This window comes from Polaromonas sp. JS666, assembly GCF_000013865.1.
In the GTDB taxonomy this organism is placed as follows: Bacteria; Pseudomonadota; Gammaproteobacteria; order Burkholderiales; family Burkholderiaceae_C; genus Polaromonas.
In genome coordinates, this window is sequence record NC_007948.1 from 1,684,922 (window position 1) to 1,739,147 (window position 54,226).

General features: G+C 62.6%; 59 protein-coding genes (2 of these 59 cut by a window edge). 40 read left to right on the forward strand and 19 right to left on the reverse strand.

The window, feature by feature from the left end; genetic code table 11:
* The 6 genes from boxA to BPRO_RS08140 all read left to right on the forward strand — a co-directional run.
* Positions 1-437, forward strand: the 3' portion of a protein-coding gene (gene boxA, locus BPRO_RS08115; RefSeq protein WP_011482565.1) for a benzoyl-CoA 2,3-epoxidase subunit BoxA. 844 nt of this gene lie to the left of the window's left edge; only the last 437 of its 1,281 coding nucleotides appear in the window; its start codon lies beyond the left edge, outside the window; it ends in the stop codon at positions 435-437.
* 260 nt (positions 438-697) lie between these two features.
* Positions 698-1,483: an enoyl-CoA hydratase-related protein gene (locus BPRO_RS08120; RefSeq protein WP_041388570.1), complete on the forward strand. Its 786-nt coding sequence runs from the start codon at positions 698-700 to the stop codon at positions 1,481-1,483.
* Positions 1,480-3,015, forward strand: a complete 1,536-nt coding sequence (locus BPRO_RS08125) for a 3-hydroxyacyl-CoA dehydrogenase (RefSeq protein WP_011482567.1) — start codon at positions 1,480-1,482, stop codon at positions 3,013-3,015. The genes BPRO_RS08120 and BPRO_RS08125 overlap by 4 nt, the downstream gene beginning before the upstream one ends.
* Positions 3,012-3,812, forward strand: coding sequence for an enoyl-CoA hydratase/isomerase family protein (locus BPRO_RS08130; protein ID WP_011482568.1), 801 nt, complete (start codon positions 3,012-3,014; stop codon positions 3,810-3,812). The genes BPRO_RS08125 and BPRO_RS08130 overlap by 4 nt, the downstream gene beginning before the upstream one ends.
* Positions 3,813-4,022: 210 nt before the next feature.
* Positions 4,023-4,760 (forward strand): Mut7-C RNAse domain-containing protein, encoded by a 738-nt coding sequence (locus BPRO_RS08135; protein WP_041389427.1) that lies wholly within the window; start codon positions 4,023-4,025, stop codon positions 4,758-4,760.
* 131 nt (positions 4,761-4,891) lie between these two features.
* Complete coding sequence (locus tag BPRO_RS08140) at positions 4,892-5,551, forward strand: DUF1345 domain-containing protein (RefSeq protein WP_011482570.1); 660 nt, start codon at positions 4,892-4,894, stop codon at positions 5,549-5,551.
* 37 nt (positions 5,552-5,588) lie between these two features.
* Here BPRO_RS08140 and BPRO_RS30090 read toward each other — a convergent pair whose 3' ends face one another.
* The 4 genes from BPRO_RS30090 to BPRO_RS08155 all read right to left on the reverse strand — a co-directional run bounded on the left by BPRO_RS30090 (position 5,589) and on the right by BPRO_RS08155 (position 8,984).
* Entirely contained in the window at positions 5,589-5,753 is a 165-nt protein-coding gene (locus BPRO_RS30090) for a hypothetical protein (protein WP_198140996.1), read from the reverse strand.
* Entirely contained in the window at positions 5,750-6,757 is a 1,008-nt protein-coding gene (locus tag BPRO_RS08145; RefSeq protein WP_011482571.1) for a DMT family transporter, read from the reverse strand. Before BPRO_RS08145 ends, BPRO_RS30090 begins: the two co-directional genes overlap by 4 nt.
* Positions 6,754-7,278, reverse strand: coding sequence for a methylated-DNA--[protein]-cysteine S-methyltransferase (locus BPRO_RS08150; RefSeq protein WP_011482572.1), 525 nt, complete (start codon positions 7,276-7,278; stop codon positions 6,754-6,756). The genes BPRO_RS08145 and BPRO_RS08150 overlap by 4 nt, the downstream gene beginning before the upstream one ends.
* Positions 7,279-7,469: 191 nt before the next feature.
* Complete coding sequence (locus BPRO_RS08155; RefSeq protein WP_011482573.1) at positions 7,470-8,984, reverse strand: DNA-3-methyladenine glycosylase 2 family protein; 1,515 nt, start codon at positions 8,982-8,984, stop codon at positions 7,470-7,472.
* A 133-nt stretch (positions 8,985-9,117) separates the two neighbouring features.
* Between BPRO_RS08155 and BPRO_RS08160 the strand changes: the two genes are divergently transcribed.
* From BPRO_RS08160 to BPRO_RS08215, 12 genes are all read left to right on the forward strand, one after another.
* Positions 9,118-10,503 (forward strand): phosphomannomutase/phosphoglucomutase, encoded by a 1,386-nt coding sequence (locus tag BPRO_RS08160; protein WP_011482574.1) that lies wholly within the window; start codon positions 9,118-9,120, stop codon positions 10,501-10,503.
* Between the two features lie 103 nt (positions 10,504-10,606).
* Complete coding sequence (gene waaC, locus BPRO_RS08165; RefSeq protein WP_011482575.1) at positions 10,607-11,689, forward strand: lipopolysaccharide heptosyltransferase I; 1,083 nt, start codon at positions 10,607-10,609, stop codon at positions 11,687-11,689.
* On the forward strand, positions 11,686-13,011 hold the full coding sequence (locus tag BPRO_RS08170; RefSeq protein WP_011482576.1) for a 3-deoxy-D-manno-octulosonic acid transferase: 1,326 nt from the start codon (positions 11,686-11,688) through the stop codon (positions 13,009-13,011). Before waaC ends, BPRO_RS08170 begins: the two co-directional genes overlap by 4 nt.
* A gap of 351 nt (positions 13,012-13,362) precedes the next feature.
* Positions 13,363-13,722 (forward strand): hypothetical protein, encoded by a 360-nt coding sequence (locus BPRO_RS08175; protein WP_011482577.1) that lies wholly within the window; start codon positions 13,363-13,365, stop codon positions 13,720-13,722.
* 84 nt (positions 13,723-13,806) lie between these two features.
* Positions 13,807-14,103 (forward strand): hypothetical protein, encoded by a 297-nt coding sequence (locus BPRO_RS08180; RefSeq protein ID WP_011482578.1) that lies wholly within the window; start codon positions 13,807-13,809, stop codon positions 14,101-14,103.
* Between the two features lie 135 nt (positions 14,104-14,238).
* Positions 14,239-14,607 (forward strand): hypothetical protein, encoded by a 369-nt coding sequence (locus BPRO_RS08185; protein ID WP_011482579.1) that lies wholly within the window; start codon positions 14,239-14,241, stop codon positions 14,605-14,607.
* A gap of 92 nt (positions 14,608-14,699) precedes the next feature.
* Positions 14,700-15,011 carry a hypothetical protein gene (locus BPRO_RS08190; protein ID WP_011482580.1) on the forward strand — a complete coding sequence of 104 codons (312 nt, stop codon included), beginning with the start codon at positions 14,700-14,702 and terminating at the stop codon, positions 15,009-15,011.
* Positions 15,012-15,157: 146 nt separating this feature from the next.
* The gene (locus BPRO_RS08195; protein WP_011482581.1) at positions 15,158-15,589 is read left to right on the forward strand and encodes a YybH family protein; all 432 of its coding nucleotides are present in this window, start codon (positions 15,158-15,160) and stop codon (positions 15,587-15,589) included.
* A 150-nt stretch (positions 15,590-15,739) separates the two neighbouring features.
* On the forward strand, positions 15,740-16,570 hold the full coding sequence (locus BPRO_RS08200; protein ID WP_011482582.1) for a phosphate ABC transporter substrate-binding protein: 831 nt from the start codon (positions 15,740-15,742) through the stop codon (positions 16,568-16,570).
* A 162-nt stretch (positions 16,571-16,732) separates the two neighbouring features.
* Positions 16,733-17,209: a VOC family protein gene (locus BPRO_RS08205; RefSeq protein ID WP_011482583.1), complete on the forward strand. Its 477-nt coding sequence runs from the start codon at positions 16,733-16,735 to the stop codon at positions 17,207-17,209.
* 109 nt (positions 17,210-17,318) lie between these two features.
* Positions 17,319-17,789 (forward strand): DUF1772 domain-containing protein, encoded by a 471-nt coding sequence (locus BPRO_RS08210; RefSeq protein WP_011482584.1) that lies wholly within the window; start codon positions 17,319-17,321, stop codon positions 17,787-17,789.
* A 166-nt stretch (positions 17,790-17,955) separates the two neighbouring features.
* Positions 17,956-18,426: a hypothetical protein gene (locus BPRO_RS08215; RefSeq protein ID WP_041388575.1), complete on the forward strand. Its 471-nt coding sequence runs from the start codon at positions 17,956-17,958 to the stop codon at positions 18,424-18,426.
* 54 nt (positions 18,427-18,480) lie between these two features.
* Here the strand turns inward: BPRO_RS08215 and BPRO_RS08220 are convergent, their stop codons facing one another.
* Positions 18,481-19,590, reverse strand: a complete 1,110-nt coding sequence (locus BPRO_RS08220) for a cyanophycinase (RefSeq protein WP_011482586.1) — start codon at positions 19,588-19,590, stop codon at positions 18,481-18,483.
* Between the two features lie 753 nt (positions 19,591-20,343).
* On the opposite strand from BPRO_RS08220, the gene BPRO_RS08225 reads away from it, so the two are divergent.
* The 5 genes from BPRO_RS08225 (at position 20,344) to BPRO_RS08245 (ending at position 23,816) form a co-directional block, all read left to right on the forward strand.
* On the forward strand, positions 20,344-20,799 hold the full coding sequence (locus tag BPRO_RS08225) for a hypothetical protein (RefSeq protein ID WP_157045757.1): 456 nt from the start codon (positions 20,344-20,346) through the stop codon (positions 20,797-20,799).
* A gap of 333 nt (positions 20,800-21,132) precedes the next feature.
* A complete protein-coding gene (locus tag BPRO_RS08230; protein ID WP_157045758.1) occupies positions 21,133-21,783 on the forward strand; it encodes a hypothetical protein in 651 nt (216 codons plus the stop codon).
* A gap of 200 nt (positions 21,784-21,983) precedes the next feature.
* A complete protein-coding gene (locus tag BPRO_RS08235; protein ID WP_011482589.1) occupies positions 21,984-22,466 on the forward strand; it encodes an SRPBCC family protein in 483 nt (160 codons plus the stop codon).
* A 131-nt stretch (positions 22,467-22,597) separates the two neighbouring features.
* Positions 22,598-23,185, forward strand: coding sequence for a molybdopterin-dependent oxidoreductase (locus BPRO_RS08240; RefSeq protein WP_011482590.1), 588 nt, complete (start codon positions 22,598-22,600; stop codon positions 23,183-23,185).
* A gap of 61 nt (positions 23,186-23,246) precedes the next feature.
* The gene (locus BPRO_RS08245; protein WP_011482591.1) at positions 23,247-23,816 is read left to right on the forward strand and encodes a cysteine dioxygenase type I; all 570 of its coding nucleotides are present in this window, start codon (positions 23,247-23,249) and stop codon (positions 23,814-23,816) included.
* Positions 23,817-23,939: 123 nt separating this feature from the next.
* Here the strand turns inward: BPRO_RS08245 and BPRO_RS08250 are convergent, their stop codons facing one another.
* Complete coding sequence (locus BPRO_RS08250) at positions 23,940-24,755, reverse strand: DUF2182 domain-containing protein (protein WP_011482592.1); 816 nt, start codon at positions 24,753-24,755, stop codon at positions 23,940-23,942.
* Positions 24,756-24,866: 111 nt separating this feature from the next.
* The gene (locus BPRO_RS08255) at positions 24,867-25,469 is read right to left on the reverse strand and encodes a DUF1326 domain-containing protein (RefSeq protein WP_011482593.1); all 603 of its coding nucleotides are present in this window, start codon (positions 25,467-25,469) and stop codon (positions 24,867-24,869) included.
* A gap of 450 nt (positions 25,470-25,919) precedes the next feature.
* Between BPRO_RS08255 and BPRO_RS08260 the strand changes: the two genes are divergently transcribed.
* Positions 25,920-26,294, forward strand: a complete 375-nt coding sequence (locus tag BPRO_RS08260; protein ID WP_011482594.1) for a hypothetical protein — start codon at positions 25,920-25,922, stop codon at positions 26,292-26,294.
* A gap of 352 nt (positions 26,295-26,646) precedes the next feature.
* Here the strand turns inward: BPRO_RS08260 and BPRO_RS08265 are convergent, their stop codons facing one another.
* From BPRO_RS08265 to BPRO_RS08275, 3 genes are all read right to left on the reverse strand, one after another.
* The gene (locus tag BPRO_RS08265) at positions 26,647-27,870 is read right to left on the reverse strand and encodes a vanadium-dependent haloperoxidase (protein ID WP_011482595.1); all 1,224 of its coding nucleotides are present in this window, start codon (positions 27,868-27,870) and stop codon (positions 26,647-26,649) included.
* 138 nt (positions 27,871-28,008) lie between these two features.
* Positions 28,009-29,385 carry an IS4-like element ISPosp1 family transposase gene (locus BPRO_RS08270; protein ID WP_011482596.1) on the reverse strand — a complete coding sequence of 459 codons (1,377 nt, stop codon included), beginning with the start codon at positions 29,383-29,385 and terminating at the stop codon, positions 28,009-28,011.
* 214 nt (positions 29,386-29,599) lie between these two features.
* Positions 29,600-29,920 (reverse strand): hypothetical protein, encoded by a 321-nt coding sequence (locus tag BPRO_RS08275; protein WP_041388580.1) that lies wholly within the window; start codon positions 29,918-29,920, stop codon positions 29,600-29,602.
* 689 nt (positions 29,921-30,609) lie between these two features.
* Between BPRO_RS08275 and BPRO_RS08280 the strand changes: the two genes are divergently transcribed.
* Positions 30,610-31,089, forward strand: coding sequence for a cupin domain-containing protein (locus BPRO_RS08280; RefSeq protein WP_011482598.1), 480 nt, complete (start codon positions 30,610-30,612; stop codon positions 31,087-31,089).
* Positions 31,090-31,175: 86 nt separating this feature from the next.
* On the opposite strand, the gene BPRO_RS08285 is transcribed toward BPRO_RS08280, so the two are convergent.
* The 8 genes from BPRO_RS08285 to BPRO_RS08320 form a co-directional block, all read right to left on the reverse strand.
* The gene (locus tag BPRO_RS08285) at positions 31,176-32,537 is read right to left on the reverse strand and encodes a TolC family outer membrane protein (RefSeq protein WP_011482599.1); all 1,362 of its coding nucleotides are present in this window, start codon (positions 32,535-32,537) and stop codon (positions 31,176-31,178) included.
* Between the two features lie 85 nt (positions 32,538-32,622).
* Positions 32,623-32,985 (reverse strand): rhodanese-like domain-containing protein, encoded by a 363-nt coding sequence (locus tag BPRO_RS08290; RefSeq protein WP_011482600.1) that lies wholly within the window; start codon positions 32,983-32,985, stop codon positions 32,623-32,625.
* A gap of 57 nt (positions 32,986-33,042) precedes the next feature.
* Complete coding sequence (locus BPRO_RS08295) at positions 33,043-33,744, reverse strand: protein-L-isoaspartate O-methyltransferase family protein (RefSeq protein WP_011482601.1); 702 nt, start codon at positions 33,742-33,744, stop codon at positions 33,043-33,045.
* A gap of 62 nt (positions 33,745-33,806) precedes the next feature.
* Positions 33,807-37,094 carry an efflux RND transporter permease subunit gene (locus tag BPRO_RS08300; protein WP_011482602.1) on the reverse strand — a complete coding sequence of 1,096 codons (3,288 nt, stop codon included), beginning with the start codon at positions 37,092-37,094 and terminating at the stop codon, positions 33,807-33,809.
* 12 nt (positions 37,095-37,106) lie between these two features.
* Positions 37,107-38,336, reverse strand: a complete 1,230-nt coding sequence (locus BPRO_RS08305) for an efflux RND transporter periplasmic adaptor subunit (protein ID WP_011482603.1) — start codon at positions 38,334-38,336, stop codon at positions 37,107-37,109.
* A 2-nt stretch (positions 38,337-38,338) separates the two neighbouring features.
* Entirely contained in the window at positions 38,339-39,046 is a 708-nt protein-coding gene (locus BPRO_RS08310) for a TetR/AcrR family transcriptional regulator (RefSeq protein ID WP_011482604.1), read from the reverse strand.
* A gap of 119 nt (positions 39,047-39,165) precedes the next feature.
* Positions 39,166-39,933 (reverse strand): YdcF family protein, encoded by a 768-nt coding sequence (locus BPRO_RS08315; RefSeq protein WP_011482605.1) that lies wholly within the window; start codon positions 39,931-39,933, stop codon positions 39,166-39,168.
* A 68-nt stretch (positions 39,934-40,001) separates the two neighbouring features.
* Entirely contained in the window at positions 40,002-41,198 is a 1,197-nt protein-coding gene (locus tag BPRO_RS08320) for an acyl-CoA dehydrogenase (RefSeq protein ID WP_011482606.1), read from the reverse strand.
* Between the two features lie 200 nt (positions 41,199-41,398).
* Between BPRO_RS08320 and BPRO_RS08325 the strand changes: the two genes are divergently transcribed.
* From BPRO_RS08325 to msrA, 3 genes are all read left to right on the forward strand, one after another.
* Positions 41,399-42,286 (forward strand): LysR family transcriptional regulator, encoded by an 888-nt coding sequence (locus BPRO_RS08325; protein WP_011482607.1) that lies wholly within the window; start codon positions 41,399-41,401, stop codon positions 42,284-42,286.
* Between the two features lie 152 nt (positions 42,287-42,438).
* Complete coding sequence (locus BPRO_RS08330; RefSeq protein WP_011482608.1) at positions 42,439-42,717, forward strand: hypothetical protein; 279 nt, start codon at positions 42,439-42,441, stop codon at positions 42,715-42,717.
* 113 nt (positions 42,718-42,830) lie between these two features.
* The gene (gene msrA / locus BPRO_RS08335) at positions 42,831-43,373 is read left to right on the forward strand and encodes a peptide-methionine (S)-S-oxide reductase MsrA (RefSeq protein WP_011482609.1); all 543 of its coding nucleotides are present in this window, start codon (positions 42,831-42,833) and stop codon (positions 43,371-43,373) included.
* Between the two features lie 143 nt (positions 43,374-43,516).
* On the opposite strand, the gene BPRO_RS08340 is transcribed toward msrA, so the two are convergent.
* Positions 43,517-44,521, reverse strand: a complete 1,005-nt coding sequence (locus BPRO_RS08340; protein ID WP_011482610.1) for a succinylglutamate desuccinylase/aspartoacylase family protein — start codon at positions 44,519-44,521, stop codon at positions 43,517-43,519.
* Positions 44,522-44,771: 250 nt separating this feature from the next.
* Between BPRO_RS08340 and BPRO_RS08345 the strand changes: the two genes are divergently transcribed.
* The 12 genes from BPRO_RS08345 to BPRO_RS08400 all read left to right on the forward strand — a co-directional run.
* Complete coding sequence (locus BPRO_RS08345) at positions 44,772-45,578, forward strand: class I SAM-dependent methyltransferase (protein WP_011482611.1); 807 nt, start codon at positions 44,772-44,774, stop codon at positions 45,576-45,578.
* A 156-nt stretch (positions 45,579-45,734) separates the two neighbouring features.
* On the forward strand, positions 45,735-46,280 hold the full coding sequence (locus tag BPRO_RS08350; RefSeq protein ID WP_041388583.1) for a Fur family transcriptional regulator: 546 nt from the start codon (positions 45,735-45,737) through the stop codon (positions 46,278-46,280).
* Positions 46,277-46,933, forward strand: coding sequence for an ABC transporter ATP-binding protein (locus BPRO_RS08355; RefSeq protein ID WP_011482613.1), 657 nt, complete (start codon positions 46,277-46,279; stop codon positions 46,931-46,933). Before BPRO_RS08350 ends, BPRO_RS08355 begins: the two co-directional genes overlap by 4 nt.
* A complete protein-coding gene (locus BPRO_RS08360; protein WP_011482614.1) occupies positions 46,930-48,132 on the forward strand; it encodes an ABC transporter permease in 1,203 nt (400 codons plus the stop codon). Before BPRO_RS08355 ends, BPRO_RS08360 begins: the two co-directional genes overlap by 4 nt.
* Before the next feature lie 8 nt (positions 48,133-48,140).
* Positions 48,141-48,428: a hypothetical protein gene (locus tag BPRO_RS08365; RefSeq protein WP_011482615.1), complete on the forward strand. Its 288-nt coding sequence runs from the start codon at positions 48,141-48,143 to the stop codon at positions 48,426-48,428.
* Positions 48,429-48,516: 88 nt separating this feature from the next.
* Positions 48,517-49,119, forward strand: a complete 603-nt coding sequence (locus tag BPRO_RS08370; RefSeq protein ID WP_232291515.1) for a DUF3299 domain-containing protein — start codon at positions 48,517-48,519, stop codon at positions 49,117-49,119.
* A gap of 18 nt (positions 49,120-49,137) precedes the next feature.
* On the forward strand, positions 49,138-49,611 hold the full coding sequence (locus tag BPRO_RS28490; protein WP_011482617.1) for a hypothetical protein: 474 nt from the start codon (positions 49,138-49,140) through the stop codon (positions 49,609-49,611).
* Positions 49,612-49,712: 101 nt separating this feature from the next.
* Entirely contained in the window at positions 49,713-51,896 is a 2,184-nt protein-coding gene (locus BPRO_RS08380; protein WP_011482618.1) for a TonB-dependent receptor, read from the forward strand.
* Between the two features lie 75 nt (positions 51,897-51,971).
* A complete protein-coding gene (locus tag BPRO_RS08385) occupies positions 51,972-52,934 on the forward strand; it encodes an AEC family transporter (protein WP_041388587.1) in 963 nt (320 codons plus the stop codon).
* 26 nt (positions 52,935-52,960) lie between these two features.
* Complete coding sequence (locus tag BPRO_RS08390) at positions 52,961-53,323, forward strand: DMT family protein (RefSeq protein WP_011482620.1); 363 nt, start codon at positions 52,961-52,963, stop codon at positions 53,321-53,323.
* 183 nt (positions 53,324-53,506) lie between these two features.
* Complete coding sequence (locus BPRO_RS08395; protein ID WP_011482621.1) at positions 53,507-54,154, forward strand: DUF47 domain-containing protein; 648 nt, start codon at positions 53,507-53,509, stop codon at positions 54,152-54,154.
* Between the two features lie 16 nt (positions 54,155-54,170).
* Positions 54,171-54,226, forward strand: partial view of an inorganic phosphate transporter gene (locus tag BPRO_RS08400; protein ID WP_011482622.1) — the start only. The gene runs 955 nt beyond the window's last position; 56 of the gene's 1,011 nt are visible here — the first part of the coding sequence; its start codon is at positions 54,171-54,173; its stop codon lies beyond the right edge, outside the window.

Sequence of the window (54,226 nt, forward strand, 5' to 3'; positions counted from 1 at the left end):
ACATCGTGATGATTTGCACCGGCACGGGCAGCGCACCCATGCGCGCCATGACCGAATGGCGTCGCCGGCTGCGGCAATCGGGCAAGTTTGAAGGGGGCAAGCTGATGCTGTTCTTTGGCGCACGCACCAAGGAGGAGTTGCCGTATTTTGGCCCGCTCCAGACCCTGCCCAAGGATTTCATCGACATCAACTTCGCTTTTTCGCGCACGCTGGAGCAACCCAAGCGCTACGTGCAGGATGCGATGCGCGAGCGGGCCGCCGACCTGGGCGTCTTGCTCAAAGACCCTAACACCTACTTCTATGTGTGTGGACTCAAGAGCATGGAAGAGGGCGTGGTGCTGGCCTTGCGCGATGTGGCGCAGCAGGCTGGCCTGTCGTGGGAAACGGTGGGTGCGGCCCTGAAACAGGAAGGTCGGCTCCATCTTGAAACCTACTGAGCGATAGGCAAAGCAATAAGCAAAGCAATAAGCAACAAGCTCGCAATAAGCAGCTCCCCACCCACTTTTTTTGCCGGTAAGAAGGCCTATTGATGTTTCCGTAACTCATGACACCACACCGTTCGGGCTGAGCCTGGCCTGTCCTGAGCTTGTCGAAGTGGCGAAGCCCTTCGACAGGCTCAGGGCGAACGGTAGCGAAGTGCCTGTCAAGATTTATGAAAGTCTCCATAGCGCCTTCCGGCAACCGTTCGAGTCATGCCATGAAAAATCTGACCCTCTCATCCCGCGCCCCCGGCGTGGCTCAAGTCACCATGTCCCGCCCGGCGGTGTTCAACGCCTTTGACGAGGCGATGATCACTGAACTGGAAACGGCCTTCACCCAGCTTGCGGCCGATCCGGCCGTGCGCGTGATCGTGCTGGCGGGCGAAGGCCGGCATTTCAGCGCCGGTGCCGATCTGCAATGGATGCAGCGCGCCAGCACCGCCTCCCGCGAATGGAACCTGGACGATGCGCGCCGCTTTGCCGGCATGCTGGCGTGCATTGAGTCGTGCCCCAAGCCCACGGTGGCAAGGGTGCAGGGCGCGGCGTTGGGTGGCGGCGTGGGCCTGGTCTGCGCCTGCGACCTGGCGATTGCGGCCGACAACGCCAGCTTCGCGGTCAGCGAGGCGAGGTTCGGCATCTTGCCCGCGGTGATCGGCCCCTATGTGGTCAACGCGGTGGGCAGGCGCCACGCCAGGCGCCTGGCGCTGACGACCACGCGCATCCCTGCCGCCGAGGCACTGGCCATCGGGCTGGTGCAGCAGGTGGTTGGGCTGGACGCGCTCGATGCGGCGCTGGATGCCGCCATTGCCGAGCTGCTGGTCGGCGGGCCAGGCGCACAGCGTGAAATCAAGCAGCTGTTTGCCCAGCTTGAAGTCGGGCCGATCACGAATGAGGTGCGCGAGTTGACCGCGCAAACGATCAGCCGCGTGCGGGGTACCGACGAGGCCCGCGAAGGCTTTGCGGCCTTTCTGGGAAAGCGGCCACCGAACTGGATGGCGCAATGACCATGAACTCGACAGTCAACAAGCTCGACGAGGCGCCCCTGCTGGTGGTCGGCGCCGGTGTCATGGGGGTCGGTATTGCGCAGGTGGCGGCACAGGCCGGTCATGCGGTGATGCTTTACGACGCCCGCGAAGGCGCGGCTGCCGAAGCGAAAACCAAGCTGGCCAAGAGCCTTGATGCACTGGTCGCGAAAGGCAAGCTGACGGCACAAGGCGTGTCGCAAACGCTGTCGCGCATTGAGGCCATCGCCTCGCTGGCAGCGGCTGCCCCAGCGCGGCTGGTGATCGAAGCCATCGTCGAAAAGCTCGACGTCAAACGCGGACTGTTCCAGCAGCTCGAAGCCATCGTGGCCGCCGATTGCGTGCTCGCCACCAACACCTCGTCGATCTCGGTCACGGCCATTGCCAATGGCCTGCAACATCCGGCGCGCTTGGTCGGTATGCACTTTTTTAATCCGGTGCCGCAGATGCGGCTGGTCGAGGTGGTCTCGGGCCTGCAGACCGACCCGGCGGTGGCGGCGCTCATTTTTGACCTGGCCGGCGTCTGGGGCAAGGTGGCAGTGCATGCGCGCTCGACGCCGGGTTTCATCGTCAACCGCATCGCCCGGCCCTTTTACGCCGAAACGCTGGCACTGCTGCAGGAGCAGGCTGCCACGCCTGCGGTGCTCGATGCCTGTCTGCGTGCCGTCGGGTTTCGCATGGGCCCCTGCGCCTTGATGGACCTGATTGGCCACGACACCAATTTTGCGGTGACCAGTTCGGTCTATGAGGCTAATTTCTACGACAAGCGCTTTGCGCCGTCACTGGTACAGCGTGAGCTCGTCGACGGTGGTTTGCTGGGGCGCAAGTCGGGCCGCGGTTTTTACGACTACACCGCGGGTGCCGTTCAACCCGGGAACACCGATTTCGCACCGGTGCCTCTACCTGTCGCACCAGTCGCGCAATCCTTGTGCGTGCAGGGAGTTGGGCCGGTGGCCGAGCGACTGGTTGCGGCACTGGCGCAGGCCGGCCGCGCTTTTGCGCGCGATGAAAGCAGTGACTGGGTCGGGCTGGCGATAGTCGCTGACGGTGCCGAACTGCGGCTGACTGACGGCAGGCCGGCTTCGCAGCTGGGCGCTGAAGTGGCCGTGTTTGACCTGCCGGTGTCCAGCGAGACCGGCATCGCGCTGGCCTGGGCGCCGTCCTCGCGTGCCTCCGCGGGGTGGTGTGCCGCCGCCGCCACCTGGCTGCAGGCGCTGGGCTTCAGCCCGCAGCGCATCGCCGATGTCCCGGGTCTGGTGGTGGCGCGCACCCTCGCGATGCTGATCAATGAAGCGGCCGATGCGGTGCTGCACGGGGTGTGCACGCCGGAGGGCGCCGACGCCGCCATGAAGCTGGGAGTTAATTACCCAGCCGGGCCCTTTGAGTGGCTGGCGCAATGGGAAACCCGCAACGTCATTGGCTGTTTAGACGCGCTGGACGCGCATTACCGTGGCGAGCGCTACCGCGTCAGCCCCTGGCTGCGCCAACGGGCCTGGCAGGAGGGTGTGCAATGAGCCGCAGAATCGACATCGCGCCCCATCTGCATGCGGAGATCGGCGACAACGGCGTGGCTGAACTGGTGTTGGGTCCCGAGGGTGGCATGCCCACCACCGACGCCCAGGGTCATGCCGCGCTTGGCACCGTCTGGGCGCAGCTGGCGGCCGAGCCCGGCGTGCGCTGCATCCTGGTGCGCAGTGTCGGCAAGGGCTTTTGCGCGGGCGGCACGCTCGACCTCGTGCAGGACATGCTGGGCAGCGAATCCGCACGCCTGCGCGTGATGCGGGAAGGCCGCGCCATCGTGCAGGGCATGATCGACTGTGATGTGCCCATCGTCACGGCCATCAACGGCGCGGCGGTAGGCGCGGGTGCGGCGGTGGCCTTGCTGGCCGATGTGTCCATCGCGGGCCACAAAGCCAAAATCATCGACGGCCACACCAAACTCGGCGTGGCCGCCGGCGATCATGCCGCGCTCATCTGGCCCTTGCTGTGCGGCATGGCCCGTGCCAAGTACCACTTGCTGATGTGTTCCACGCTCGACGGCATTGAGGCCGAACGCATCGGCCTGGTCAGCCTGGCGGTGCCCGACGACCAGTTGCTGGACAAGGCGCGTGAGGTGGCCCGCACGCTGGCCGCCGGCAGCCCCACGGCATTGGCTTTCACCAAGCGCAGCCTGAACCACTGGCTGCGCGCGGCCTGGCCCGCCTTCGAGCATTCCCTGGCGCTGGAGATGCTGGGCTTTGCCGGCGCCGACGCGCGTGAGGGCTTCGCGGCACTGAACGAAAAACGTGCACCGCGCTTCGCCCCGGACTGATTCGGCATGAAATTCGCCGGGTAATTCGCCGAGTTCCAGACCGGGCAGATTCTTCAGGCCGGATCCAAGATCCCGCGGCGGTATGACTGGCGAGCCGCCACGGTCAGGACTAAACTGACGGATCGGCCGGCCTGTCGGCGTTCACACTCGCCGCTGGCCATTGGCCGTGCACATCGTGTGGCCCTTGATGTCATGCTGAATGCCCTGGTGATGGTCATGGCGAGTTTTCGCTTCTACGAGGAGCTCAATGAGTTTCTCGCGCCTGAGCGGCGCGGGCGCGAGTTCGCCTGCCCCTGCGCGCGGGCGGCGACCACCAAGCACATGATTGAAGCGCTGGGTGTACCGCACACCGAGGTCGAACTGGTGCTGGTCAACGGCGAGTCGGTCGGCTTCGACCGCCAGCTGCGCGAGGGCGATCGTGTGGCCGTGTACCCGAAGTTCGAGGCGCTCGATGTCACGCCGCTGCTGCGCGTGCGTGGGCAGACTTTGCGCGTGACGCGCTTCGTCGCCGATGCGCATCTGGGCGGACTGGCTCACTTGCTGCGCATGGCCGGCTTCGATACCCTGTACGACAACCATTTTCGCGATGAGGAGATCGAACGCATCGCCGCTGAACAGGGGCGGATCGTCCTGACGCGGGATCGCGACCTGCTCAAGCGCCGCACCATCACCCATGGCTGCTACGTGCATGCACTGCGAACGGAGCTGCAGTTGCGCGAAATTTTCGGGCGGCTCGACCTGGCGCGCAGTGCACGGCCATTCACGCTGTGCCTGCATTGCAATGCGCCCTTGCATGCGATCGAGAAGATGCGGGTCGCGACCATGCTGCCGCCGCAAGTGCGTGAGCACTACCAGCGCTTCAGCGCCTGCGATGTATGCCATCGCGTGTTCTGGGAAGGGTCGCACTGGCGGCGCATGCGTTTGATGCTGGACGGCTTGTTGTCATGACGGCGGCAGCAAACCTTTTTACAAGGCCAGCCGAAACGTGCCCAGCCTGCTGTCGTGTCGCCTGAGCCCGTCGTTGCAGGCATGAACGCTCAGGCCCCACCGTAGGCCCCACCGTAGGCACAATTGGCAGCATGCGCAAACACCTTTCTGAAACCACCGGCCCGCAGCGCCTGGGCTTTGGCTTGCTGGTTGGCTTGATCACTGCGGCGCTGCCTGTTCCTACGGGATGGCAGTTTCGCGGACTGCTGGGCTGGTGTGCGGGTGTTGCCGTCTATTTGTTGCTGGCCTGGTGGCTGTGTGTGCGTTTTGATGCCCAGCGCACGCGTGAGCGCGCCCAGGCGCAGGACGAACCGAATGTGGTGCTGTTCCTGTTGATGCTGCTGGCCACCCTGGCCTGCGTGGCGGCCATCATCGCCATGATGCAGCAGACCCGGGACCTGTCCGGCTTGCAGCGCACACTGCATGTTGCGCTGTCCATGGGGGCGCTGGCGACCTCCTGGCTGTTCATCCAGACCATGTTCGCGTTTCACTACGCACACCGTTACTACCAGGCGGAACAGCGCCAGCAGCCGGACCATGCCGGCCTGCAGTTCCCGGGTGGACTGGACCCGGACTATTTCGACTTTCTCTACTACGCTCACGTCGTCGGCATGACTTCGCAGGTGTCTGACGTGCAGGTGACGTCGCGCGACATGCGCCGCCTCACGCTGCTGCATAGTGTGCTGTCGTTTGGCTTCAACATGCTGATTCTCGCGCTCAGCATCAATGTGGTGGCCAGCGCCCTGCAGTAGAAGCCGCCAACGAAAGGCCTGCGAAGAACGCGTGCCCTCAGTCCTCGTGCAGCCGCTTTTTCAGGGCCATCTTTTCATCGCGCCGGATGGCGGCCTGCGACTTGCGGTGGGCACCCGCCTTGCGCCGCGCAGCCGGCGCCACCAGCGGGTTTCTCGGCCTGACAGTCTTCAGCTTTAGTTTGGTTTTTCGCGCGGAGCTCATGGCTTGGGTTGTTGTGTGCTCAACGGCTGTGCGCGCTGCAGCTTCAACAGCCCGGTCGACAGGGCCGTGCCGCACACAATCACGGCAGCGCATACCACCATCCAGGTTGTCACCGCTTCGCCGAGCAAGAGCACGCCATAGAGCACGGCAAACATCGGCACCACAAATGTTACCGACAGCGCACGCTGCGGCCCGGCGTTCTCGATCAACCGGAAAAACAGGATGTAGGCGAGCCCGGTGCACAGCACGCCGACGGCCAGCAGGGCCAGCCAGGCCGAGGTGCCCGGCATGCGCGCGGGCCACAGCCAGAGCGCCGGCAGGGCCAGGCCCAGCGTGGCGCCGATCTGGCTGCCTGCGGCCGTGACCAGCGGCGGCAGGCCGGACAGGTAGCGCTTGGTGTAGCTGGCCGAGACGCCGTAGCACACGCAGGCCAGCAGGCAGGCCAGCACGGCCCAGCCAGGCGCCACGCCCGAGGCGTCGGGCTTGAAGGTGGCTTTGTCCCAGGCCAGCATGGCCACGCCGGCAAAGCCGACGACCAGGCCCAGCACGCGCGAGACATTGGGTTTGTCCTTGAGCCAAGCCCAAGCGACCAGCGCGCCAAACATCGGCACGGTGGCGTTCAGAATGGCCGAGAGCCCGGTGGTGATGGACAGCAGCGCAAACGAAAAGCACGCAAACGGAATGCCGGAGTTGAGCAGGCCGATGAAGAAAGTCCGCTTCCAGTTTTTCTTCAGTTCCGGCAGCAGGCCGCGCAGCCACACCATGGGCAGCAGGAAGAGGGCGGCAATCGCCACGCGCACGGCGGCGGTCGGCAGCGGGCCGAATTCCCCCGTGCTGATGCGCATGAAGAGAAAGGACGAACCCCAGATGGCCGCGAGCAGCACAAAATCGGTCAGCCAGCTTTTGGGTGCAGCCAGGGTCGCGGGTGATGCCGCGGATGGTGCCGCGGATGGTGCCGCGGATGATGCCGCGGATGATGCCAGCCCGGTGGTGGATGAGGTCAAGTCAGGGTCTCCTTCATGAGCGCACCCTCAAGCTTGAGCAGTGCTGTTTTTTTGTCGAGGCCGCCCGCATAGCCGGTGAGCGAGCCGTCGGCGCCCAGCACGCGGTGGCAGGGCACGATGACGCTGACCGGGTTGCGCCCGATCGCCGCGCCCACGGCGCGCACGGCCGCCGGTTTGCCGATGCGGCTGCTGAGCTCGCCATAGCTGGTGGTGCCGCCCTGCGGTATGGCCAGCAGGGCCTGCCACACCGTTTGCTGAAAGGGCGTGCCGTAGTCCAGGTCCAGGGGCAGATCAAACACCGTGCGCGTTCCGGCGAAGTACTCGGTGAGCTGTGCAATGGCCTGTTTCAGCACCGGGTGGTTGGCGTCTTCGGGCCACACATAAGGCTCCACCAGCTGTGACGGCAGGTGGCGTTGGCCGGCAAACCAGGTGCCGGCCAGGCCCTTGTCCGTTGCGGCGATGATCATTTTGCCCAGAGGGCTTTGGAACGTGGTCTGAACGATGGAGCGGTCAAATTTCATCTTGTTCACCTTTGAATGGTTTCGAGTTTCGAGTTTCGAGGGTTTACCTGTCATGCAGGCGTATTCAGAAAAGGTCAGAAAAAGGCTGGCTCGATCATTCGCCGGTGATGGTCGCCCGAAGGCGCTTTCCCGTCCAATGAAATCGAGAGGGCGTATTCATTCCCTAGGCGCATGAATCTCCTCAGCCCCCGTCAACCGGGCCGCTCCAGCGTGCCGCTCCACGCGCGGATCACGGCATAGCTGCGCCAGGGCTTCCACGCATGCGAGGCCAACTCGGCTTCCCGGGCCGGATTTTTCAGTCCCTGCACGCCCATCGCCTTGTGCAGCGCCACATCGCCCGCCGGAAACGCATCGGGCCAGCGCAGGGCGCGCATGGCGATGTACTGCGCGGTCCAGTCGCCGATGCCGGGCAAGGCCTTCAGCGCCTCCAGCGTGGCATGCACATCGGCGCCGCTGTGCAGCTGCAGGCGTTTGTCGGCCACCGCTTGCGCAATGCCCACAATGGCGGCCTGGCGCTGCCTGACTATGCCGAGCTGCCCCAGCGCATCGCCGCTGGCGGCGGCCAGCATGGCAGGCGCCGGGAACAGCCGGGTCAGCTGCGGCCAGGGGGTTTGCACCGGCTCGCCAAAGCGGTCGACCATGCGCTGCGCCAGCGTGCGCGCCGCGGCCACGGTGATCTGCTGGCCCAGCACCGCGCGCACGGCCAGCTCATAGCCATCGAGCGCACCGGGCACGCGCAGGCCATCGCCCTGCGGAAAGCCGGCATGCAGCACGCTGTTGATGGCCGCAGGGTCGGCGTCGAGGTCAAACGTGGCGCGCACCCGGCGAATCACCAGCGGCAGCACCTCGCGCAGCGAGTCGCTGACGTTGAGCACCAGCCGGGAACGGGTTTCATCAAAGGCCGCCAGCAGCCAGCCGGCATGTACCTTGCCGCCCGACTCCACACGAAATGTCCTGCCTATCGAGGGGTGTTGCGCATCGGCAGCCACGAATTCAATAGCGCTGATGGTGCGTTTGCTAAAAAATCCGAGCATGGCCGCCACGTCGTAAGGGGGCCGGTAGCCCAGCCGGATGGTGATGCCCGGCGCGGTGCCGTTGATGTGGCCGGCATCGCTCACCCCCTGGCGCCGCAGCTGCGTGGGGTTTAGCTTGTAGTGCTCGACAAAGGCGGCATTGAAGCGCCGCACGCTGGCAAAGCCGCTGATCAGCGCAACCTGCGTGATGGGCAGGCTGGTATCGGCCAGCAACTGCTTGGCGGTGTGCAGCCGGCGCGTCTGCAGGTACTGCATGGGCGACACGCCAAACTGCGCCTCGAAAATCCGCCGCACGTGGCGGTCGCTCACGCCCAGCCGCGCCGCCAGTTTTTCGACCGAAGGGGCTTCGTCGGACAGCTCAGGCTCGTCCAGCAGGCGGGCCGCCTGGTGGGCCAGGATGTAGGACGCGTCCTGGATGGACCACACCACCGAGTGCGGCGCCAGTTCGGGCCGGCAGCGCAGGCAGGGACGAAAGCCGGCGCTTTCGGCCTGTGCCGCATGGCTGAAAAACCGGCAGTTTTCGCGCTTGGGTGTTTTGACGCTGCAGACCGGCCGGCAGTAGATGCCGGTGGATGTAACACCGGTAAAAAAACTGCCGTCAAAGCGTGCGTCCCGCGCCTTCAGGGCGAGGTAGCAGTCGTTGTCGGCGAGGGGGGGCTGGGCGCTGGTCATGGGGGCATGTTACGCCGGGCGCAGCTTTTGACTAGCCGTTTTCGGACATATCCCTCAAGCCCGCCGGGGCCCGTCCCGAGGGAGGGCGCCACCCTACAATCGACTCACTTCAACTTTCAGTGAACCCCCGCCCATGCAAGTCAGCGCATCCATTTTCAAGGCCTATGACATTCGCGGCGTCGTGCCGTCCACCATCAACGATGAGATGGCCGAGGCCCTTGGAAAAGCCTTTGGCACGGTGGCGTTGGCGGAAGGGGAGAAAACCGTGGCCGTGGGCCGCGACGGCCGGCTCAGCGGGCCCTCGCTCAGCGCGGCGCTCATGCGCGGCCTGGCAGCATCCGGCGTCAATGTGATCGATGTCGGCATGGTCACCACGCCCATGCTGTATTTCGCGGCCAACACCCTGGCCACCTCCGGCATCCAGGTCACCGGCAGCCACAACCCCAAGGACTACAACGGCTTCAAGATGGTGCTGGCCGGCCGGGCGATTTACGGTGAAGACATCCAGGCCCTGCGCCGCCTGATCGAATCGGAAGGCTGGGCGCAGCCGGCGCAGGGCGGCACCATCAGCCGCGTCGATGTTGAAAAGGATTACCGCGACCGCATCGTTTCCGGCATCAAGCTGGAGCGGCCGCTGAAGATCGTCATCGACTCAGGCAATGGCATTGCCGGTGCCTCGGCCCCCGCCATTTTTCGGGCCCTGGGGTGCGAAGTGACCGAGCTGTTCAGCGAAGTCGACGGCAACTTTCCCAACCACCACCCCGACCCGAGCAAACCCGAGAACCTGCAGGACTTGATCAAGGCGCTGCAAAGCGGCAACGCAGAACTGGGCCTGGCGTTTGACGGCGACGGCGACCGGCTGGGCATTGTGACCAAAGACGGGCAGAACATCTACCCCGACCGGCAGATGATGCTGTTTGCGCGCGACGTGCTGTCGCGCGTGCCGGGCGGCACGATCCTGTTCGACGTGAAGTGCTCGCAGCGCCTGGCGCCCGAGATCGAGGCGGCCGGCGGCGTGCCGCTGATGTACAAGACCGGCCACTCGCTGATCAAGGCCAAGATGAAGGAAATCAATTCGCCGCTGGGCGGCGAGATGAGCGGCCACATCTTCTTCAAGGAGCGCTGGTTTGGTTTTGATGACGGCACCTACGCCGGTGCACGCCTGCTCGAGATCCTAAGCCGCGTGCCGGATGCGGGCATCCTTCTCAACGGCCTGCCCACCAGTTTCAGCACGCCGGAGCTTAACGTCGCCTGCAAGGAAGGCGAGCCCCACACCGTGGTGGAAGCACTGACCAAAGCCGCCCACTTTCCGGCACCCGCCAAAATCTCCACCATCGACGGCATCCGCGTGGACTGGCCCGATGGCTTTGGCCTCATTCGCGCTTCCAACACCACGCCGGTGCTGGTGCTCCGCTTCGAGGGCCACACGCAGCAGGCGCTGGAGCGCATCGAGGCCGACATGCTCGCGCTGTTGCGCAGCGTGAAGCCCGACGCCAGCTTCGCCGCCGCGGCACATTAGAGATGGTGCCCCCACGCTCGTCACTTCGTGTACTTCGCTGCCCCCTCAAGGGGCTGGCCTTGCTTGGGGCGGCCCGGCGCGGCGGCCTGCCGGCTGGCGCGCTGTGAAAATCCTGTTAGTCAAGCTGTCGTCGCTGGGTGACGTAGTCCACACCTTGCCCGTGGTGCAGGACATCCGTGCTGCCTTGCCCGACGCGCAGATTGACTGGGTGGTCGAAAAATCATTTGCCCCCTTGCTGGCGCGTTGCGCGGGCCTGCGCCGCGTCATCCCGTGCGAGATCAGGCGCTGGCGCAAGTCGCCCCTGGCGGCGCTCACGCGCGCAGAGTGGAGTGCCTTCAAGGCACAGCTGCGGCAGGAAAGTTACGACGCCGTCATCGATCTGCAGGGCCTTACCAAGTCCGCGCTGGTGGCGCGGCTGGCCCGGCTGGCCAGCCCCGGCGGCAAGCGCTATGCGCTGGCCAACCAGACCGATGGCTCGGGCTATGAGGCGCCGACGCGCTGGGTGGCCGACGTGGCGATCCACATCGCGCCGCAGACCGCTGCCGTGCAGCGCTCCCGCCAGTTGGCGGCGCAGGCGCTGGGCTACGACCTGCGGGCCGAACCAGACTTTGGATTGAGGCTGCCTCCAGCCCGAGAAAGAAACGGGAAGAGTGCTCCTGAAGAGATAGCAAGCCCGGCGGGCCTGGAACGGGTGGCCTTTGTGCACGGCACCTCGCGCGCCGACAAGGAATGGCCGCTGGACCACTGGATAGAGCTCGGCCAGCGCCTGGTCGCGGGGGGCTGCCAGCTGGCCTTGCCGCACGGCAATGCAAAGGAACTGGCAACGAGCCGGGCCATTGCAGAGGCGCTCAACGAACCGGGAAGCCCTGTGGTGGCCACCGTGTGGCCCCTGCTGTCGCTCGATGCCCTGACGGACGAGCTGGCGCGCTGCGCCGGCGTGATCGGTGTGGACAGCGGCGTGAGCCACATTGCCGTGGCGCTCGATTTGCCGCATGTGCAGATCTACAACTTCGATACCGCGTGGCGAACCGGGCCACCGGCGCCTGCGGATGCCGGCGCGCCCGCGCGGCGGCAGGTCAGCGTGTTTGCGCAACCCACCCCCAGCGTTGATGTCGTGTGGCAGGCCTGGCTGGCTTGCCGGCAGGCCCCTGCGGCGGCGCATACGACCATTGTGGCCGCCCCATGAGCCAGCTGTTGCTGCGGCTTTATTCGCTGGCCATGGTGCTGGCGCAACCCATGCTGCGTCGCAAGCTGGCGCGGCGCGGCCAGCGCGAGCCCGGCTATCTGACGGCGGTTGAAGAGCGCTTTGGCCACTACACCCAGCCGGCCGAGACTTCTTCCGAACTGGTGTGGGTGCATGCTGTGTCACTCGGGGAAACACGTACCGCGGCCATGCTGCTCAAGGCCTTGCGCGCGCAGTACCCGGGCCTGCGAATTTTGCTCACGCACGGCACGGCCACCGGCCGCGCCGAGGGTGCGGCGCTGCTGCAGCCCGGCGATGTGCAGGTGTGGCAACCCTGGGACAGCCTGGCTGCCGTGGCGCGTTTTTTCAATCACTTCAGGCCACGGCTGGGCCTGCTGATGGAAACCGAGATATGGCCCAACACCGTGGCCGCTGCCCGCGCGCGCGCCATGCCGCTGGTGCTCGTCAATGGACGCCTGTCAGACAAATCATTGCAGCAGGCGCTGCGCATCGCGCTGCTGTCTTTGCCGGCCTACGGCGCGCTAGCCGCGGTGTACGCGCAGACCGAAGACGACGCGCGGCGCTTTCGTCAGCTTGGCGCGCCGGTGACCGGCGTGTTTGGCAACCTCAAGTTTGATGCCACGCCCAGCGCCGGCCAGCAGACGCAAGGCCGGGCATGGCGGCAGGCGCTGGCACAGCCGGTGCTGATGTTCGCCAGTTCGCGCGAAGGCGAAGAAGCCGATTTCCTCAAGCAGATAAAGGCTGCGACCCAGGAAAAAGTTGAGCTGTCAGCCATGAGTTCGGCAGCCAATGAATCCGCCAGGGCTTTCCATGCACTGATCGTTCCCCGCCACCCGCAGCGCTTCGACGAAGTGGCGGCCCTGGTGGAGCAGCACGGCCTGCGCGTGTCGCGCCGCTCGCAGTGGACGGGCGGCCCCGCCGACAGCGACGAAGCCCGGCAGGCCGATGTCTGGCTTGGCGACTCCCTGGGCGAGATGGCGCTGTACTACGGCCTCAGCGATGTGGCCCTGCTCGGTGGCAGCTTTGCGCCCCTGGGCGGCCAGAATTTAATCGAGGCCGCAGCCTGCGGCTGCCCGGTGGTGATGGGGCCACACACCTTCAACTTTGCCGAGGCCGCCGAGCTGGCCGAGGCCGAAGGCGCAGCCCTGCGCGTAGCCGACATGCCCGAGGCCGTCCAGGCCGCGTTGGTTTTGGTGAGCGACCTGCCGGCGCTGGCAGCGGCCGTGGATTCCGGCCTGGCGTTCGCGGCCCGCAATCGGGGTGCGGCTGCAAAGACGCTGGATGCGTTGCGCGCCTACTTGTGAGTTGCGTCCCGCTGGGGCCGGTTGTGGGGGCGGGGCAGCGCGAGCCCAGTTGAACATTCCAACATGCAGGCTTTCACGGATTTTTTATTGCCCCTTGAGTCTCCGCCGCATCGAATTTCCCCAATGAATTCAAGGCGTTACAGAATACGACGCCGTCTTGTTCATTAGCAGGCGAAGTTGTTCATAAGCGGCTTTGGCGACTTTGCCGTGATTTTCGTAACGGTACATTCGACACCAGATACGAAAAGTCAGTTATAAATCAAGTACTTATAGTGGATGTTGGGAGGCAATCGTGGTGCATAGAAAAGTTGTTCATGTGACCTGCTTGCTGTCCATAACACGTTATCCGTCATGAAACGTGATCGATCTGCGGAGGGCGAGAGGCGGCTTGCCACCTCCGAGGCGCTTCTCCGAAAGTCGCTGCTCGAGGTTCTCCCGGCCGTTGTGAAGACTGGTGCGCCTCTGTTTACAAATTCAAAGCACAACCTTCATGATTTGCCGAAGCACTTGATCGACGAGGAGGCGGAAGCCTTTTTGGAAATGGCGTTGGCGTGCGTGGAACTCCGCGAGCACCTTGGGTTGGTCACGGACGAATCGGTTGGGCGGTTGTTCCTTGCCGCATGCGAAGAGGGCTCCAGTTCAGACGAGAATCGTCGCGGGCCTCGAAAACTTGCAGAAGCATTGGTGGAGCGTCTGCGCAATGACGGATAACATGTCAATCGACACGGACCCACAACAGCAGGAGGCGGCTTCGCCGCAAGTTGTTGTGGTCCGGTCATCTTCACGTTATATGGCATGAGCGCACGCAACATTCTCGCCATCGTGCTGCTCCTTGTCGGCGTTGTTCTTCAGCCGGTGGGCTGGATGTACGCAACCTGGCTCGCGGCCGCTTCCTTTGTCGCAATCGTTGCGGGAGGCCTGTTGCTGTACGTCGAGCGGGGCCGCGCCGACGAAGGTGGTGGTGGCACGTCGGGCCGTTCTGCGGGTCGAGAAATGCCTGGGGACATCCACGGTCACAGCGGCCAGCTCTCTGGGGGCAGGTCCACCGCTTGGGAATCAAATCACACGGCCGAAGGCGGTGGAAGTGACTGAATACAACGCCTACAACCGCGCTCCGGCCGAAATGCCATATAACTGGTCGCTCGGCAGGGACACGCAACATCAGGTTGCCGCTTCACGGCTTGTGTTGCGCGCCCGGCAGCTTCAACGTTATACGGCGAGTACGCAATGACCGGTCAGGCGACGTTCCCAATCTTCGTCTTCGATGGCAATGACTTGTCGCTATTCGACAGCTTCAACTCGCTCACGACGGCACTCGAAGGTGTGGACGTCGAGGAAGGCGTGTATACCGCCTACGATTCCTCCGGACGAGTAGTTTTCCTTCAGGCCACCGGTGTAGCGCGTGGTCGTTTCACCGTTGAAATCGGCAGAGTGATCGTTGGCCCCGTGAGCGAAGCACCTGACGTAGCCGATTTTGGCCGTCGGCTGCGTTCATACCTCCAAGCGTGCGGGGAGGATTCGCGCGCGGGGATGACACTCGAAGAACTAGTCCATGCATGCATCAAGCGCACGGGGTATCAGGGTGTCGCCGCATAACATATCAATCGACACGGACCCACAACAGCAGGAGGCGGCTTCGCCGCAAGTGTTGGTGGTCCGGTCATTTTCACGTTGGGCCTCATAGAACGATGTCTGCGGACTTCACCAAGTCAGAGCGCCGCCAGTTGCGTGAACTCGCAGCAGAGGTGTATGAAGCCGAGGCGCACGCCCTCCTGGAAGAACTAGACGAAGACTTCGCCCGTTGGCGAAAGGACGAAATCCGTAGCTCTGATCTGCTGATGTCCATTCACGACTTCCATCAGCATCAGTCGAGGGAGCTTTGGAGCATGTACCAAGGACTTAGCGACGACATGGCGGTGGAGCGCGGTCTCCGCCTCGGCTTGATAGCTGAAGAACGGCTCTCGCCCAAGGTACTTTTCAAATTGCGGTCGAAGGGTTAGAGTGCAGGCTGTGGCGTCACTCCAAGCGAGCTCCGCATGAGGCCCAACAGGTCAGTCAACACGGCCGTGCAGAAACCCATAGGTCACGCCACGTACCATTTCCTACAGGGCAACGCGAGCAACACCAAGCGAACGGAGGCGGATGCATGACCACAAATGAACTCGACAGTGCGATCGAACAGAGCCACGCAGCTCTAGCCGCGATACTGAGAGGCGACCCCACTCTTTACCAAGCCTTGTACTCTGATGCAGATGACGTAACTCTGGGCAATCCCTTCGGGCCGTACGCACACGGTCGGCAGAAGGTTGATGCAACAGTAGCCGGCGCCGCCTCGCACTACCGCGATGGAGAGGTCACCGGCATCGACCTCATAGCGAACTATGTCTCTGACGATCTCGCATGCATTGTCGAGGTGGAACGCGGACGAACTAAGGTCGGCGGTGGCGCAGAACTCGTTCCAGTGGCTCTACGCGTGACCAGCGTGTTTCGGCTAGAACGCGGCAATTGGAAGCTCGTTCATCGGCACGCGGACCCGATTACGGCACCACGTCCGGCAGCGTCTGTTATCAGTGAATAGGCTAGCGCCAGCAGGCCGTGCAGGCGCCCCTGTAATCGAGCGCGGCCTAACCCTTCGTATATGGACACCCCCACAAGTTCAGGAGGCGGCTTCGCCGCGAACGGTGGTGGTCCGGTCATTTTTACGTTAGGCCCCAATAGGAGATCATCCATGTCGCTGCATTTACCTTTGAAGCTTTCGCGGTTCACGATCGCACTGTTGTGGGCGCTGGTGAGTTCGTTGGCATGGGGAGCGGAACAGATCGTCCTCGACGGTTCAAGTGGAATGCTCCCACTCGCGAAGGCTCTTGCTTCGGCCTATCAACAGCGATCTTCCGATCCTCAGGTGGAGATCGGAAAGGGCCTTGGAGCGGGGGCAAGACTCCGAGCCCTGGCCGAGGGCAAGATTCAGATCGCGCTGGCCAGCCATGGCATCACACCTGAGGATGTGCAGAAGGGAAACCTGAAAATCATCGAGGTGGCGAAGGGGGCAATTGTGTTCGCGGTCAACGCCAGCGTTCCCATCACCAACTTTACCGAGTCGCAGGTATGTGATGCTTACAGCGGAAAGATTCGAAGCTGGCAACCCTTGGGCGGCTCCGATAATTCCGTGGCCGTGCTCACCCGGCCGCCTACGGAAGTGGACCCCGAGGTCATTCGGGCCAAAGTTGGCTGCTTCAAGGAACTAAAAGAGATCGAGACGGCAAAGGTGATGGCTCGCGGTGGCGACATGGCCAAAGCGCTTGCGGAGACGCCGTACGCACTCGGGATGACGAGCATGACCGTAGTGGAACAGAGTGCAGGAAAAGTGAGGGCGTTGACCCTGAACGGTATTGCTCCCACAGCGGAGAATGTGAAGAGCGGCCGCTACTTTCTGACGCGTGACTTTCTATTCGTTATCAAAGGGGAGCCAACAGGCCCGGTGAAGCGATTTCTCGATTTCGTCTTGAGTCCGGAGGGGGACCGCGCCATCCAAGCAAACGGCGCGGTGCCGCTACGATAGCTCTAGTTGACTTAGTCCGGTTGTTGATACACGGCGCTCATTTCAGCTCTGTCCTCGTACTAGCATCGGGGCCTAACCGCGCAATCGACAGCGACACTTGGCAATCGCCTATGGCGCTCGCTCGTGCGCGTCATTGCGGACGTTAGACGCCAAGGAGACATCATGACAGTTAAGCGTATGGACAACGTCGGCATCGTGGTGGAAGACATTGATGCCGCCATTGAGTTCTTCACCGAACTTGGTCTCGATCTCGAGGGGCGTGCCCCAGTTGAAGGAGACTGGGCAGATGGCGTCACCGGATTGCACGGCATGCGCGTCGAGATTGCCATGATGCGTACGCCGGACGGCCACAGCCGGCTCGAGTTGTCCCGCTTCCTCGCGCCGCCCGTTGTCGCCGATCACCGCGTCGCCCCAGTGAACGCTCTTGGTTACCTACGCGTCATGTTCACCGTGGAGGACATCGACGATACGCTCGTCCGGCTCGGCAAGCGCGGCGCGAAGCTCGTCGGCGAAGTGGTCCAGTATGAAAACATGTATCGGCTCTGCTATATCCGTGGTCCCGAAGGAATTCTCATCGGGCTCGCTCAACAACTCGGGCAGCAGACTTCCCGAGAGAATCCCATAGGACGTAACCGTTGAGAACTAAAGAAGTGGCGTCTAACCCGGCATATATGGACCCCCCCACAAGCCGGGTCACGCCTCTCATCTCAAACGTTGGGCGTCATAGAGCGCGCCCCAGGAGGCTTCTATGCTCATCGCAGTCATGCTCTTAGTCTGCATCGGCGCTGGCACCGTTGGTGGCGTCTTCTTCGCCTTCTCCACCTTCGTCATGAAGGCTCTCGCACAACTTCCTGTTGACCAGGGAGTCGCAGCCATGCAGCGCATCAATGTCGTTGTCATCAATCCTCTCTTTTTGGGCGTTTTTCTGGGCACAGCTTTCTTGGCTGCCGCTTGCGTTGTCATGTCAGTTCTAAGCTGGAATACGCCACGGCCCTTCCTGCTGCTCGCATCAGGTCTTCTGTATCTGGTGGGTTCGTTTGTTGTCACCATGGCGCTCAACGTGCCACGCAATGAACGTCTGGCTGGCCTAGACCCTGCGTCTTCGCAAGCCGCCGAGTATTGGGTTGTCTATCTGCGCGAGTGGTCGCTCTGGAACCATGTTCGGTCAGCGGCCTCGGTCGCATCGGCGGCCTGCAGTGCCGGCGCACTGGCAATCTAAGTCGGCGAGGTCAATTCCAACAGTTACGATCGCCATGATTTCCCCTCTCAAGTGAGTTGATGAAAAGTTTGACCTCTCCATCGTGGCACTCAGTTGCCGTAAACTGCAACCCTGACCGGTCGCGGCTCGCTTGGGACGGGGAAGTTCCTTTCATTCGTTAGCCCTCATGCTCATAGCTCACTCCGAATCTGCATTCCGACAGTTCCTGGCGGACACCGGGAAGACCCCAGAGTTTTTGCTACCGGAAGAGCTGCTCGAGGCTGGAATTTCATTCTTCCGAACGGTTCGCGCCACAGACGCCTTACTGGTGGGGGACGATTCGTTCGGAGACGCCTTGCTTTTTCAATGGGGTACACGAGACGCGCTGCCGCCACACTATGGAGCCTGCTATTACTTCGACCTGACACGTCAGTTCATTTCCCAGCAGGGAGAAGACGACGACGCCATGTTTCAACTCACGTGTCAGTTGCAGTATGAGCTCTCACCGCGACTGCGCGCGGTCGAAACAGGCAACCGATGGTGCAGCAATCTACAAGCGCTTCCCGAATTCGAGGCATTCGCGTTTGGCCATCCAGCCCTCTTGGCGGTGGCGGGTCAGCGGGCTAGCAAGGTGGAGTTCTACCTCACAGCCGTATGATGGCTAACAGGTCAAAGGAACTGCAGCACCATTTCACTTGAATAATCGGCCGGCTCAGTAAGGATTATTGCCCGGCCCCCCATACAGCACGCCACGTTGGACATACAGCAAGTACGTACTACCTCCGTAGCGAAGCCAGTTGACCATGTTGAATTGATCCCCAGCAGCCTGAGTGAGCTTGTCAACAAGTACCGACGAAACTTCGAGCGGGGTTTTAGGCTTGACAATCAAGGTAGTGCCTGGGTCTTGCGGCAGTTTCAAGAAGTACGCTGCCCCAGTTCCGCCGCTGTTGGCACACACCGTGGCGATGTCACCATCAATCACGACGGCAGTTCCCTCGTCGACACCGATGGCCCGTGCGGCACTCCAGGGCATACCATCTTGAATCATCCTCGCCAGAAAGGTTACCAGGCGTCCCATGCGGTCGCGGCTCACCAGATGGGCATCCACGATCGTATTCTGGAGTTTGGGAATGGTCTCCAGGAACGTACGGTCAAGGGTGAGCCTGCGGTTATACGGGTCGCTGAGTGCATCTGACGAAGTGATCGTGCCGTGCTGTGCCGAAAAATCTACAGCGCCCAACACGGCGAGGCCCGCGCTCGTTCCGCCGATAGGCACGTTTTTCGGAAGCAGCACTGTCTTGATGATCGTCTCGACGGAGGTCTCGTTCCACTGACTGATGTAGTTCCACTGGTCGCCTCCGGCGATGAACAACACGTCTGCCCCGAGAATGACGCTCGTCACCTTCGGATCGTTAGCGCCATTTGGCGTTTTGATGACCAGGGTCTCGACCGAGTCGACGCCTTCCATGGCGGACAAGTAGGGGTTGTAGCCATCTGTACCTGAAGCGCGGATGACGACGACATCAATCTTGTTGGTAGCGCTCCCTCCAGCCTTGGCAATCATGTCCTTGAAGGCCTGATCAACGTCGAGCCCTCCACCCATCAACACAGTCATCTGCGATTTGGGCTGGCGGGGTGACCTATCGGCTGGATCACCCGTGAGGTAATAGTCGAAGTCCTTGGTGCTGAGGGTAGGCTTGGCGCCAGTTCCGCTGCCACCGCCCGCCGCCTGCACAGGCGAAATAAGAACAAACGAAACGGTGGCCAGCGCCAGCAGGTCGCGAGCCAATCCAAGCCAGGCGCGACGTGTAGGATTTTTCATTTCTTTATTCCTATCCGTTAAGTTGATGGCGCCCAGACTATTGGTATTGGGACACCTTGAGCAACGAAATTCGCGGACTTGTCTTGATGAAGGTCTGCGCAGTGGAACGATAGTATCGTCCGACAGCACAGCAACCTCGGCATCAAAACACGCAGATGGTCAATTCCGAACTGGCTTACAGAGGCGAACGTTACATGGCGAATGTCGTGGTTGTCAACACTCAGGCGAACAGGGGGGCTCCTGGGTTTGCGTCGGCGAAATCGCTTGTGTTGACGCGGCGACTGGGTTGTTATCGGTTTCGAAGAAAAATTGTTAAGCTGACCTGCTGTAGCATTTGAGTGTCAGCAAACGGGTGGCGGCGTCAACTGCCGGGTCGGACATATTGCTGCTAGCCAACTGTTGCCGGCCACGAACTCCTTCCCGTCTGAAGTAGAAGTAGTCGTTCTCCCCCAATTGAGGGATGGGCTGGTCGGCTCAAACCGTCACGACACGGCGTCAGGCCCCCACTGCCGTCCGGGAGTCTTCGCCACAGAATGGATTCGGGCAATAAATCACAGCTCACGGCCATCCAAAGCTCAGTCATAATTTGATTCGCTTGGCCGCCTGGAACTTACAAACCCCCATAGGTCATCAGATCAACATTCAACCGCCTCGTCGGGCGGTTCAGTCCAACAAGGTTTATCTGCCGCGTATGAGTCCAGCGCTTCTTTCATGCATCGCCTCGCGGCAGATAAACGCTGTTCGTTATACGGCATGAGTACACGTTCCCTTCTCACCGGGACGGGTGTGTTGCTTGGATTCGCGGTCGCCTTTGCTGCAGGCCTGCGCATCGGAGTAACGGTAGGCGCTGAGGAGTTCGCGAAAATGGACAGCTCCGCCAGGGCATCTGTGCTGACGTCGGAACTTCGGGCGTTGCGCGCCGGAAGCGTTGCCCAGATCATCGAGGCGAAAGAGATTGAGGTCGATGGCAGCGTGGTCAGCGCTATCGAATTTCAGAACTCTGGAATGCCATGGCTATTTTGGCCGAGGGACGGGGCTTGGAACCATGCTCGCTCACTTGGCTACGTCGCGGAGTATCGAAAGCAATACCCACCGGTGATTCCGAAGCTTGCGCCTACTGTGGAAAAGCCGGACCCTGGCGGTCTTCGGAGCTTCGCTAAAGAAGTCGAAGGGTCTACGCTAGTATTGATTGAGCGCTATGGCAAATAGCCCGTATAACTGGTCGATCGACACGGACCCACAACAGCAGAAGGCCGCTTCGCGGCTGGCGTTGCGGTCCGGTCATCTTCAACGTTGAGGCTGTATTTTTAGTCCAGAAACTTGAAATGAATTCTTCAATGAGAAAACTGACCTCTCAGAATCGCGCATACGGCGCGATCGGAACCTCGGGAATGGTAAAGGCACTCTCGATTTTCCCTGTTCAGAGTGAATGCGGACTAAAAATACAGCCTCGTTAGGCAGCTGATGGACCCAGGACACGTCCTCCAGCGAGCTCGAGAGCACACTCGACACGGTCGGTACGAAGAGGCACTTGCGGACTTCTTGTGGTTCCATCGCAATGCGCTAGAACACGACGCGGCGTACTACGGCGTCAGGCTCTCCTTCGCGCTCGCCTACTGGAGGGAGCTTATTGGAGTATTTCCCCGAGCCGGCGAGGTCCTGCAAGCCGTGAGGGATGAAACGGCAAGTGAGCTTCTGCGCGGCGAAGGTGACTCGCGCGATCTTTTCAACGATGCGACGGCGATCGATCTTGAACTTGGTCGGACCAAGAGCACATACGAACTCTTTGTGGCTTTGCAGACGAAGGAGCCCGTGCGCGCTTCAGAATGTGCAGACATAGCGCTACCTTGCATCGTCGAGGCGGGCGATTGCGATTTGGCGATGCAGATAGTGCGCGATCCAGAGCAGTATCTCCTTGGTGCGAGTGAGCAACTGAACGAGAACCTGGGGCTAAGGGCATTGCCGCGAGCAACTGCAAGGATCCAGCGGGAAACGTTCGTGAATATCTACTGCGAAGACGTGCTTCTCCTCCTTCGCATTCTGGAGGGCGTGGGCCGAGCCGAATGGGCATCTGCGGCCAAGGTTTGGGCGGTGGCCTTGGCTCGGAGTGCCAGCGTCCGGCGCTTGGTGGAGAGTCAGCTGGCTGCACAACCCGATCGAGAACACAGCGAAGCGCAAGATGCTGCTGCCTAACAGGTCCTATATGGACTCCCCCTCAACGGCAAGAAACTGACCGATAGATTGGCTGTTGGGGATGCGCCTGCAGTCGTATATCCGGCATCTAAAGTGGACTCTGTGGAGGTCCGTGCCGACATGGAATCCGCGTCACCGCTGCGCCAATCGTTACAAGCGGCACGTGTTGCCCATCTCGCTGCACGTGCTAATGTTCCCGCATGAGCTCGACCCCCATCAGCCACCACATCAACGCGCCCCGCGCGATCGTCTATCGCGCGCTTCTTGATGCGCATGCGGTCGCGACGTGGATGGTGCCGGCTGGCATGAGCAGCCACGTGCATGCGTTTGACGCCCGCGAAGGGGGTGCGTTCCGGATCTCGCTCACGTACGACGCACCGACCGGGGCCGGCAAGACGACCGCGCACACCGACACGTACCACGGCCGCTTTGTGAAGCTGGTGGCGAACGAGCAGGTTGTTGAAGTGCTTGAGTTCGAGACGGCGGATCCCGCGCTGCGCGGTGAGATGACGATCACGATCTCGCTCGCTGATGCGGACGACGGCACTGATGTCTTCGCCGTGCACGACGGGCTATCGCCCGGCCTGCCGGCCGCAGACAACGAGGTTGGCTGGCGGATGTCACTCGCGAAACTGGCGGCGCTTGTCGAGGCGGACGTTACGTCACATCAGTCGAAACCCTGAGTGATGAATCATCAAGCTCCATAGCTTCAATTGCTTCAACTGCTTTAATTGCCTGCATTGATTCAAGATAGTATTAGCCGCGTTAGTCCGACTTCCACTCCATGCAACTTTCAAAATCCGGAGAGCCCCGTATGAACAAACGCAATTTCCTCGCTGTGGCCGCTGCGGCCGGCATACTGCCGGCAACCTCGGCACCTGCCCTGGCCAAAACAGCAACAAGTGGTCCTGCACTGCTCACGGTGGCTGGGGCCATCAAAAAGGGCAACCGTGGCCCGCTGGATGCGGCGCTGGACCAGATGATGGCTAAGCATGGCGTCAAGTTCTCCGAGGCGTTTACGCTGGATACCGCGGCGCTTCAGCGTCTGCCGAGCATCACCATCAAGCCCACGCTGGAGTACGACAACAAGGTGCACACCTTGACGGGCCCCTTGTTGACCACCGTGCTGAATGCAGCGGGAGTCAAGACTGATGCTGCGCTGCGCCTTGGCTTGCGGGCGGTCGACGGCTACAACGTGAATATCACTCTGGCTGACGCGAAAACGTACCGGATGATGGTGGCCACCCACATGGATGGCAAGCCCTTGGCGCTGGGTGGGTTGGGGCCGCAGTGGGCTGTTTATGATGCCGACACGCTTGCCGCGTTCAAGGACAAGCCCGTCAAGGAACGGTTTGCCCTGTGCCCTTGGGGGCTTTATTTCATTGACGTGAGCCCTGCGTAGAACGTAGAACGCTTCGTCAGGCATCACAAACACCCTCACACACTCGTGGCAAGGACTAAACATGGCCTCGTCTGCTCTCGAATCTTTCGTCTCAAAAGCCATGGCGCATGCGCGCGATCTCCCCGAGCCTGCCGACTGCGTGCTGGCGCTCGCCCCACTGATGCTCGAACTCATCGAACGGGCAACGACGTTTCTTGAACCGCAGCACTATCGAAGCGACCCGAACCACTACGCTCGCAATCTCGTCTACGACGCACCGGATGCAAGCCTCTCGCTCTACACCCTGGTTTGGTCGCCGGGGCAATGGACACCGGTACACGACCATGGCAGCTGGGGTGTAGTCGGCGTATTGGAGGGCGTGCTGGAGGAGCGCGACTACGTGCGCCTGTCACCAGACAGCGGGGCCGATGAAGGCATTCATCTCGTACGGGGCGGCGTCATCCTCTTGGGGCGCGGCGCAGTCACGAGCTTTGTGCCAAACCCCGACCACATCCACGTCACGGGCGTTCCACCGGAGAGGCCCCGCGCCGTGAGCCTGCATCTTTACGGCCGAACGATGAACAGCTTCAATACCTATGACATTGCCTCAGGCACACGCCGGCGTGTAAACGTAGCGCACAACGAAAGTTGAACCGGGTCCACGGGCCCGGAACACCGAATCCAGGTGCGGCCTAACCCGACCGGGGGGCTTTACTTCATCGGCGTGAGCGTTGCGTAGAACGCACTGCAACACACGGGCCACCCGGTGTTTCTTTCAGGCGTGGGTTGCCACCAGCACGGCGGCCCACGACAGCAGCGCCACACCAAGCGGCGTGCTGAGGCGTCGGCCCCAGGAAACGTTTTTTTCGATTGCCATCACGGCGGCAAGAACGAGCATCCAGCCGAGGCTGCCAGTGCCGACCGCGAACATCAGCAGCATCAGTGCCCAGCAGCAGCCGACACAGAACAGGCCGTGGTGCGCACCTAGCGCAAACGCCTGCCGCGCCTGCGCATGCCCACGCCAGTGCTCGATCACGAAGCTCAAGGGCGTGCGGCACTTTTCAAGGCACCGGTACTTCAGCTTGCTGAACTGAAAGGCGCCGGCCAGCGCAATCGTTGCTGCGCCAATCAGCCAGCCGTGCCACGCCAGCGTGGGTACGCTGGCGAGCAGGGACAGCACCGCGCTGTGCAGCGCATGCGCCAGCAGCCCGAATGCGCCCCACACCGCCATGTAGCCCAGGCCGAGCAGCAGCAGCAGGCGCCCATGGTCCGGGCGCTCGGCCGTCAACCGGTCGAAGGTGCTGAACAGGGGCAGGGTGGTGGGCAGCATCATGGCTGTCGTCATGAGGATCCACGAGGCGGCGTACAGCACCATGGGCACGACCACATCGCCAGCGGGCACGATGCGGCACAGAAACGCCGCCGGGCCGGAGGCTGTCCAGTCAGCGTGCTCCAGATAGCGCCCGTACGGGCTGCGCGCCCACGCCCACAGCGCCATCCACGCGAGCGCAATCAGCGCGGCCAGCACGGGCAGGAACACGCGATGGTGGCGCGAGAGGATTGGCGGCGCCGGGCCTGCCGTCGGGTTCATTGGGAAACCTCCGCGCTACGCGCTGTTGTATTGGCTACGACGTAACAAGCGCTTCGCGCAATTGTGAGTCTTCGCCGCAACTTCGTTGTCGCCTTGGGAGCGGCCGATGGCTCATGCATCGAAGACGAAGGTGCTCTGCAGGGCGTTGTGGTTCTTGATGTCGAGGTCAATGCCGAGCGCGGCGTTTTTGGATCGGTAGGTCGGGGCCTTGCCGACAAACACCGGCGCCCCCGGCACCGTCGAGAACACGGTGTCGGATAGCGTGGTCAGCCCACCCATCGCACCACGGTATGGCTCAAGTTCAGCGAAGTAGTTCTTGCCGATCTCGAGTATGCCCTTGCCCTCCTCGACGGTGAAGCGGATTGGCGCCCGTTCCACCGACACCACCTCGCCGATGAGCTTGGCAAGATCGGCCACCGGGCCGCCGGCCTGGCCGGTGTAGACCTTGAGCAGTGCCTCTTCCTGTTCCTTGGAAGCCTTGTCGTCGACAAAGATCGCGGCTCTCCAGTTGCCTTCCAGGATATTGCCGGGCACATGGGCCACGGCTGCAATGGTGTTGCCGCCCACATCGACGCCGTCGACCGTTCCCTTGTCAATGCGCCACGCGACGATGGTGTCGCAGGTGCCGTTGTCCGGATCCTCACCGATCCAGCAGGGGCACAGGACGTTGCAGTTGCAAACCTCGAGCAGACGACCTTCCAGGTGATAGCTCATACGAACCTCCATGGGAGCCACATGAACAGGGACTTGTCGTCTTGGCTCGCGGCGGCAAGGAAAAATGATTTTCCGCCGCGGGGTGGGCCAAGTCAAGTTCGAAGGTGGCCAGCACACAGGTCAGAGCTAGTCAGAGGGAGGATATGGTCACACAACCTGACGTTCAAGGCATTGCCCAGTTCAGTGGTCTCCTCTAATTGGGGGGTGGATTGCTTGACAAATCGCTCCTAGACTCGGCTAATCACGACTGCCGGGCTTCATGAGATTTTTATACCTGCGCGCATAAACAGTGAAAAATTCGCAATGGCAATCGATATGCGGCTCTCAAAGGAATTCGATAGTCAGATTCCATCGCGTCTTCCAGATTAATCCGAAGGTTTTGCGGTTTAAATTACCTTAGACCTTGAACAATAGTACTCAGGGAGTCACCCAAGAAGGAGGAAACGAAACATGAAGCTCTGCCTTGTCTCTGCGTTGCTGTCCGCAACGATTGTCAGTGCGCAAACCGCGCTACCTACGGAGTATCCGGAGGGCGCTGTGGCTCTCAACGGTGACGTCATCAGGGAACAACTCGCCGGAAAGACATACACGGTAAAACCGTCTGATGGCACCACCTGGCGCCTTGATTTCAAGGCAGATGGCTATGTATTCCTGGATACCAGTCGTGGCTATCGCGATAGCGGAAAATGGCGAATTGACGTGAACAACTGGTGCACCGAAATGCAAAAGACGGGCCCGGGCTGCAGCGAGCTTCGTCGAAAGGGCGACGTTTTCTACTACAGGCGTACTTCGAATGGAGAGGTCGTGCCAATGACGCTTCGTTAGGGAGTTTGGTTGCAGCAAAGGCCTGACCCATTAGAGGGACTTCCCCTCGACGGCAGGCTTCACTCGCCATCGACCGCCGCTTATGTCAAGCATTGAATTGAAATCGAAAGGCTGCTTTCCGCGAGCGTCTATGACCGCAAAGGGCGCCAGGCGGTCTTCCCCCGTTTGTTATTTGACCAGCAGCCCGTTGATCTGCCCGCAGGTCCTCTGGTGTCAAACTGCCGCTGGCTTGCCGTGGCTGCCCGCTCGATGCCAAGGTCAGGCCCCGGTTCGTGGAGAGCGCGGCCGAACGTGATGTTCGAGGGGCCTCGGACTTGATGAGCAATCGCAGCGCAATTCACCGCGCTGGCTGCTACCGCAGGGCTTTCGCCGCCACCATTTCGCCAACCTTGCGGCCCAGCGCTGTACCGACCTCGGTCGAATTGCGGAAGTGCACGCCGTCGTAGATGCGTGCATTGGCCACCTCCTGCGTGAATTCGGCGATGCTGGTCCACGATCGCGTCACACCCGGTGCGGTAGGGCTGGTGGTGGCGAGCCGGGGCATCGGCCCGTTGCCAATCTCGGCTTGCAGCACCGCACCGAGTGACGCACTGATAACGCAATGCGCGCAGGGGTACTCCGGGTGCATCGGCGTGTCGATGAAGGGCGCCCACATCGGGTCACGTTCGGTAGCGTCGTTGCCATCCTTGTCGCCGTTGCGGATCGCAGTCACGGGGCGCCAGAAGTTGTAGGTGTACTTGGCATCGAAGATCGCGACCAGGGCATCGTCCATGGCCATGCCCACTGCGGCCAGCAGCCTGGCGTTTTGCGTCACATCGCGGCCGGGCTGCAAGGCCACGGCGCGTGCCAGCGGGTAATAGATCACCGGCTGGGTGGTTTCCCAGAAGCGCGCGATCTCGGTCTGCGCTGCGCTGCGCTGGGTGCTGGTCTTGCCGCCCAAGGCCTTGATCTCGTTGTAGTCGCGAGCCCAGACCTCGCTGGACAGTGCAGGCGGCGCGCCAGGCCTGAGTTGGTCGCCCGAGGCCAAGACCCAGGGCTTTCGCTTGCCCCAATGCGGGACCGCGGGCGAAGCCGTCGGCACATAGACACCAGGCATGCTGAACGGCACGTAGCTGTCTGGTGCCGTTGCGCCGTCGCCGCCACGCAATGCCAGGATCGCAGCAGCCGCCTTCTCTCCAACGGCGATGCCGGCGCTCCGCGCAGCTCCATCGGGCACCGTTGCCAGCGCCGCTTGATAGGCCGCGTCGATCTCGGCCTGCTGCGGCACCAGCAGCTTACCCAAGGTGCCGCGCATGGCCGCCGCGACCGCGGCTTCGACCGATGCAGCCGGCGCTGCGTCTAGCACCACCCGGCCGGACGCCGCATAGCGTCCGGTGATCGCATTGACCGCGTCGAACACCGCAACATTTGCGATTGCCAACGCACGGTTGGCCGGTGGCGGCCCCACTCTTCCGGCCACGATGATGTCATTGGCCTTGACATTCCAATCGGTGACGGCGTCGGCATGGACTGCCGCTGCAGCCAGCGTCATTGATGCCGCGACCGTGATACGTGACAAAGACTTAATTGCGTTCATAGGGCTCTCCATGGTTGTTGACGTTCTTCGTTTGCGTACATGCGAAGCCTGTGTCACGGCGATGCCCGGCTCGTTGTTGAGCGAAGTCGTGGGATGGTCCCCGTTTGTAATGCTACGTGGCCTTAAGGGGAATGGCACTTACTTTGGCTCCCAGTCGTGACCATGTATCTTGATTTTCCGGCGAGCATACGCACGCGGGACCTTTAGCCACGGGTAGGGTTTGGGTCGTCGCTTTCGCATTCGCGGCTCCATGCGTGCGGATCGATTGCCCACCCTGCACTGGGCGATCAATGTGAACAGCCGCCCGCCTTCCTTCGTGGCCGACAGACCGCGCGAGACCCACTCGGTCCACAGTTGTACGGTGTGCTTGAAGCTCAGCTCACGCGGGTCTATGCCGACATTGCGGGCGGCCTGCGCCATGAGCAACCGAATCACGTTGTAGGCCAGCAGATGAACCCATAGCTGTTTTTCGTTCATCTGCGGCGTCTGGCAGCTCAGCACATCCATGCCCGTGGTGGTCTTGAGGTTGCGCAGATCGAGTTCGACGTTCCAGCGACGCGCGTACAGCGCCGAGAGATCGTTCTTGCTGACCTTGCGATGGTCAAGCAGTGTGGTGACCAATACCTGGTGAGCTACTTTGACTTCGCGCACCGTTAGCTCATCGGGAAAGCCCGTGTACTGCTCAGGCGTCATCCACTCTGGGCGGGGCGGTTTAGGCCAGCGCACGATGTGATCGCGTGGTCCCAGCGACTGACCACGGCGAAAGTCGGTGATGCGCGATCCGTTTTGCTCGAACAACACATCCACGCCTGCGGCCATCAGGGAGGCGATCAAGAAATAGTTGCAGTACAGGGCATCGGCAAGCATCACATCACCTGGGCAGAAGCCTGCGAGCAGACGGCGCACAAGCCCGAGTTCGCCGCTGCCCTTGCCGCTGTGTGGCCCTACCGCCATATCCAGCGCCGCGCCGGTTGCCAGACAAATCACCATGACCAGTCGCGCCAGCGGAAAGCCTACTCCAGGCGCCTGGGTGCGGGGCTGGGGATAACGTTCCTGGTTCTCGGGAGTATCGGGCATCGAGATGCCGGTGCCGTCCACCAGCTTGACCGCGCGCCCACGCCATAGCCATTGCGCCAGCGCCTTCTCGTGGAGCAAGCGGCCTGTTTCGCGTGTCAGCGTACCGACCATCTCCAGCGGCAGGCGCTGGCGAGCCCGGCAGTACCCGCCGGTACGAACGCTGCATGGCCTCAAACCATCGGCCGCGCGTTGCGCGGCCCAGCCATTGACCGCCTTCTGGCACGAGCCATCAGCCTCCAGCACCTGGCGCATGAACATCGACAGTGCAACCGTGGGCGGATACAGCCGCTCGCGGTGCTCGGGCAGCAGCGCCTCGGTCGTCTCCAGCAACTCAGGACTCGTCAGTACGTTGAAGAACTCCACCGCATGCGTCGCCTTGGTCTGGCGTTTGATACGGACTTGACGTTGATGAAAAGCGTTTCGGGCGTTACGATCCATGGTGGTTGGCCTTCGGAAAGATGGTTTGGGTGCGTAGTAACAACCATCCTATCAATCCACGGGTCAGCCACCTCCTTTTGCATTCAAATTCACGTGCTTACGCACGTGACTTCAACGTCATGCAGCTTATGTAAGTGCCATTCGCCTTAAGGGCATTGCGTGCCTTTCCGGAGCGCGACCAGCTTGGCGTGCTTGGCTTTCGCCTTGGACCAGATCAGGTCTTTGGCTTCGCAGAACTGCATCCCTTGTAGAGAGCAGTCTCTTCTGAGAACACAAGCAGAGTGCCCTCACCCGTGACACGATTTATCGTTATGTCCATACGGCCGCCTTCTTCGCTCCACTTGAGCTCCGTTTCCGAGATCTTGCAGGGGTGAGCATTGCAGTTTTTTGCGTCAAGGTCGATCGTGTAGTTGTTATCCGCAAGTTGGCCCAGGCGCTTGTGCCAAAACTCGCACTTCATTTGTATAACTTCGGCGTTCACAGCCGACCCCGCGCACGCCAGTGCAGCGAGCAACAGAACTTGATAGTTTGTCATTTGCCTCTCCTGTCGTTTGCCAATGCGTGAACTGCAGTTGTACAACTGTTACTGCCAAGCCTGAAATGGCGTGGGCGTAAGGCGCATGTTGTTGACGCCTAACGAATAGCGTTCATCTACCGCGCGGCGATGTTTGAAGCAGGCGCTGGACCCATACGCGCAGGTATAAAAATCTCATGAAGCCCGGCAGTCATGATTAGCCGAGTCTAGGAGCGATTTGTCAAGCAATCCATCCCCCAATTAGAGGAGACCACTGAACTGGGCAATGCCTTGAACGTCAGGTTGTGTGACCATATCCTCCCTCTGACTCCCTCTGACTCCCTCTGACTCCCTCTGACTCCCTCTGACCCGACCCGTGTGCCAGCCGTCATCGAACCTGACTTGATCCACCACGCGGCGGAGAATCATTTTTCTCTTGCCGCCGCGTGGTGGGCCAAGTCAAGGACGATGAAGGGCGATAAATAGTGATGAAAGGCGATGACGACCAGCACAGGGGTGAGAGGGAATCATAGGTAATCAGGGGCAGTCGGAGGGGCAGTGGGCGGCCGGAGGAGGCTCTGACGCTCAGGTATTCACCAACGAAACCCACGGCGGGGTTATCCTCCAATTGGAGGATGGGATGCCCGGCACATCGCACCTAGACTCGGCTCTTCACCACTGCCGGTTTCAACCAAAAGGAGAACTGACCTATGCGTACCCGAACCCTCATCGGCCGCTCATTGCAGCTGGCTCTGTTGTTCGTCCTGGGCCTTGTCGGCTCATTCGCGCTTGCCCAGGCGCCTGCCCAGGAGCAGGCGCTGACACGGACGGCCCGTGATGCGCAGCTCAAGTGGAGCCCTTGCCCGCCGTTCTTGCCCAAAGGATGCGCGATCGCCGTTCTTCATGGTGATCCTGCGAAAGAGAACGCGGATCTCTTCTTCAAGGTGCCTGCCAAGTCGACCATTCCGCTCCATTGGCACACGTCGGCGGAGCGCATGATCCTCGTGGCAGGTGAGCTTCATGTCACCTATGACGGCCAGAAAACAGCCGTTCTCAAGCCCGGGACTTACGCCTACGGCCCCCCCAAAGTACCGCACAAGGGCTTCTGCGCAAGCACCAGCGCCTGCATCCTCTTCATTGCCTTTGTATCGCCGCTGGACGCAGTGCCCGTCGAGAACAAAGGGAAGTAACGTACGTGGCCTTATCGGCCCTTGCCTTGTTTGTTGGGCACTTGGTACTTGGTACTTGCTACTTGCTACTTGCTATTTGCCGTTGGCTATTTGACCAGCAGCCCGTTGATCTGCCGCAAGTCCTCTGGCGTCAAGGTGCCGTTGGCTTGCCGCAGGCGCAGGCCGCCCAGCAGCACGTTGTAGCGCGCCTGGGCCAGGTCGCGCTTGGTCTGGAACAGCTGGCTTTGCGCATTGAGCACGTCGATGTTGATGCGCACGCCCACCTGGTAGCCCAGCTTGTTGGCGTCCAGCGCGCTCTGGCTGGACAGCTCGGCCGCCTCCAGGGCCTTGACCTGCCCCTGGCCGGACAGCACGCCAAAGTAGGCGGTGCGCGTGCTCTGGGCCACGGTGCGCCGTGCGCCATCGAGGTCGCTGCGTGCCTTGTCTTTCAGCGCGAGCGTTTCCTTCACGCGGTTTTGCGTGGCAAAGCCGGCAAACAGCGGGACATTGAGCAGCAGGCCGACAGTGCTGGTGTTGGTACGTGTGGACAGGGCGGTTTGCGTGGTGCCTGAGGGGTTGCGCGTGACGTTGTAGCTGGCGGTGGCGTCTAGCGTGGGCTTGTGGCCGGCTTCGGCTTTTTTGACTTCGAGTTCGGCAATGTCCAGCCCGCTTTGCGCCAGGCGAATGCCGGGGTGCACCGCTTCGGACTGCTGCACCCAGGTATTGACATCTGCCGGCACCACCGGCGGCAAATTCACCGGAGCCAGCAGGCCCTTGGGCTGTGATTCGGTTTTGCCGACGAGCTGGTCCAGCGCGATTTTCTTGACGCGCAGGTCGTTCTCGGCGGCGATCTCCTGGGCAATCACCAGGTCGTAGCGGGCCTGCGCTTCGCGGGTGTCGGTGATGGTGGAGGTGCCCACCTCGAAGTTGCGCTTGGCCGAGGCCAGCTGCTCGGCCACCGCGGCCTTTTGTGCCTGCACAAAGGCCAGCGTGTCCTGCGCGGCCAGCACATCAAAGTAAGCCTGGCTGGTGCGCACGATCAGGTCCTGTTCGGCGGTCTCAAGCTGTGCCTTTGCCTGGTCTACCTGCCGGGCGCCCTGCTCGTAGGTGGCCCAGTTCTGGGGCCGGTACAGCGGCTGCGTGGCCGTCAGCGTGGCGTTTTGCGTGTTGAAGCTGCGGTCGACCACCGGGTTGGTGTTTTCGAAGCCGGTGCGGGAGGCTCCCGCGGCCAGGCCCGCCGTTGGCAGGATGCCGGCCTTGGCCTGTTCGGCCCTGGCCAGGTTGGCGTCGTATTGCAGCCGGGCCGACTGGTAGCTTGCGTCAAATGCACGGGCCGATTCATACAGTTCCACCAGACTCTGGGCCTGTGCCTGCTGGGCAACAGCCATCAGCGCCAGGGCAATCGCCATCGACAGGGGCGCTATCACAGGAGGCACCGCTGGCGCCTGAAGTTTCTTGGGCGTGGTCATAAGGGTCCTGAAGAAGTGATGAATCGGCAAATGGAAGGCAAAGGTAGAAGGCGGGCAATCGGCTCAGCGGGGCATCAGCCGTGCATCAGTAAAGCGGCACGGAAGGATCGACCTGCTGGGACCAGGCGTCAATGCCGCCCTGCAGGTTGACGACCTCGGTAAAGCCGCTTTGCGCCAGGTAGTTGGCCACCTGCAGGCTGCGCATGCCGTGATGGCACAGGCAGGCAATCGGCTGGTCGGTGCCGCCGGCTTCCTGCAATTCGGCCAGTCGCGCCGGGATCTCGCGCATCGGGATGCGGACCAGCCGGAAGCCGTCCTCCCTGACTGACGCCGTCTGCAGCTCCCAGGGCTCGCGCACGTCGAGCACCACTGGCGGGGCGCCGGGTGTGGCAGCCTGTGCGCTGTCACGCCAGGCGGCGAAGTCAGAAGGATTCAGTTGGGAAATCATTGCGGTGCCCTTGGTTGCTGGTTGGCAGGTGGTGGCAAAAAAAGTTCAAGCCGCTTGTCAGAAGTTGAATTTCGAAGGCTCGGGAAAGTTCAGCAACCGCGGCGCCACCGTGTCCCAGGTATGGGTGGTGCGCCAGGCTTCTTCGGCGACACGCGTGACCAGGGTGGCGCGCATCACGGGCTCAAAACCCACGATGGCGCTCAGGCGTCCGCCGACCTTGAGCAGCGACAGCAGCGAAGCGGGCACCTCGGCGACGGAACCGCTGAGCACAATCACGTCAAACGGTCCGTGCAGCGGGTCGTTGCTGGACACGGCCTGCGCAAGATTGGCAGCGCCGTCGCCGGTACGCACTTCGGCGTTGTAGAGGCCGGCTTTTTGCAGGTTGCTCCGTGCCATCTGGGCCAGCGTGGGGTCGATCTCCAGCGTGATCACCTGCTGGGCACGGTGCGCCAGCAGCGCCGCCATGTAACCGGAACCGGCGCCGATCTCGAGCACCTTCTCATGTTTCTGCACGGCCACGTCCTGCAGGATGCGGGCTTCGACCTTGGGCGCCAGCATGCACTGGCCGGGGTTTTTGTGGTGCGCCGCTTCGGCGGTCAGCGGAATTTCCATGTCCATAAACGCCAGCGCCCGGTAGGCGGCCGGTACGAAGTCTTCGCGCTTGACCACGGCGAGCAGTGAAAGGACCTGGCTGTCCAGCACTTCCCAGGGGCGGATTTGCTGCTCAATCATGTTGAATCGGGCTTGTTCGTAGTTCATGGGGGACCTGTGGGTTGGCGGGGTAAGAAAGGAAGGGGAGTGCACGAGATAAACCCTTGATTTTAGCCGGGGCTGGAGACGGAAGCCGGGCCGGCGGAAGCCGCTTCAGCCGGGGCGGCCGCGTGTGCTTTTCGCCGGAATTTGCGCTTGAACCACTGGCCCAGGTCGTCCAGGTAGCAGTAGGTCACGGGCACCACCACCAGGGTGAGCAGGGAGGAGGTGATCACGCCGCCGATCACCGCCTGGCCCATGGGTGCGCGTTGCTCCGAGCCTTCGGTCAGGGCAAAGGCCAGCGGCATCATGCCGAAGATCATGGCCAGCGTGGTCATCAGGATGGGGCGCAGCCGCACCCGGGCCGCCTCCAGCAGGGCCTCGCTGCGGTCCAGGCCGGGCACCTGGCGGCCGTCTGCGTCGGTCCCCGGCTGGCGCATGCGAATGGCGAAGTCGACCAGCAGAATGGCGTTTTTGGTGACCAGGCCCATCAGCATCACCACGCCAATGACGGAGAACATCGACAGCGTGGAGCCAAACAGCAGCAGGGCCAGCACCACGCCGATCAGCGTGAGCGGCAGCGAGGTCATCAGGGCCAGCGGCTGCAGGAAGCTCTTGAACTGGCTGGCCAGGATCATGTAGATAAACACAATCGCCATCACCAGCGCCGACACGGCATAGCCAAATGACTCGGCCATGTTCTTGGTGGAACCGCTGAACTGGTAGCGGTAGCCCGGCGGAAGATCGATGCCGTCCAGCACGGCCTTGATGTCGTTGGACACCTCGCCGGCCGAGCGGTTGTAGACGTTGGCGTTGATGGCGACTTCCCGGGTCAGGTCGCGCCGGTTGATCTGGTTGGGGCCGGTGGACTCTTTCACGCTGGCCACCTGGCTGAGCCGCACGATGCGCGCGGAGCCGTCTGGGTTGCTGCCGATGGTGCTGCTCGTGAAAGGCAGGCGCTCCAGGTCCTGCGGCGCATTGCGCGCATCGGGCGCCAGGCGCACGTTGACGTCATAAGTCTGGTCGTCGGGTGCGCGCCAGTTGCCGACGGTCTGGCCGGCCACCAGGGTGCGCAGCGAAGCGGCAATCTGCGACACCGACAGCCCCAGGTCGGAGGCGGCATCGCGCCGCACATCCACTTCAATCACCGGCTTGTCGGCCTTGACGCTGGAGTCCAGGTCGACCAGGCCGGGGATGCCGCGGACTTTGTCGGTGACGAGGCGGCTCAGGCGCTCCAGCTCCTTCAGGTCGGGGCCCTGCAACGAAAACTCGACCTGCTTGTTGCCGCCCACGGCGTCGAGCAGACCGACGTGGGTCACGGTGATGCCGGGCACCTGCCTGAGGCGTTCGCGCAGCACGCCCGACATCTGGTCGGCATTGCGGCTGCGTGCCTTGCGGTCGACCAGCCGCACATACACGCTGGCGTACATCTTGCCCTGCGCGTTGCCGGTGTTGAGGGTGGCCAGCGTGTAGTTCACCTCGGGAAATTCGCGGACGATGGCTTCCACCTGCCGGGCTTTCGCTTCGGTGGCTTCCAGCGATGAGCCCACCGGGGTGTAGAAGTTGAGCGAGGTCTCTGAAAAGTCGGCCTTGGGCACAAACTCCGTGCCCAGCAGCGGCACCATGACCAGGCTAACAATGAAAATCACCACGGCCAGCGCCAGCGTGGCCAGCTTGTGCAGCAGCGACCAGCGCAGGATCGCCTGGTAGCTGTTGCTCAGCGAATCGGTGGCATGGTCGAACCAGCCGGTCACGCGGCCAATGGTCTTGTCATACCAGGTGACCGGCGCGCGGTGCCGGCCATGCGCCTCGATCGACGGGTCGTGCCAGATGCTGGAGAGCATCGGGTCCAGCGTGAAGCTGACGAACATCGAGATCAGTACGGCCGCGACAATGGTGACGCCGAACTCGTGGAAGAACTTGCCGATGATGCCGCCCATGAAACCGATGGGCAGGAACACCGCGACGATGGAAAACGTGGTGGCCAGCACGGCGAGGCCAATCTCCTGCGTGCCATCCATCGCGGCATGGTAGGGCGCCTTGCCCATCTGCACGTGCCGCACAATGTTTTCGCGCACCACGATCGCGTCATCGATCAGCAGGCCCACGCAGAGCGACAGCGCCATCAGCGTGATCATGTTGATGGTGAAGCCGAACATGTTCATGAAGAGGAAGGTGCCGATGATGGAAATTGGCAGCGTCAGCCCGGTGATCACCGTGGAGCGCCAGGAGTTGAGGAACAGGAACACGATCAGTACCGTGAGCAGGGCGCCTTCGGTCAGCGTGCGGCGCACGTTTTCCACCGCCACGCGAATCGGCCGCGAGCCGTCGGTGATCAGCTCCAGCCGGGCGCCGGGCGGCAGCAGCGGCTGCATCTCCCGGATGGCCTTGTTCAGCCCGTCAACCACGGCAATGGTGTTTTCATCCTGGGCTTTTTGCACGGTCAGCAGCAGGGTGCGCTGGCCGTTGTAGAGCGCCAGGCTGTCGAGCTCCTGCGCACCGTCGGCAATGCGCGCGACCTGGCCCACGGTGACCGGTGCGCCGCCTTTGCGCACCACGATGATGTTGCCAAAGTCTTCGGGCCGCTTCATGCGGGCGTCGATCTTGACCACGCGCTCCTGCGCCAGCGAGCGGATGGCGCCGACCGGCAAATCCTGGTTTTCGCTGCGCACCGCGTTGACCACCTGGTCGGCGGTGACGCCCAGCGACTCCATGGCCTGCGGGTTCAGGTAGACATTGATCTCGCGTTTGGTGCCACCCACCAGCGTGACCGAGCCCGCGCCGCGCACGTTTTCCAGGCGTTTTTTCAGCACCTGGTCGGCCCAGTTGGTCAGGTCCACCGCATTCATGCTGGCCCCCGCGCCTGTCGCTTCGGGTGCCTTTGGCGTTGCGCTGCCGCGTTCCCCTGTTGCTTTGGGTGCGGCCGGTAAAACGGCGATCGACCAGATTGCGCGGCTGGCCGGGTCGAAGCGCAGCACGCGCGGCTCCTTCACCTCATCGCGAAAGCTGGGCCGGATCGCCGCTATTTTTTCGCGCACATCTTCGGCCGCCTTGCGTCCGTCCACATACAGCTGGAACTCGATGATGACGATGGCCTGGCCTTCGAAACTGCGCGAGGTCAGGGCATTGATGCCGGCGATCGAGTTGACGCCTTCTTCAATTTTCTTGGTGACTTCGCTTTCCACAATCTCGGGTGAAGCGCCGGGGTAGTCCGCCGTGACGACCACCACCGGGAAGTCGATGTTGGGGAACTGGTCCACCTGCATGCGCTGGTACGAGAAAAGCCCCAGCACGACGATGGCCAGCATGACCATGGTGGCAAACACGGGATTCTTGAGGCTGACCTGCGTGAACCACATGGCTTGCGTTGCTCAGGGGGCCGGCTTGGCGGAGGCTGGCGTCACTGCTGGCGCATTGCCGGCGGGATTCGCCGCGGCGCCGGCCTGTGTGCCTGGCATCTGCGTGAACCGGACCCGGGTGCCTTCACGCAAGGTCGGGATTTCACCCCGGATCACCAGCGTGTTTTCCGCCAGGCCTTTGACGGCCACGACCGCTTCGTTGCCAGACGTTCCGCGCGCGCCCGGCTCCACCGCCCGGTGCACCACCTGGTCGTTTTCAATGGCCTGCACATAGGGCGCCGGCTTGTCGGTGCGCACCGCGCTGACGGGCACTGCCAACATGTGCGCGCGTAACGTGCCCAGCGTGCCCTGCGCGAACAGGCCCTGGCGCAGGGGCAGGGCAGTGCTTTCACCGATGCCGGGCGTGTTTTCGATGGCGAGGTAGGCCAGCACGCTGCGGCTGCCGGCCTGCGCGCTGGGGTTGATGCGCACCACGCGAGCGCTGACTGGCTGCCGGCTGCCTTCCATCTGCAAGTCGGCACGCTGGCCGACGCGCACGTCCATGGAGTCGGTCGCGCTCAGGGTGGCCTCGAGTTCGAGCCGGCTCAGGTCGACCACTTCCACAATCTTCGCATCGATGCCCACCCGTTCGCCCGGCTGCGCCAGGCGCTGCGACACCTGGCCCGAGATGGGCGACCTGAGCACCGTGTCATCCACCGATTTGGCCGCAACGTCGGTGGCTGCCAGCGCCGCCCGGTAGGTGGATTTCGCGGCATTGAGGTTGGCCAGCGAGGTGTCCAGTGCGGTTTTGGAAATGAAGCCCTGGTCTACCAGCGCCTTGTTGTTGTCGTACTGGCGTTGCACCACCTCGACTTGCGCCCGGGCTGATTCGGCCTGCTCCCGCGCCTGCCGCACGCGCGACTGGTATTCGCTGGCATCAATGCGCGCAATCACCTGGCCGGCCTTGACGAAGTCGCCTTCGCGCACCGTCAGGCCCTGCAGTTCTCCGGCCACGCGGGCCTTGATCACGGCGGAGTTGACGGCCTTGAGCGCGCCCGAGACCGCCAGGCCTTGCAGCACCTCGCGCGGCGCGGCCTTGACCACGTCGGTGGCCGCGAGCTCGACCAGGCCCAGGTCCTTGGCCACGCTGGCGGCGGCCAGCGCCTGCTGCTGGGCCTTGCGGGCCGACAGGGCGCGCAGCACGCCGCCCACCACGAGCAGGACGACGAGCAGGGCCACAGCCCATGGGACCCAGCGTTTCATGATCAGGCTTGCTCCGGGCCCTGGCTCTGGCCCTGGCCCGAATCGCCGGGGCGAACACTCATGCCGTAAAGAATGGTGTTCACCTGAGTGGCAACGTATTTTTTGGGGTCCATGTCGATGTCGTCGCGAACGCACACGCCCATCGAGTGTTTGGACAGTATCAGGAAAATCATGGGCGCGATCACGGTATAGATGCCGTAGTCGAGGTCCATGTCGCGGAACTCGCCGCGCTCTATGCCTCGTTGCAAAATGCGGCGGATCAGGCTCTGCCCCGGCTGGATCACTTCCTGCTGGTAAAAGGCCGCGATCTCCGGGAAGTTCTTTGCCTCGCTCATCATCAGCTTGGTGATGCCCGAGGCTTTGGTGGCACCCACGCGGTCCCACCACATATTCATGCAATAGGCCAGCATTTCTGCACTGGTGCCTTCGAAGTTCTCGAGTTCCTCGTTCCATTCCTTGAAACGGCCGGAGATGTTTTCGCGCACCACCGCCTTGAGCAGTTCTTCCTTGCTTTGAAAGTACAGAAAGAGGGTGCCCTTGGAAACGCCGGCACGCGCCGCCACTTCTTCCGCCCGGGTGGCGGCAAAGCCCTTTTCGACGAACAGATCCAGCGCGGCATCCAGCAGCTCGCCGGGCCGGGCTTCCTTGCGGCGTTCGCGCTTGGCGGCGACCCCGGGGGCTGTTGGGCAGAAGAGTTTGGAAAGGGACATGATTACTGACTGACTGGTTAGTAATATAGCCCCTTGCTTTCCGACCGTCAACCGGGTGGGTCAGAGGCCGTACCTGGCGCCCCCGGCCGATCATCACACCCTGCGGGTGCCAACCGGTTTCAGAAGCGCGCCAGGGCCAGCGCCAGCCCCTCGCGCAGTACGTTGCGCGAAGCCATCAGCCCGTGCGCAGAAGGCATCCATTCCAGGATGTCGCGCTCCAGAGGAATCACATAGCCCATGGGCGCCGGTGTGACCTGGAGGCCGGCTGCCTCAAACGCCGCGACGGAGCGCGGCATGTGCCAGGCGTGGGTGACCAAGGCAATACGCTGCACGCCATCACGCCGGAGCAGGGGCGCCAGCAGGCGTGCATTGCCCGCTGTGTCACGCGCCTCGGCTTCACTCCAGCGCAGCGCGAGGCGGTAGTCCTGCAAGGCCATGCGCCTTGCCACCTCGGCTTCAGAGTCGCGCTGCGACTCGCTGGCGGCCCAGCCCATGCCTCCGCTGAACCCGAGGGGCAAGCCGGACTGGCGTGCCAGCCAGACGCCATAGCGCAGGCGTGCCGCCGTGTGTGCATTGGGTTGGGCCTCGCCGTATTCAGGCGCCTGCGGCAGCGCCCCGCCGCCCAAGACGACCACAGCCTGCACCTTGCCGGTTTTCAGCGCGGCCACGGGGAGAGGGGCGAATTGCGGCAGTATGGTGCGCGCCAGCCAGACCGACGTGCCATGACAGCTGAGCAGCCCCAGCAGCATCACCGACACCAGCGCCAGCGAGAGGCCGCCGCGCCGTCCCCGGAAGGCCAGCAGCAAACCGAGCAAGGCGAGCAGCAAAGGCGCCACGGGTGGCAAAGCCAGGCTGGCCAGCAGCGGTCTGAGGGTGCCGAATTCCATCAATTGCTATAAAAAAAGAAACTGATAGTACCCCGCGCGCCGGGGCGGCCGCACCTGAAAGCTCAGTATCAGTAAAAAGCCTGCAGGCCGGTTTGCGCACGCCCCAAAATCAGCGCGTGCACATCGTGCGTGCCTTCGTAGGTGTTGACGGTCTCCAGGTTGATCATGTGGCGGATCACGTGGTATTCGTCATGGATGCCGTTGCCGCCGTGCATGTCGCGCGCCATGCGGGCGATGTCGAGCGACTTGCCGCAGGAGTTGCGCTTGATCAGCGAAATCATTTCAGGCATGGCCTTGTCCTCGTCCATCAGGCGGCCCACGCGCAGGCAGGCTTGCAGGCCCAGCGTGATCTCGGTTTGCATGTCTGCGAGCTTCTTTTGAATGAGCTGGTTTTGCGCCAGCGGGCGGCCGAACTGCTGGCGGTCCATGGTGTACTGGCGGGCGCGGAACCAGCAGTCTTCGGCAGCCCCCAGGGCGCCCCAGGCAATACCGTAGCGCGCCTTGTTCAGGCATCCGAACGGGCCTTTCAGGCCGCTCACATTGGGCAGCAAATTCGCTTCGGGCACAAACACGTCGTCCATGACAATTTCACCGGTGATGGAGGCGCGCAAGCTCATCTTGCCCTCGATCTTGGGGGCGGAAAGGCCCTTCATGCCTTTTTCCAGCAGGAAGCCGCGGATGCTTTCCTGGCCGCCGACCTTGCCGTCGGGGTCTTCCAGCTTGGCCCAGACCACAAACACGTCCGCAATCGGGCTGTTGGTGATCCACATCTTGGAGCCCTTGAGGATGAAACCCCCGTCAACGGGCTTGGCCCGCGTCAGCATGCTGGCCGGGTCGGAGCCGTGGTTGGGCTCGGTCAGGCCGAAGCAGCCGACCCATTCGCCGGTGGCGAGCTTGGGCAAATACTTCTGGCGCTGCGCCTCGCTGCCATAGGCATGGATCGGGTGCATGACCAGCGAGCTTTGCACGCTGATGGCGCTGCGGTAGCCGCTGTCCACGCGCTCCACTTCGCGCGCCACCAGGCCGTAACTGACGTAATTGAGGCCGGCGCAGCCGTAGCCTTCAATGGTCGAACCCAGAAAGCCCATGGCGCCCGCTTCATTCATGATCTCGCGGTCGAACTTTTCGTGGCGTGCGGCCATCAGCACGCGGGGCTGCAGTTTTTCCTGGCAGAACTCGTGCGCGGCGTGCACGATGGCGCGCTCGTCGTCGCTGAGCTGCTCCATCAGGAACAGGGGGTCTTCCCAGCTGAATTTGGTTTTCATGGTGAGTCTCCTTCTGGATGCATTCGAGATGCGTTGAGGTGCGCTGAAGTGCGTTGGGGCTTTTGCAAAGTGTAGGGCTTGGGGCGCCGCATTGCGCCGCCTTCCGGCCCGTTGTAAGCGTTGTAAGTCACCCATTGTTTGACAAGCATGAATAGTTGTCTAATATCAAATAACGATTCAACGATACATTTTTTATATTCATGGAATTTCGCCACCTCCGCTATTTTCTGGTCCTGGCCGAAGAACTGCACTTCGGCCGGGCCGCGCGGCGCCTGTCGATTTCGCAGCCGCCGCTGTCGCTGAACATCCAGCAGCTGGAGGCCTCTGTCGGCGCGAAGCTGTTCACCCGCAACAGCAAGGCGGTGCAATTGACGGCGGCGGGGCTGGCCTTTGTGCCGGCGGCGCGTGCGCTGATTGACCAGGCCGCGCAGGCGGCCAGCCACGCGCGCGACGTGGGGCAGGGCATGGCCGGCAGCCTGGCCATCGGGTTTTCCGGCACCATGCTTTACAGCGGCTTGCCCAACATCCTGGAGCGCTTCCAGGCCGAGCATCCTTTGCTGCGGCTGACGCTGAAGGAGCTCAGCTCCAGCGAGCAGCTGATCGAGCTGGCGCATGACCGGCTGGACCTCGGCTTTGTGCACACCACGCGCGTGCCGCCCGAGCTGTCGCAGATCCTCGTGTCCAGCCAGGCGTTTGTGTGTTGCCTGCCGGCGGGCCATGCGCTGGCGCGCAAGCGCTCCTTGTCACTCAAGCAGTTGCACGGCGAGGCGTTTGCCGTGGTGTCGCGTGCGGTGTCGCCTGACTACCACGAGCGCATCCTGGCGATCTGCACCGAAGCCGGCTTTTATCCGGAATTCCGCTACGAACTGCGGCACTGGCTGAGCGTGGTGTCGCTGGTGTCGCAAGGCATGGGCGTGGCGCTGGTGCCGGCGGCGCTGCGGCAGTCGGCCATGGCCGGCGCGGCCTTTGTCCCGCTGGATGCCGTCACCACGCCTTACGACACGCACTGCCTCTGGAAGACTGCGCGCGACCACCAGTCGCTGGCGGCCTTTGTGAAAGCGGTGCGCGCCATCGCGCCGCCCGTCTGATCCCCTCTGAAAAGCCTGAAGGCTTTACATACAGGTGGCTCGCCCAAAGGCCCTTGCAAAAGTATGTCCCGCGCGCGAGACCTAAAGCTGTCACCATGGGGTAGTTCATAGGCTTCAAGGAGAACGGCATCAACCCGTATATCTGGTGTGCGGTGGGGGTGCTCCTCGGCGGGCTGGCCTGCCTGCTCGCGAACACCCGCGAAAAAATCATCATTCTCGAGAACCTGGGTGTCGGCGTGTTCGGCGCCTACATTGGCGGTGACTTTGTGGCCTCCCTGCTCAGCCATGGCGCTACCAACGACAAGACTTTCAGCATGGGCTCGCTCGGCCTGGCTGTCGCGGGCGCGGTTGTCTCGCTGGTCCTGCTGCGGCTGATGCGCCGCGCTGTCGGCCCCATGCACCAGACCAAAGGCCCGCGCCGCCGGGATTGAGCCGCTGCCCGGCAAGGGCAAGGGGCCCCGCACGGCATTCGCGTGGCCTGCGGCGTAAGATCATCGCTCTCTTTACGACCAACGATGACCAACGGTTTCAAGCGGAGATTTCCATGCCCTCATCCCCCCAAACCATCACGCTAGGCGGCGGCTGCTTCTGGTGCACCGAGGCGGTGTACGTCAAGGTGCGAGGCGTCACCGACGTCGAATCGGGCTACAGCAACGGCCAGGCCGAGCGCCCCAGTTACGACGACGTGTGCACCGGGCGCACCGGCTGCAACGAGGTCGTCAAGCTGACCTATGACCCCGAGGAAATCTCGCTGCGTGAAATCCTCGAAATTTTCTTCGTGATCCACGACCCGACCAGCCTGAACCGGCAGGGCAACGATGCGGGCACGCAGTACCGCAGCGGCATCTATTACTCGACGCCCGAGCAAAAGCAGGTGGCCGACGACTTCATTCGCCAGGCCAGCCAGGACAAGCTGTTTGGCAATCCCATCGTGACGGAAGTGCTGCCGCTGGCCAATTACTGGCCGGCCGAGGCCTACCACCAGGACTATTTCGAGAACAATCCCAACCAGGGCTATTGCGCCTTTGTGGTGGGCCCGAAGGTGGAGAAGTTCCGCAAGACCTTTGCCTCGCGCGTGAAGGACTGAGGGTCAAGCTGAGGGGCATACGCATTGCCTCCTGATGCGGTTCCTTCCCCCAGCGGGGGAAGGAGGAGGAAGGGGTGGGACATCAGGCGCCAGTTCACGGCCGCATGGGCCGGGGTGCCAAAAAAAACAAAAAACTGGAATCCTTAAACCCGCCGCTGTGCGAGATAAAACCACTCCTGGCCCGCGTCACCGTGCGGATTGGGGAACACCACAAACCCGTCTGCCGGCGCCTTCACCTCCGAGCCGTCCTGGCGCACGCCAATCACCTCGCCGGCCTGCACCGCATCAAAACTGCGCCACTCGCGGCTGAATTGGTCGCTGGCATGTTCGCGGTCGATGACGTCGACCAGACGCAGGATTTCCCGGTTCACGGGCACGGGCGCGAGCGGCAGGGAAGTAATTCCGAGCAAGGCCAGTGTTTGCAAAATGGCATGCCGGGCGACCTGAACCGCCTGCGGGTCGTCGTGCTGGCCGCATTCCAGCGTCACCCCATAGCCGCCGCGTGAACGCATGTATTCGGTGGTGCCCACGCCGTAGTTGGGGTCGATCACCAGCGTCTGGGTGCGGGCATTGCCGACCGCGACGGGAGCTGCGGCGCGCCGCTGCACGCCACGCGCATAGGTCTCCAGCCAGCCCTCCACGATGCGGGGCGCGCCGGTATGCAGGGCCAGCTGCATTTCTTCCTCGGTCCTGTTGAACGGCTCGAGCGTGCCGCTGTTGTTTTGCGGGCCAACCATCACAAAAGGAGCGCCCCCTGTGTGAAACGAGTGCAGGTCCAGCAGCGCGTCATGCGATTCGAGCAGCGGGCACAGCACATTGGCAATCCGGTCCTCGAAATCCTGCGGAATGGCGCTTGGCGCCATGTTGCGGTTGAGGTTGCGTTCGCCCGTGCGCTGCCTGAGCTGATAGGCGAGCGGATTGGTGACCGGCACAAAGGTCACGCTGCCGCGTTCGATGGCGAATTGGCCGTTGTCGATTTCTTCCAGCAATTGCGCGATGGCCCGCGCGCCGCAGACTTCGTTGCCGTGCACCGCACCGGTCACCAGCAGGCGCGGGCCGGGCGCCAGGCCGTGGTAAGTGTGGGCGCGCAGGTGGGTGGGGCGCTGTGGGCTTGAAGGCGATGGGCCGCCTGTGATCAGGTCATTCATGGGATTGTTTATACAGCGGTTCGCATGACTGCCGGAACACTGTCGCCGGCCAACCCGTCTGTCATGCAGGGATACATGGACGTTGACCCGCTTCGGGCCTATGATTTTGCCGCGGGGGCCGTCATGGCGCAGACTCGACAACGGAGGTTTCAATGGCTAACTCAGGTCAATCATTCCGGAAATTCGGGCGGGCGGGGTGGGCGGATCCCGGCGTCGTCGCGGGATCGCGCGTCCTGGGGGAGTTGTCATCGTGAGCAATACACCACTGTCTGATGCCTGGGAGCGCGGTGACCCCTACGAGTACTACGTGGGCCGCTGGAGCCGGCGGGTCGCGCCCGCCTTTGTCAACTGGTTGAACGCTCCGCCGGGCCGGCGCTGGCTGGACGTGGGTTGCGGTACGGGAGCGCTGTGCGCCGCCATCGTGGAGCGCGGTTCGCCTGCCTCCGTGGCTGGCGTGGAGCCTTCGGAGGGATTCCGGGAAACCGCGAAGAAGGCGCTGTCTGCCCACGTTATGTTCTATGCGGGCAGCGCGGCTGCCATTCCTTTGCAAGAGGCATCGGTCGATGTGGTGGTGTCGGGGCTCGTGCTGAACTTTGTTCCCGACCCTGCCGCCGCGCTTGCCGAGATGGTCCGCGTCACCGCGAGCCAGGGCATCCTGGGGGCCTACGTCTGGGACTACGCCGGGAAGATGGCGCTTATGCGGTATTTCTGGGATGCCGCGGTTCACCTGGACCCTGGCGCTTCGAAGCTGGACGAGGGCGTGCGATTTCCGCTGTGTCGCCCTGATGCGCTCGCGGACCTGTTCGCCGCCGCCGGCCTGGAGAAGATCGACGTGATGCCCATCGACATACCCACACCGTTCACCAGTTTTGATGACTATTGGCAACCGTTCCTGGGCGGCCAGGGTCCCGCTCCGGGCTATGCCATGTCGCTGACCGAGACGGCCCGGGCGGAACTCCGGGAGTGCCTGCAAGAGCGCCTGCCCGTACAGCCGGATGGGTCCATTCCGTTAACGGCACGCGCCTGGGCCGTTCGCTCATTCGTTCCCGCAAAGTGACGCCAGGAAGTGACGCCCGTAGCGGTTGGCAGGCGGGTGTGCCGCTGCGAACGACAAAATACCGGGCGAATGGCTGAAAGGCTTGCAAACCCGGTAATAATGCAACTAGATTGCGTTATTGTGCAAAAAAGCAGAACCATAAAAGTCCACGGAACCATGACCTCCGCGCTCCCAACCCTTGTCCGCACTGCGGATCCCATTGATGCATTGCTGTCAGCCCATGGCCTGCGCCGTACCAGCGTTGCACGCCTGGTGCTGGGCTGGTTGCTGGCGCATCCCGATACCAGCTATACCCATGGCCAGTTGCAGGCGGCGCTGTCGGTGGCGAGGGACGGGGAGGGTGAGCAGGTTCAGGGTGGGGCACTGGACCGCGTGACGCTTTACCGCCTGATTGACCGCCTGACGCAGGTGGGCCTGTTGTTGTGCCGGGTGGACGTGAACCGGGTGCGCCGCTACCAGGCCATGCCCGCCAGTGTGCATGCCATCCCGCACTTTGAATGCCAGAGCTGCCACCGCGACAGCCCGCTCGCGGGTGCACTCGAAGCCAATGCCAGGGACCTGGAACGCGCCGCGCAAACCGCACTGGAGGCGCTCCAGGCTTTGGGCTACCAGGGCACGAGCATGGACTTTGCGGTGCGGGGCGTGTGTGCCGACTGTGTGGCCGCTACTGCTACTGCTGATTCGCGGGGCATGACCGCGTGATCAGTACCCGCCAACTCGCCTACCGCTACCCCGGCGGTCCGGAATTACGGTTTGACGATGTGGACGTGGCGCAGGGTGGCGTGCTGTTGCTTCGCGGCGCGTCGGGTTCGGGCAAGTCGACCTGGCTGGCGCTGGCGGCTGGTTTGCTGAGCCCCAGCGAGGGCAACATGACTGTGGCGGGGCAGTCCCTCCAGGCGCTGGGGAAGGCTGCCGGCGATGCGTGGCGCGCGCAGACCATCGGTTTCCTGCCGCAACGCCTTCACTTGAGCGCCGCACTGACGGTCCACGGCAACCTGGCCCTGGCGCAATGGGCGGCCGGCCAGCCGCTTCAGGAGGGCCGCATCACCGAAGCACTGGCAGCGCTGGATGTGCAGGCGCTGGCCGACCGCAGGCCGGCGCAGCTTTCGGGCGGGCAGGCCCAGCGGGTGGCGCTGGCCCGGGCGGTGCTGCTCAAACCGTCGGTGATCCTGGCCGACGAACCCACCGCGAGCCTGGACGATGACGCTGCGTGCGCATCGCTGGCCCTGTTGCGGAGCACGGCGCAGCAGCAGGGCGCCACGCTGGTGATTGCCACGCACGATGGCCGGGTGGGCAATTTTTTCAAGGATGAACAAGGCCTGCAGTCCCTGAGAACCGGGACTGGCAGGCCATGAAAACAATAGCATTTGCCTGGCGTTACCTGTGGTCCAGGCCGCTGGCCGCCACACTGAACCTGCTGCTCTTGAGCCTGGGGCTGGCCTCCGTCACCTTCCTGCTGCTGGTCAGCCACCAGATCAACCGGGCCTTTGAGCGCGACCTCGCCGGCATTGATGTGGTGGTGGGCGCCAAGGGCAGCCCCATGCAGCTGATTCTGTCGGGCGTGTTTCACCTGGATGTGCCGACGGGCAATGTGCCGCTGGCCGCTGTCAGGGCGCTGGAGAGCCATCCGCAGGTGGCCAAAATCATTCCCATCAGCCTGGGGGACAGCTTTCGCGGCTTCCGTGTTGTGGGCACCACGCCCGCCTACATTTCGCACTATGACGCCCGGCTGGCGCAGGGGGCGCTGTGGTCACGGCCCATGCAGGCAGTGATTGGCGCGCAGGTCGCCCGGCAAACCGGCCTGAAAGTAGGTGACACCTTTGCGGGAACCCATGGCCTCGGTGGCGGTGGTGAGGTGCACGGACAAACCCCCTACACCGTGGCCGGGGTGCTGGCGCCCGGCGGCACGGTGCTGGACCGCCTGGTGTTGACCGCGACCGAGTCGGTGTGGAAGGTGCACGAAACCGACACGGCACTCGATGAAGAAGACCAGAAGATTCTCGAAGAGGAGCGCGAGGTCACGCTGGCACTGATCCAGTACAAGACGCCGCTGGCGGCGGTGACTTTTCCGCGCTACATCAACAGCAGCACCGACATGCAGGCGGCGGCCCCGGCGCTCGAAATCACGCGCCTGCTCAACATGGTGGGCGTGGGCACCGATGTATTGCGCGCCCTGGCCGGCGTGCTGCTGCTCACCGCGGCCCTGAGCGTGTTCATTGCCTTGTGGGGTGCCGTGCGCGAGCGCCGCGCCGACCTGGCCCTGCTGCGCATGCTGGGTGCGCCGCCGCGCAAGGTGGCCGGTCTGCTGCTGTGTGAGGCCCTGTGGCTGGCCATGCTCGCCACGCTGCTGGGTGTGCTGGCCGGGCAGGGCCTGACGGCGCTGATCGGCTGGACGCTGCAACTGGAAAAATCGGTGCTGATCGGTGCGCTGTCGTGGCCGGTCGAGTTGATCAGTGTGCCGGTACTGGCGCTGGGTGTGGCGCTAGCGTCCGCGTTGCTGCCCGCCTGGGAGGCCTACCGGGTCAGTGTGTTTGAACTTCTTCAACCAAAGTGAAACTTCTCATGAAAAACTTTACTGTCCTTCAAAAACCCCTTTCAAAATCACTTTCCATCCTTGCCACTGTTGCGCTGGGTGCCATGCTGTCAGTGGCTTCGGTGGCTTATGCGCAGCACAGCGACAAGGAAACCAAAGAAGACATCCAGCGCCACCGCGCGATGGCCGCCGCCCATGAAGCCGCGGCCAAATGCCTGGAATCAGGCAAAAAGGAGGAGGTGTGCGAGAAGGAACTACAGGCCGCTTGCAAAGGACTGGCAGTAGGGAAATACTGCGGCATGAAGCATGGGCACTGAGCCGCGGGAATAATGGCGGTCCACGCTGGCCGTTGCGATTGACGCTGCTTGACGCCACATATTGCGTTTGGGTTTTCTGGAGCACTGTATGAACAATGACTTGGGTACGGGCATGTTGAGTTGTCCCCTGGCCGTTCGCCTCGGGTGTGCGGGGGCGCTGGTTTGCGGGCTGTGGCTGGCGGCTGGCGGCTCGCAGGCGCAGGTGCTGTCATCACCGCTGGCGTCAGGCAATCCGAAATCCGCAGCACCTGCCGTGCCGGGCCTCGATTTGCCCGTGGGCCAGGGCGCCGGGGTGCATGGCGTCAACAGCCCTTTCCCGAATCTCTCGGCCAGAGACGACGTGGTACCTTGGTCAGTGCTGACGGCAGTAAAAACGAAGACCGAAAAAAACCGCATTCTGCCGGTCTTCAGCATGGACCAGCTGGCCCTGAACCAGAAGACCCAGCGTATCCAGGGCTTCATGATGCCGCTGGACCCGGGCGAAAAGCAGCGCCATTTCCTGCTGTCGTCCGTGCCCCTCACCTGCGCCTTCTGCACGCCCGGCGGCCCTGAAAGCATGGTCGAAGTCAAGACCAAAACGCCGGTGAAATACAGTATGGAGCCCGTCGTGGTGGAGGGCCGCTTCCTGGTGCTCAACGACGACGCCTACGGCCTGTATTACCGGATCACCGATGCGACCAGCATCAAGTAAGGTTTCGGGCCAGCTCGCATGACGCGGTTGCCACGCGCTCCGGCCAGCTCCCTGGCCTGGTTACTCGTGTTCGCGCTGTTGCTGGCGCAGATGCTGGGCCTGATGCATGGCGTGGTGCACGGGTCGCAGATGCAGGCACTGAGCAGCGTGGACAGCGGGCAGGAGCACCATCATGTCCACGATCACGATCACGATCACGATCACGATCACGATCACGATCACGATCATGATCATGATCATGATCATGATCATGATCAAGGCCCACATGCCGACCATGGTAACGGCTGGCTGGAGTCGCTTTTCTCCTCACATGACGCCAATTCGGATTGCCGCCTGTTTGACCAGGCCAGCCATGGCAGTGCGGCGCCCGCGCTGCCGGCATTGAGCTTGCCGATACTGCTGTCATCGCTTGTTGTTGATATTCCCCAAGGCGAAGCACTCGCCCGCTGGGCGGCCCTGTTCGACGCGCGCGGCCCACCCCTGACCCGCTGAATCCCCCCCCCAGGTTGCGATGCGCTGGCCTCCAGGCCAGGGCGCAGCTTTGCCCCTGCGTCTGCGCAGGCTCGCATTTTTCCCGATCCAACGAGGTCATCATGAACCCATCATTTTTGAACGGTGCCGCCGCAACCGTTGTTTACGCCCGCCCGGGCGCTCCCTTTTTTCCGCGTAACTTCGTTCAGCGGGCGGTGCTCACGCTGGGCGCCGCGGCTGCGCTGCAATGCGGCTCTGCAAGCGCGCAGACGCCTGCAACGCCTGTTATGTCTGCGATGCCTGAAGTGGGTAGCCTGAAAGAAGTGACCATCACGGGCAACCCGTTAGGTGCTGCTGATTTAATAGCGCCGGCCGCCCAGTATTCGGGAACGGGACTGCTGTTGCGCTCCAAGACCACGCTGGGCGAGACGCTGGACGGCGTGCCGGGCGTGAGCAGCACCTACTTTGGGCCGAACGCCAGCCGGCCCATCATCCGCGGACTGGATGGCGACCGCATCCGCATCCTGGGTAACGGTGGCGCCACGCTGGACGCGTCCAGCCTCAGTTACGACCATTCGGTCACGGCCGATCCGATCAGCATCGAGCGCATCGAGGTCCTGCGCGGGCCCGGGGCCTTGCTGTATGGCGGCAGTGCCGTGGGCGGTGTGGTCAACGTGATCGACAACCGCATCCCGCGCGAGGCGCTGTTCGATGAAAAAGGCGGCGTGGGCGGCAAGGTCGACCTGGGCCTGGCGACCGGCAACCGCGAAAAAAGCAGCGGCGCTTTGCTCGAAGGCGGCAACGATCGCTATACCCTGCATGTGGATGCATTCAACCGCGAAACCGGTGATGTCAAAGTGCCGGCCGACCTGGCCTGCACCAAGGGCGGCGTCAACACCACCACCAACCGCATCTGCAATTCGGCCAGCAAGGTTCGGGGCGGTGCGGTGGGTGGCTCGATGTTTTTTGACCAGGGCTACCTGGGCGCGTCGGTCAGCACTTACCGCAGCAACTACGGCACCGTGGCTGAAGACGAGGTGAACATAGCCATGAAGTCCGACCGTGTCGCGCTGGAAGGCGAGGTGCGCAACCTGGGCGGGCCTGTCCAGAGCATCAAGGGCCAGTTGAGCCATACCGACTACATGCACACCGAGTTTGAAGGGGCCACGCCCGGCACGGTGTTCAAGAACAAGGGCAGCGACTTCCGCCTGGAAGCGCGCCACGCCCGCTTCGGAAACCTGGACGGGGTGGTGGGTTTTCAGGCGGAAAACAACCGTTTCTCGGCGGACGGCGCGGAAGCATTTGCGCCTTACAGCAAGACCTCGCAAAACGCGGTTTTTGCGTACGAAGAATACGGCACCAGTTGGGGCAAGCTGAGCTTTGGCGGGCGGCTGGAATCGGTCAAGGTCGAATCGCTGGGCAACCCGCTCGTGGCGCGGTTTGCGCCCTTGACGCGCGACTTCACGCCCCACAGCTATGCGCTCGGCGCCCTGTGGAATACGGCGCCAGGTTGGCAGGTCACCACGAACCTGGCTTATACCGAACGGGCGCCCAAGGACTACGAGCTTTTCGCCCAGGGCCCTCATGTGGCGACCAACGCCTGGGAAACCGGCGATGCAACGCTGGGCAAGGAAAGGTCGAGAAGCCTTGATGTGGGCACCAGCTGGAAATCGGGGGCCAACCGCTTTGCCGCCAACGTTTACATGCACCGCTTCAGGAACTACATCGGCCTGATGGCAACGGGCAACACCTATGGCCAGGAACTAGGCAATCTCAACCCGGCCGACCAGGATGGCGATGGTGTCGATGACGCCGATCCCGACAACGCCATCCTGCCCGAGTTCGCCTACACCGGAGTGCGTGCCCGCTTTGTGGGCCTGGAAGCCAGCGGCAATATCCGCCTGCTGGAAGGCGCTTCCACGCTGGACCTGGCTTTGCGCGGTGACCTGGTGCGTGCTACCAACCTGAACAACGGCCAGCCGTTGCCGCGCATTGCACCGGTTAGGCTGGGTGCCAGCCTGTTGTGGGCAAGCGGGCCCTGGGGCAGCAGCATTGGGTTTGACCATTCCATGGCGCAGAACCGCGTGGCTGCGGGCCAGCGCGCCACATCGGCTTACACGCTGTGGAACCTGGCGGCGACGTACCGCACGAAAGCCGGCCCTTCCAGCCTGCTCTGGTATGCCAGGGTGGACAACCTGACCAACCAGCTGGCCTACAGTGCTTCGTCGGTGTTGACCACCACGGCATTTCCCAAAGCACCTTTGCCGGGTCGCAGTCTGAAGGTGGGACTGCAGGTCGCCTTTTAAGCGCAGGCAGATAGAGCACCAGGAGGCGGGACACCAGGAGCGCGCGCGGTGGAGGGCGCGCTAAGATTGCCCCGGATGAACCAGCCTGTCTTTGTGTCCCTGCTCCCGGTTGTCTTGTTGATTGCTGCAGGTTTTATAGCTGGTCGCGCAGGCTGGATAAGGCCTGTGGCCATTAAAGATCTTTCCAACCTGGTGTTTCTGCTGCTCACGCCGGCGCTGCTGTTTCGCACCATGAGCCGTGTGCGCGTCGAGCAACTTGACTTCAAGCCGGTCGCCGCGTATTTCCTGGCCGTCATCATCCTGTTCAGCGGTACGCTGCTGGTGCAGGGCTTCAACCGCCGCGCCGCCGTGCTGGCGCTGGCCAACACGTTCTCCAACACGGTCATGATCGGCATTGCGCTGGTCGGCCTGATGTACGGGCCCGCAGGCTTGGTCACGCTGCTCACGCTGGTTTCCGTGCATTCACTCGTGTTGCTGACAAGCGCTACCGTGGTGCTCGAGCTGGCTGTGGCCTACGAGCAGAAGCAGGGTACCTCCGACGAGGTCACGACGGCACCGCGCCACCCGGTGGCCACGGTGCTGATGGCCGTGAAAAACGCATTGCTGCACCCGGTGCCGCTGCCCATCATCGCGGGCCTGCTGTTTGCGCAGACCGGGCTGGCGATTCCCGCCGTGATCGACAAGCCGCTGGAGTTGCTGGCCAATGCCTTCGGACCGCTCGCGCTGGTGCTGGTGGGTGTGACGCTGGCCTACACGCCTGTAGGCAGGCACTGGCGCCAGGCGCTGTTGCTGGCCGGGGTGAAGAACCTGTTGCATCCCTTGCTGGTGTTTGCCCTGTGCCATCTGCTGGGGGTAGGCGGCGTGCCCATGGCCGTGATGGTGGTGGCGGCCGCCTTGCCGATTGGCGCCAATGTGTTTTTGTTTTCGCAGCGCTACAAGGTCGCCGAAGAACTGACCACGGCCAGCGTGGCGGTTTCCACCGTGCTGGCGCTGCTGACCCTGACCGTGGTGCTGCTGCTGGTCGGGCATCCCGTGTGAAATTTGAAGAATAGGAGCGTGATCTGATGCAATTCCTGCAATCGTTTCCGGTGCCCGCCCAGGCCATTGGATTGTTGCTGCTGTCCAATGTGTTCATGACCTTTGCCTGGTACGGGCATCTGAAAAACCTGGCGACCTCGCCCTGGTATGTGGCCGCGCTGCTCAGCTGGGGCATTGCCTTGTTCGAGTACCTGCTGCAGGTGCCGGGCAACCGGATCGGCTTTACCCAGTTCAGCGTCGGGCAGCTTAAGATCATGCAGGAGGTAATTACCTTGGGCGTGTTTGTTCCTTTTGCCGTGTTTTATCTGAACGAACCCCTCAAGCTTGATTACCTGTGGGCGGCGCTGTGCATGATGGGCGCGGTGTACTTCATCTTCCGGTCCGCCTGAAAGGCTCTTCAGCCAAGCAGGGGCCGCGGAACCGGCTTAGCCGGGCCGCAGGCGCAGCGGCCCCCTCGGGGGGCAGCGCAGTACACGAAGTGACAAGCGTGGGGGCTCTATCCCACACCCCGGTTAAACTCCCCCGCAGTTACAAAAACGTCATAGTTCTGACATATTCCCTGAGGATTCGATATGCTGTTTGGCAAATTGCTGCCGCGCGAAGGCAATTTTTTCGAGATGTTCAACCAGCATGCCAGCCGCATTGTCGAGGCTGCCCATGCCTTTTCGGACCTGGTGGCCAACTACAGCGACGTGCAGAAGCGGGAGTCCTACAACCTGGCCGTTGACAACGCCGAACGCGCGGCCGACCGGATTACCCAAGAGGTGAACCGGATGCTGCACAAGACTTTCATCACGCCGATTGATCGGGAACAGATCCATTCCCTGATCAACACCATGGACGACGTGGCCGACCTGATCCAGGACTCGGCTGAAACCATGGCGCTGTATGACGTGCGCCACATGACCGAAGAGATCGTGCGCCTGACCGACCTGAGCGTGAAGTGCTGCGAGCGGCTCAAGGATGCCGTGGCGCTGATCGGCAAGCTTAATGACGCGGCCACCGCCGAGGCGGCGCTCAAGACCTGTGAGGAGATTGACAAGCTGGAGTCCGATGCCGACCGTGTGATGCGTTCGGCCATGAGCAAGCTGTTCCGTGAAGAGCCGGATGTGCGCGAAGTCATCAAGCTCAAAGCCATTTACGAGTTGCTCGAAACCATCACCGACAAATGCGAGGATGTGGCCAATCTCATCGAGGGCATCGTCCTCGAAAATTCCTGATCGCTGGTCACCTGTTATGCAAACCGTACAGACCGCCCTGTGGGTCGTAGTGCTGCTGGTGTTCCTGGCCAT

Coding starts and splice junctions, on each gene's coding strand:
- BPRO_RS08125 (WP_011482567.1), top strand. CDS start 1,480: ATGACCATGAACTCGACAGTCAACAAGCTCGACGAGGCGCCCCTGCTG.
- BPRO_RS08265 (WP_011482595.1), bottom strand. CDS start 27,870: ATGAACGCAATTAAGTCTTTGTCACGTATCACGGTCGCGGCATCAATG.
- BPRO_RS08140 (WP_011482570.1), top strand. CDS start 4,892: ATGCGCAAACACCTTTCTGAAACCACCGGCCCGCAGCGCCTGGGCTTT.
- BPRO_RS08365 (WP_011482615.1), top strand. CDS start 48,141: ATGAAAAACTTTACTGTCCTTCAAAAACCCCTTTCAAAATCACTTTCC.
- BPRO_RS08280 (WP_011482598.1), top strand. CDS start 30,610: ATGCGTACCCGAACCCTCATCGGCCGCTCATTGCAGCTGGCTCTGTTG.
- BPRO_RS08245 (WP_011482591.1), top strand. CDS start 23,247: ATGGCCTCGTCTGCTCTCGAATCTTTCGTCTCAAAAGCCATGGCGCAT.
- BPRO_RS08215 (WP_041388575.1), top strand. CDS start 17,956: ATGCTCATAGCTCACTCCGAATCTGCATTCCGACAGTTCCTGGCGGAC.
- BPRO_RS08175 (WP_011482577.1), top strand. CDS start 13,363: ATGAAACGTGATCGATCTGCGGAGGGCGAGAGGCGGCTTGCCACCTCC.
- BPRO_RS08315 (WP_011482605.1), bottom strand. CDS start 39,933: ATGGAATTCGGCACCCTCAGACCGCTGCTGGCCAGCCTGGCTTTGCCA.
- BPRO_RS08380 (WP_011482618.1), top strand. CDS start 49,713: ATGAACCCATCATTTTTGAACGGTGCCGCCGCAACCGTTGTTTACGCC.
- BPRO_RS08180 (WP_011482578.1), top strand. CDS start 13,807: ATGAGCGCACGCAACATTCTCGCCATCGTGCTGCTCCTTGTCGGCGTT.
- BPRO_RS08340 (WP_011482610.1), bottom strand. CDS start 44,521: ATGAATGACCTGATCACAGGCGGCCCATCGCCTTCAAGCCCACAGCGC.
- BPRO_RS08170 (WP_011482576.1), top strand. CDS start 11,686: ATGAGCCAGCTGTTGCTGCGGCTTTATTCGCTGGCCATGGTGCTGGCG.
- BPRO_RS08260 (WP_011482594.1), top strand. CDS start 25,920: ATGAAGCTCTGCCTTGTCTCTGCGTTGCTGTCCGCAACGATTGTCAGT.
- BPRO_RS08160 (WP_011482574.1), top strand. CDS start 9,118: ATGCAAGTCAGCGCATCCATTTTCAAGGCCTATGACATTCGCGGCGTC.
- BPRO_RS08225 (WP_157045757.1), top strand. CDS start 20,344: ATGAGTACACGTTCCCTTCTCACCGGGACGGGTGTGTTGCTTGGATTC.
- BPRO_RS08200 (WP_011482582.1), top strand. CDS start 15,740: ATGTCGCTGCATTTACCTTTGAAGCTTTCGCGGTTCACGATCGCACTG.
- msrA (WP_011482609.1), top strand. CDS start 42,831: ATGCCCTCATCCCCCCAAACCATCACGCTAGGCGGCGGCTGCTTCTGG.
- BPRO_RS08350 (WP_041388583.1), top strand. CDS start 45,735: ATGACCTCCGCGCTCCCAACCCTTGTCCGCACTGCGGATCCCATTGAT.
- BPRO_RS08150 (WP_011482572.1), bottom strand. CDS start 7,278: ATGAAATTTGACCGCTCCATCGTTCAGACCACGTTCCAAAGCCCTCTG.
- BPRO_RS08240 (WP_011482590.1), top strand. CDS start 22,598: ATGAACAAACGCAATTTCCTCGCTGTGGCCGCTGCGGCCGGCATACTG.
- BPRO_RS08290 (WP_011482600.1), bottom strand. CDS start 32,985: ATGATTTCCCAACTGAATCCTTCTGACTTCGCCGCCTGGCGTGACAGC.
- BPRO_RS08185 (WP_011482579.1), top strand. CDS start 14,239: ATGACCGGTCAGGCGACGTTCCCAATCTTCGTCTTCGATGGCAATGAC.
- BPRO_RS08130 (WP_011482568.1), top strand. CDS start 3,012: ATGAGCCGCAGAATCGACATCGCGCCCCATCTGCATGCGGAGATCGGC.
- BPRO_RS08385 (WP_041388587.1), top strand. CDS start 51,972: ATGAACCAGCCTGTCTTTGTGTCCCTGCTCCCGGTTGTCTTGTTGATT.
- BPRO_RS08320 (WP_011482606.1), bottom strand. CDS start 41,198: ATGAAAACCAAATTCAGCTGGGAAGACCCCCTGTTCCTGATGGAGCAG.
- BPRO_RS08325 (WP_011482607.1), top strand. CDS start 41,399: ATGGAATTTCGCCACCTCCGCTATTTTCTGGTCCTGGCCGAAGAACTG.
- BPRO_RS08360 (WP_011482614.1), top strand. CDS start 46,930: ATGAAAACAATAGCATTTGCCTGGCGTTACCTGTGGTCCAGGCCGCTG.
- BPRO_RS08195 (WP_011482581.1), top strand. CDS start 15,158: ATGACCACAAATGAACTCGACAGTGCGATCGAACAGAGCCACGCAGCT.
- BPRO_RS08300 (WP_011482602.1), bottom strand. CDS start 37,094: ATGTGGTTCACGCAGGTCAGCCTCAAGAATCCCGTGTTTGCCACCATG.
- BPRO_RS08275 (WP_041388580.1), bottom strand. CDS start 29,920: ATGACAAACTATCAAGTTCTGTTGCTCGCTGCACTGGCGTGCGCGGGG.
- BPRO_RS08310 (WP_011482604.1), bottom strand. CDS start 39,046: ATGTCCCTTTCCAAACTCTTCTGCCCAACAGCCCCCGGGGTCGCCGCC.
- BPRO_RS08395 (WP_011482621.1), top strand. CDS start 53,507: ATGCTGTTTGGCAAATTGCTGCCGCGCGAAGGCAATTTTTTCGAGATG.
- BPRO_RS30090 (WP_198140996.1), bottom strand. CDS start 5,753: ATGAGCTCCGCGCGAAAAACCAAACTAAAGCTGAAGACTGTCAGGCCG.
- BPRO_RS08190 (WP_011482580.1), top strand. CDS start 14,700: ATGTCTGCGGACTTCACCAAGTCAGAGCGCCGCCAGTTGCGTGAACTC.
- BPRO_RS08205 (WP_011482583.1), top strand. CDS start 16,733: ATGACAGTTAAGCGTATGGACAACGTCGGCATCGTGGTGGAAGACATT.
- BPRO_RS08295 (WP_011482601.1), bottom strand. CDS start 33,744: ATGAACTACGAACAAGCCCGATTCAACATGATTGAGCAGCAAATCCGC.
- BPRO_RS08155 (WP_011482573.1), bottom strand. CDS start 8,984: ATGACCAGCGCCCAGCCCCCCCTCGCCGACAACGACTGCTACCTCGCC.
- BPRO_RS08210 (WP_011482584.1), top strand. CDS start 17,319: ATGCTCATCGCAGTCATGCTCTTAGTCTGCATCGGCGCTGGCACCGTT.
- BPRO_RS08135 (WP_041389427.1), top strand. CDS start 4,023: ATGGTCATGGCGAGTTTTCGCTTCTACGAGGAGCTCAATGAGTTTCTC.
- BPRO_RS28490 (WP_011482617.1), top strand. CDS start 49,138: ATGACGCGGTTGCCACGCGCTCCGGCCAGCTCCCTGGCCTGGTTACTC.
- BPRO_RS08120 (WP_041388570.1), top strand. CDS start 698: ATGAAAAATCTGACCCTCTCATCCCGCGCCCCCGGCGTGGCTCAAGTC.
- BPRO_RS08270 (WP_011482596.1), bottom strand. CDS start 29,385: ATGGATCGTAACGCCCGAAACGCTTTTCATCAACGTCAAGTCCGTATC.
- BPRO_RS08235 (WP_011482589.1), top strand. CDS start 21,984: ATGAGCTCGACCCCCATCAGCCACCACATCAACGCGCCCCGCGCGATC.
- BPRO_RS08285 (WP_011482599.1), bottom strand. CDS start 32,537: ATGACCACGCCCAAGAAACTTCAGGCGCCAGCGGTGCCTCCTGTGATA.
- BPRO_RS08250 (WP_011482592.1), bottom strand. CDS start 24,755: ATGAACCCGACGGCAGGCCCGGCGCCGCCAATCCTCTCGCGCCACCAT.
- BPRO_RS08220 (WP_011482586.1), bottom strand. CDS start 19,590: ATGAAAAATCCTACACGTCGCGCCTGGCTTGGATTGGCTCGCGACCTG.
- BPRO_RS08370 (WP_232291515.1), top strand. CDS start 48,517: ATGAACAATGACTTGGGTACGGGCATGTTGAGTTGTCCCCTGGCCGTT.
- BPRO_RS08255 (WP_011482593.1), bottom strand. CDS start 25,469: ATGAGCTATCACCTGGAAGGTCGTCTGCTCGAGGTTTGCAACTGCAAC.
- BPRO_RS08390 (WP_011482620.1), top strand. CDS start 52,961: ATGCAATTCCTGCAATCGTTTCCGGTGCCCGCCCAGGCCATTGGATTG.
- BPRO_RS08305 (WP_011482603.1), bottom strand. CDS start 38,336: ATGAAACGCTGGGTCCCATGGGCTGTGGCCCTGCTCGTCGTCCTGCTC.